We start from the raw sequence: 50,800 nt of genomic DNA, 5'->3' as shown, positions 1-50,800 counted from the left end.
GCAGGAAATCGATGAAGTGCACTCCTAGTTCCATTGCAGCTCTTGCCCTTTCATTGTTCGGTCAAGCGCTCGAGCAGAGTCAGGGCGTCGAGAATGACGCGACGCTCGCGTTCGGAGTATCGGTCGTGGATGGCGCGGGCCAGCCACTCCTCGCGGACCTGCCGGTTACTCTCGGCGCGTCGCCGCCCCGCCGCCGTCAGCGAAATCAGTTGCCGCCGGCCGTCCTCCGGGTCGGGCGTGCGCTCGATGAGCCCCTGCTGCTCGAGCGCGGCCACGATCGTGGCCATGGACTGTGGACGCACCCGTTCGGCCGAAGCCAGGACGCTCGCCGACGAGGCCCCGTCCTTCCAGAGCCGGTTGAGCACCGCGGTCTGCGAGGGAGTCAGGTCGTCGTCGGTGGCGAGTTCCCTCAACTGACGCCGCAGGCGGCTGAACACGACCCGCAGGTCGCGGGCCGCCGCGACGGCTGACTCGGTGACGGCGTCCACACAGACAGTCTAAACTGAGCAGTCCAAACTGTCTAATTGCGCCCGAGCAGCTGCAGGGCCGCGTCGACCGCAAGCGCCGGTACGTTCAGCGTCTTGGACCGCAGATCGTGTCGCGCGCCGGCGATCTCGACGACGGCGGTGGTGCCGGTGACCAGCGCGGCGGCCGCGCGCAACTCGTCGGGTGTGCCGAAGGGGTCCGACGTTCCGTGGGTGAACACGGTCGGCACCCGGATATCGGGCAGGTGCTCGGTGCGGGCGCGCTCCGGCTTCCCCGGCGGATGCACCGGGTAGGAGAACAGCGTCAGCACGTCCACCGCGGCCTCACGGGCGGCCACCACCATGGACGTCTGCCGGCCGCCGTAGGAATGCCCCCCGGCGACCAGTGGGCCGTCGACCAGGCCGCGGCACAGCGTGATCGCCTCGACGATCCCGGCGCGGTCGGCGGCCGCCGAACCCGACGGCGGGCCCGTGGGGCGGCGCCGCCGGTAGGGCAGGTTGTACCGCACCGCGAGCCAGCCGCGCCGCGCCCACTCGTCGCAAACCTGTTGTAGCAGCGGCGAATCCCGGTTGCCGCCGGCGCCGTGGGTGAGCACCACGACGCCGGCCGGTGAGCCGTCGGGTTCGTGCGCGACACCGGCGATCTGATCCAGGGCAGTCATGACAGCCGGAAGAGGGGGGAGACGGGGCCGTGGCCGTGGCCCAGCGGATAGGACGCCCGCAGGCACTCGGTCACCCAGCGCTTCCCGAACCCGACGGCGTCGGGGACGGTGTAACCGTGCGCCAGGGCGCACGCGATGGCCGTGGCCAGCGTGTCGCCACCGCCGTGGTCGTTGCCGCCGGGCAACCTCTCGGCGTCGAACTCGTAGAAGGATTCACCGTCGTAGAGCAGGTCGCAGCTGCGCTCGGACGACCGCAGGTGTCCGCCCTTGACCAGCGCCCAACGCGGGCCCAGCGCCTGCAAGGCCTTGGCCGCCGCCCGCTGCGACTCGGCATCCACGACGTCGACGCCCACCAGCAATCGCACCTCGTCGAGGTTCGGCGTGACCAGGGTGGCCAACGGAAACAGTTGGTGCCGAAGGCAATCCAGCGCCGACGTGGCCAGTAGGGCGTCGCCGTGCATTGACGCGCACACCGGATCGACTACGAGCGGGACCGACGAACGCGTCAGACCCAGCCGGAGCCAGGCGTCGGCCACCGCGGCGATGATGGCCGACGACGCGAGCATCCCGGTCTTGGCGGCCTGAACGCCGATGTCGGTCACCACGGCCTCGATCTGGGCGGCGACGACGTCGGCGGGCACCTCGTGAAAACCCTTGACCCCCACCGTGTTCTGTACGGTCACCGCGGACACCGCGACGCAGGCGTGCACGCCGAGCAGCGCCATGGTGCGCAGGTCGGCCTGAATGCCCGCGCCGCCGCCCGAGTCCGACCCGGCGATGGACAGCACGCGCAGCGGCGTGGTGCCCGACGGTGGCAGCGGCAGAAAACTCACTGAGTGGGCGTCAGGGGCAGGTACACCCGATTGCCGTGCTCGGCGAACTCGCGCGACTTCTCGGCCATGCCCTCGCTCATGACCGCCTCGATCGCCTCCTCGCTGTCCAGCCCGTGCGCGGCCGCGTAGTCGCGGACGTCCTGGGTAATGCGCATGGAGCAGAACTTGGGCCCGCACATCGAGCAGAAGTGCGCCGTCTTGGCGGGTTCGGCCGGCAGCGTCTCGTCGTGGAATTCCCGTGCGGTGTCGGGGTCCAACGACAACGCGAACTGGTCGTTCCAGCGGAACTCGAAGCGCGCGGTGCTCAAGGCGTCGTCGCGCTCCTGCGCGCGGGGGTGGCCCTTGGCGAGATCGCCGGCGTGCGCGGCGATCTTGTAGGCGATCACCCCGTCCTTGACGTCCTTGCGGTCCGGCAGCCCCAGGTGCTCCTTGGGCGTCACGTAGCACAGCATCGCGGTGCCGGCCTGGGCGATGATCGCCGCGCCGATCGCCGACGTGATGTGGTCGTAGGCCGGCGCGATGTCGGTCGCCAGCGGCCCCAGGGTGTAGAACGGGGCCTCCTCGCACAGTTCCTCTTCCAGCCGGACGTTCTCGACGATCTTGTGCATCGGGACATGCCCGGGCCCCTCGATCATCACCTGCGCGCCATGGGCTTTCGCGATCTTCGTCAGCTCGCCCAGCGTGCGGAGCTCGGCGAATTGCGCGGCGTCGTTGGCGTCCGCGATCGAGCCGGGCCGCAGCCCGTCACCGAGCGAGAAGGTGACGTCGTACCGGGCGAAGATGTCGCAGAGCTCCTCGAAGTTGGTGTACAGGAACGACTCCCGGTGATGGGCCAGGCACCAGGCCGCCATGATCGATCCGCCGCGGGACACGATGCCGGTCACCCGCTTGGCGGTCAGCGGCACATACCGCAGCAGCACGCCGGCGTGCACGGTCATGTAGTCCACGCCCTGCTCGCACTGCTCGATCACGGTGTCGCGGTAGATCTCCCACGTCAGTTCCGTCGGGTCGCCCTTGACCTTTTCCAGCGCCTGGTAGATGGGCACCGTGCCGACCGGCACGGGGGAGTTGCGCAGGATCCACTCGCGGGTCTCGTGGATGTTCTTGCCGGTGGACAAATCCATGATGGTGTCTGCGCCCCACCGGGTGGCCCACACCATCTTGTCCACCTCTTCGGCGATCGACGACGTCACCGCCGAGTTGCCGATGTTGGCGTTGACCTTCACCGCGAAGGCCTTGCCGATGATCATCGGCTCGCTCTCGGGGTGGTTGTGGTTGGCGGGGATCACCGCGCGGCCGCGGGCGACCTCGTCGCGCACGAGTTCGGCGGGCATGCCCTCCCGTGCCGCGATGTAGGCCATCTCGGCGGTGATTTCGCCGGCCCGGGCCCGCTGCAGCTGGGTGCCGCGGTCGCGGACCACGCCGGGCCGCGCCGGCAGCCCGGCCGTCAGGTCGATCACCGCATCGGAATCGGTGTAGGGGCCCGACGTGTCGTAGAGGTCGAAGTGGTCCCCGGTGGACAGGTGCACCCGCCGGAACGGGACGCGCATGCCCTCGACGTCGAGGTACACCTTGCTGCTGCCCGCGATGGGCCCGGTGGTGACGGCGGCCTCGACGGCTTGGGAAAGGACATCGGTCATTTTTCATCTCCCTACGCCGGCATTACCCGGTCAGGTTCGTACGGTCGACGGCCGCAAGCCGTCCTCTCAGCGCATTCAACGTGCGCTCCCGCGTCTTTGGATGTTCCGCCCGCGACGTTACCCCTTTTAGCGGGGTGGTAGCAGGAGGAGTCCCCCGGATGGAAAAATGCGAACCGTGCAACGGCAAGGGGGGACCGACGGGGCGACGTCAGCCGGTCCCGGCGGTCAACAGCTGAGCCCGGTGGAATCCGGCGCGCGGTATCCGATCGTCGGCTCCTTCCGCTTCTGGTTCATCGGCGAGCGCTGGGAGTGGTCGGACGAAGTGGCCAGGATGCACGGCTACGAGCCGGGGAGCGTCGAGCCGACGACCAAGCTGCTGTTGTCGCACAAGCATCCCGACGACCGGGCGCACGTGCAGGAGCAGCTGGACTACGCCCTGCAGTCGGCGGGGTCGTTTTCCAGCCGCCACCGCTTCATCGACACGGCCGGCAAGGTGCACGACGCGATCGTCGTCGCCGACCGGATGCTCGACGAGTCGGGCGCCGTGGTGGGCACCGCCGGCTACTACGTCGACGTCACCGACTCCTTCGAGGACGCCCGGCAAGAGGTCCTCGACGAGGCGCTGCCCGACCTGTTCGAAAGCCGCGCGGCGATCGAGCAGGCCAAGGGCGTGCTGATGGTCGTCTATCGGGTGAGCGCGGAGCAGGCCTTTCGGGTGCTGCAATGGCGGTCGCAGGAGACCAATGTCAAGTTGCGGGCGCTCGCCCGGCAACTGCTGGCCGAGGTTCCCGCCCTCGACGGCGCGACGCCCGTACTGCAAAGCCAGTTCGATCATCTGCTGCTGACGGTGCACGAACGGATAACCGCCGAGTCCGCTGGGTAACCAGGGGAATACGCGAACGCGGCAGTCCGCAAACCGTTAGTGTTCCTAGACACTCGGAGCGGCGCGCGCCGCGCATCCGGACGAAAGGCGCTGAACTTGTTGGCGGTGGAACATGAGGCACTCGAGGACGCCGTGGTCGTGCGCGTTAAGGGCGGCGTCGACTCCAGTACCGTCGACGAGGTAACCGCTCACCTGACCGCAGCGCTGAAGCTGGCCGAGACGCACCCGGCCCGGTTGGTAGTCGTGGACCTGCAGGCGGTCGACTTCTTCGGAAGCGCTGCGCTGAACGCCGTGCTCGAGTGTCACGATGCGGGCAAGGAAGCCGGCACGTCGGTCCGCCTGGTTGCGGCCCACGACCAAGTGCTCCGCCCGATCGAGGTGACCGAACTGGATCGCATTCTCGACGTCTACCCCTCCCTGTCCGAGGCGCTTCAATCCAAGCGACGGCAATGACCCGCGCGCTCCCGGCCGACCTGGCGGCTGCCGTCGGTCTGGGCGGGGAAATGGGTCGCCGGTTTGCCGAATTCGATTGGGACACACATCCGTTGGGCTCGCCGGTGGACTGGCCGAGCGAGGTGCGGGCGGCAGTGGTGACCGCTCTGACGTCGCGGTTTCCGATCGTTCTCTGGCTAGGGCCGGGGAACCTGTTCCTGATGTACAACGACGGCTACGCGCAGATCCTGGGGGACAAGCACCCGGACGCCCTGGGTTGCCCCGCGGAGCAGGTGTGGTTGGAGATCTGGGAACAGATCTTCCCGATGCTCACCAGCGTGATGGAGACCGGCGTCGCGACCTGGTCGGACGACCTGATGTTGCCGCTGATGACCGGCGGCCAGTCCGAGGAGCGGTACTTCACCTTTACCTACAGCCCGATCATCGGCGGCGACGGCGCGGTGAGCGCCGTTTTCTGCGCGGTGATCGAAACGACCGACCGGGTGTTGAGCGAGCGTCGCCTCCACCTGCTCAATTCGGTGGCGACCGCCGTGATGGACGCGCACACCATCGACGACGCGGTGAGCAGCACCGTCGCTGTTTGCGGGGCGCAGCCGCTGGACCTGCCGTTCATCGCCGTCTACGCCGACGACGAACAGTCCGGCGGGGTCTCGCTGCGGGGCGCGACGAAGTCGGTGTCGCCGTTGCTGCCGGCCGAACTGGCGCGGCTGACCGACTGGGACTCCGAATCCCGATCCCGCGCCGAGGTGCGGCTCATCGACGACGTGCCCACCGCCATCCCCGGCATCGCCGACGCACTGGCGGCCGATTGCCCGGACCAGGCACTGGTGCTGCCCCTCGGCGAGGCGTCGGCGGCCGGGGCGCTGGTGGTCGGCATCAGCCCCCGCCGCCCCCTGGACACCCAGTACCGCGGCTTCTGCCAGCTGCTCGCCGACCAGCTCACCTCGACCTTCGCGCAGATCGTCTCCTACGAGCAGCAACGGCAACGGGCCGACGCGCTGGCCGAACTGGACCGGGCCAAGACGGCGTTCCTCACCAACGTCAGCCACGAGTTCCGCACCCCGCTGACGCTGCTGCTCGGGCCGCTCGATGACGCGCTGTCCGAGGCGCCGCCGGAAAGCGTTCTGGCGGAACGGCTGAGCACGGCGGGCCGCAACGCGCGGCGCCTGCAGCGCCTGGTCGACTCGCTGCTCGACTTCTCCCGCATCGAGGCCGGCCGCGCTAACGCGAAGCTGGCGTGCACCGACGTCGGCGCGCTGACCGCCCACATCGCGTCGTCCTTCACCGAGCTCTGCCACCGCGCCGGTCTGGAGCTGGTCGTGGACTGTTCGCCGGTGCTGGCCGACGTCGACCCGGGCATGTGGGAGACGGTCATCCTGAACCTGCTGTCGAACGCAGTGAAATACACTCTGCGGGGCTCGATTTCGGTGCGGGTGCGCGCCGAACCCGCGCACTGCGTCGTCACCATGCGCGACACCGGGGTGGGCATCGCCGCCGCCGACCTGGACCGCCTCTTCGACCGCTTCTACCGCGCCGACAACCTGCGGGGCCGCAGCGTCGAGGGCACCGGGATCGGGCTTTCGCTGGTGCGGGGGCTTGTCGAGCTGCACAACGGCGCGGTGCAGATCGAGAGCGAATTGGACCGCGGGACAACGGTTTCCATCCGGCTGCCGCTTTCCGCCGCGGGCACCACCGCCGAGTTGTCACCGGCCGGGCTACTCGACGAGACCAACCCGTACGTGGCCGAGGCCCGGCAGTGGCTGACGCCCGTCGTGGAGCCCGAGGGGGCGACCGCGACCGCCCCGAGGTCGCGCCAGCTGGTGCTGATCGCCGACGACAACGCCGACATGCGACACCATCTCGACCGGGTGCTCTCGGCGCACTGGGAGACGGTCCTGGCCGCCGACGGCGAGTCGGCGTTGACGGCGACCCGCAACCTGCGGCCGGACGCGGTCGTCACCGACGTGATGATGCCGGGCATCGACGGCTTCGCGCTGGTGGCGGCCATCCGCGCGGACCCGGAACTGGCGGCCACTCCGGTCCTCATGCTGTCCGCCCGGGCCGGCACGGAGGCGGTCGACGAGGGCTACGCCGGGGGCGCCGACGACTACCTGCCGAAGCCGTTCCGCTCCCAGGAACTGATCGACCGGGTCAAGTCGAGGCTGTCCGCGGTCGCCCGCGAGCGCGACCGCCAGCGGCGCGCGGCGGCCTCGGATCTGGTGCAACTCGACGCCGCGCTGCAGGCCACCGACTCGGTCGCCGCGATCATGGACGCCTTGCTGCAATCGTCATTCGGCTCGGCCGACGCCGCCACCGTCGCGATCGGCATCCTGGACGGCGAACGCCACATCCGGTTCGAGTACGCCGGCCACCTGCCCGGTGAACTGCGCGATCGCTACCACGTGACGGGGCTCGACTCCCCGGTGGTGGGGGCCGACGTCGTGCGCACCGGCGAGTCGATGGTCATCCCCGACACCTTCGACCTGCCGCCGCGCTACGAGCACGCCGTGCAGGACACCGCCGGCAGCGTGCGGGCCTGCGTCGCCCATCCGCTGCGGGATCACTCGAGCCGCGTGGTGGGGGTGCTGGCGCTGCTGTGGCCCGCGCCGCGGCAGTTTGACCCCGCCGAGCTCGACGCGTTCAGCCGGATGGCCGAGCTGACGTCCTCGGCGCTGGACCGGGTCCGCGTGATGGCCCGCGAGCATCGCATCGCCGTAGACTTCCAGGAGCACCTGTTGGACCTCGACCGTGGCTCGACGGCCGCGGTCGTGGCGGCCGTGTACCAGCCCGCGGGTGAGGCGATGCGCGTGGGCGGCGACTGGTATTCGGTCACCCCGCTCGATCGCGCGGGCCGGCTCGGGATATCGGTGGGCGACGTCGTCGGGCACGGTCTGCCCGCCGCGATCGTGATGAGCCGGCTGCGCGCGGCGGTGGCCGCCTCGGCCCTGACGGCGGGTGAACCGGCCGCGGTGCTGGGGGCGCTGGACCGCTACGGGGCCAGCGTGGCGGGCGCCCGCTGCGCGACGGTGGCCTACGCCCTGGTGCAGGCCGAACCCGAAACCGGTTGCGCCACGGTCAGTTACAGCTGCGCCGGGCACCCCTACCCGCTGCTGGTCTTTCCCGACAATCGCGCGGTGTTCCTGACGTCCGGCCGGCGACTGCCGGTCGCCATCAAGGAGCACGACGCGCAGAACTATCCATCCGGCGCCACCGCGACGGCGAACCTGCCGCCCGGGAGCCTGATCCTGCTCTACACCGACGGGCTCATCGAGCGCGCCGGCGAAACGCTCGACGACGGCCTCGCTCGCCTCCAGCGCGCGGCCGCGGAATGCGCCGACCTCCCCGTCGAGTCCGTGTGCACCGAGGTGCTGGCCCGGATGGCCCCGCCCACTGGCTACCGCGACGACGTCGTCGTGCTCGCGCTGCGCCCGAGCCATGTATCCCCGCGCAGCTTCGCCACCGTGGTGACGGCCGCGCCGGGGCAGATCCCCGTCGCGCGCGACCGGATGCGCGAGTGGCTGGCAGGCATCGCCGTCGCCCCGAAGCGCGAGATGGACATCCTGCTGGCCACCGGCGAAGCCGTGACCAACGCGATCGAGCATGGCAGCGACGGGGAGCCGCGTCGAACGGTTTCGGTGGAGGCCTTCCTGCGGGAGCAGACCGTAGCCGTAACGGTCAGCGACACCGGGCGGTGGGAGGGCGATTCCTCGGCCAGCCTTCGCAGCCGGCGACGCGGCCGCGGCCTGACCCTGATCGGCGGGCTGGCCGACCACGTCGACACCCTGCGCACTGCCGGGGGCACCCGGGTCACGTTGCGGTTCGACCAGGCCGTCGGGACCCGTTAGGCCTCTTCCATCGCCTCGCCGAGCTCTTCCAGCAGCTTGTTGTGGTGGTTGCTCGCCAGGAAGTGGCCGGCGGCGATCACCACGGCCACCGGCCAGTCGATCAGCTCGAACGCCGCCAGCGCGGCCAGGCCCCCGAAATAGGCCAGCTGCTCCGGCCGGGGGATCTCCATCTGCCCGACCACCGGAAGGTTCACGACGAACGTTTCGCCCTCGCGGATCTTCTGCACCGCCTCGCGCTGCGAGGTCCCCTTACGCGTCTTCTTTTCCGCCATCATTTGCCTTTCAGTAACGAAGGGTTTGCCGACTCGCCGGGTGGTGCGGCCACCGTCGGACATATGTCGACGATGACCGACGCCGGGGGCGATCCGCTAGTTTCCTCTATTGCTCACGTCCTGAAGGTGCCGTTACAGGAACTCTATGCGCTGTTATGGCGCGCCGGGGTGGTGGAGATTCGCCCACCTCAGCGGGGGCATCGGCCGATTTGTCCGGATCCGTCAGCACACGATTCAGCACACCGATCGCGACGGTCGCCGCGGCAGCGGATCCCAGCCCCTGGGCCCAGCCGACTGGACCCAGCGGTGTGCAGCCGAGCAACTGGCTGACCACGGGGATGCTGATCAGCGTTCCCATCGCCGCCAGCGAGCCCACCGCGGTGAACACCACCAGCGGGGCGTGCGAGTCCAGCAGCGTTTGACCCAGCTCGGCGCCCACCAGGGCGACCAGCGCGACCGTGGACGCCCGCTGCGGGCGGCCGGTCACGCTGCCCATCGCCCACGCCGCCGTCGTCGCGGCGGCGGTGGTGACGCCGCGGATGGCGACCGCGCGCCACAACGCGGGCTGGTCCGGACCCCGGATGCCCGGGTCCACCGGCCCGCTGGGCTCGCTCACCGCCAGCGCCGCCGCCGGCAACGCGTCGGTCATCATGTTCACCAGGAGCAGCTGCCGCGTGTTCAGCGGTGAGGTCCCGGTGATCGCGCTGCCGATGATGGCGAACAACACCTCGCCGGCGTTGCCCCCGAGTAGCACCGACACGGCCGCCTGCACCCGCTGCCAGAGCTGGCGGCCCTCTCCGATGGCGTGCAGCAGGCCCTCGATGCGGGCGTCCACCAGCACCACGTCGGCGGCCATGTGCGCCGGGTCGCTGCCGCCGGCGACGACGCCGATGCCGACGGTGGCCGCCCGGATGGCGGCGGCGTCGTTCGCCCCGTCGCCGACCATCGCGGTGCGCACGCCCGCGGTTTCGAGCGTCTGAACCACCTGGACCTTGTTCTCCGGTGTCATCCGGGCGAAGATCACCCGCTCGGTCACGACGCGTTCTTGTTCCTTGCGCGACAACGCATCCCACTGCGCGCCGCTGATCACCTGTTCGGCGGTCACGCTCAGGCCGAGCTCCTCGGCGATGGCCTTGGCGGTGATCGGGTGGTCGCCGGTGATCAGCTTGACGCCCACCGAAAGCCGGCGCAGGTCGGCCAGCAGGGGCGCGGCTTCGGCGCGGGGGGTGTCGGACAGACCCAGGAAGCCGGTCAGGGTCAGCCCGTCCCGGGCGAAGTCGGCGATGTCGTCGGGGTCCCGCCGGATCGCCTTGGCCTGGGCGGCGCTCAGCTGCCGCCGCGCCACCGCGATCACCCGCAGACCGTTGCCGGCCATCCGCGCGACCGTCTCCTCCATCGCGTGGCCCACATCGCCGCAGGCGGCCAGCACCACCTCGGGGGCGCCCTTGACGGCCAGCTCGGTGTCCGTCACGGAGGCCGAGAAGGACCGGCCGGAGCGGAACGGCAGGTGCGCGACGGGTGCGCCCGAGCCATGGCCGTTGACCGACGCGGCGGCCTCGACGATCGCGACATCGGTGGCGTGCGCGTGCGGGCCGCCGTTGGACGGTGGCGCGGCGTGCGCGGCGCAGCGCAGCACCTCTTCGCGCGACGTTCCCGGCGCCGCGACGACCTCGGCCACCCGCAGCCGGTTCTGGCTGAGCGTGCCCGTCTTGTCGAAGCAGACCACGTCGATGCGGCCGAGCGCCTCCACCGAACGCGGGACGCGGACCAGCGCGCCGAACTTCGTCAGCCGCCGCGCCGACGCCGCCTGCGCCAGCGTCGCCACCAAGGGCATCCCCTCGGGAACCGCCGCGACGGCGATCGCGATCCCGCTGGCGACGGCCTGCCGCAGGACCGACCCGCGCACCAGCCCCAGCACGCTGACCAGCGCGCCGCCGGTCATGCTGACTGGGAAGGCCCGGTTGGTCAGCTGGCTGAGCTGGTGCTGCAGACCGATGTCCGAGGACAGGTCACCGGACACCAGCTCGGCCGCGCGGCGTTCCTGGGTGTCGGCCCCGACGGCCGTCACCACCGCCACCGCGGTGCCCGCCACCACGGTGGTCCCGGCGTAGAGCATGCAGCGGCGCTCGGCGAGGGCCGCGCCGGGCGTCGGCTCGACCTGCTTCTCCACCGACAGGGACTCACCGGTCAGCGTCGACTCGTCGACCTCGACGTCGACCTCCTCGATGATCCGGGCGTCGGCGGGCACCACCTCGTGGGTGCGCACCTCGATGACGTCGCCGGGCTGCAGCTGCGCCGCGATGACGTCGGTGTACATCCGATCGGGCCCGTCCGACACCACCTTGCGGGCCGGTGGGATCTGTTGCGCGAGAAGGTGATTCAGCCGGTTCTCAGCCCGCAGCCGCTGGCTGGCGGCGAGCATGGAGTTGCCGGCCAGCACCGAGAAGACCAGGACGGCGTCCACCGGCGAGCCCAGCACCGCGCTGGCCGCCGAGCCGAGCGCCAGCACGGGGGTCAACGGGTCGGTCAACTCGGCGCGCACGGCGGCCAGGAATTGCAGGAAGGCGTGCGCGCGCGTTTGGGGCGGTGCGGCGCCAAGGGTGGCCAGCGCGAGGCGCCGCGGGTCGCCGGCCGGCTCCGAGTCGGGCCGCGGCAACGCCCGGCGGACGTGCTCGACCGCCATCGCGTGCCATTCCTGGACGGGGGCCGCGCGCGGTGGGTCGGCCTTGATGATGCCGCGCGCCAACAGCATTCCCGACAGCAGACCGGCGGCCGCACCGCTGGTCACCGGCCCGCGCCCGATCCCGCGGACGCCGGGGATCATCAGCAGCGAGCCCATCGCCGTCGCGCCGGCCGAGATCCCCACGCCGCGTTGCGCGGCGGCCCGGGCCGCCGGGAGCGCGTGCAGCACCCGCCAGGCGGCGGCCAGGTCGGGCAGCAACAGGTCGGCGTACCAGGGCGGTGGGCCGGCGCCGGGCTCGGGCATCATGCCCAGCGCCACGTCGGCCGACCAGATCGCTTGCGCGCCAGGCGATGACAGCACGGCGACCGTGCGGCCCTCGTCCTGCAGCTCCGCCACGGCAAGGGCCATGGCGTCGTCGATGGATCCGCCCTTGAGCGGCCTGATCTCGTCGAAGGCCGGGCGCAGTTCGCCCAGCGAATCGTGCTCGACCGAAACCAATTCCGACCCGGTCCGGTGCGCCTCGGCGACGACGGCCGACGCCAGCGGGTCGTGTGTGAAGCAGAACAGCGCCTGCACTTTCGCGTTCGGCTTGCCGGCGGTGATGCCCGGCACCGGATGCCAGCCCGGGCGCAGCCGATTCTTCTCCAGCATCAGCTGTGCGCGCGACCACGCGGCGGGCAGCTCGGCCTCCTGGGCGCCCCGGATGAGCGACACCCGCAAGCTGGTGGTGCACAACACCCGCGGGTCGATGACGATCGCGTCCACCCGGTCCAGGCGCCGCAGCGCCTCGGGCCGCAACGCCAGCACCGCGTGGCGGTCGGCCAGTCCCTGGCCGAGCGCGGCCGCGAAGGCCTCCGGCGTGGTGCGGTTGGCCGCGGGGGTGGTCACCAGGACCGCCAGCGCCGCCTGGTTGAGGTTACGGGTGGTGGCGCCGACGACCGCCGCGCTGACCGCCTGGACGAGCGCGAACCGGTTGGCGTGGTGGTCGGCGGGCCGGCCGCGCGGCGGCTTGGACCCCGCCGACGCGTCGGTGAGCGGGTGGTCGGCGAGGCCGGCCAGCTGCGGCTCGTGCCGCACCCAGGCGCGCGCCTCGGCGCGGCATTCGGCGGCCTTCAGCGACTGCATCAGCAGGCCGACAGACAGGGACGCGGGGGACAGCGTGACGGTTTCGGCCGCCGTCACGGCCAGCGCCAGCACGGTGTCGGTCGCGGGCCGGCCGATGCGGTCCTCGAGCAGGCGGCGCAGCCACGGCTGGTAGTCGACGGCCACCACGCCCGCCAGAACCCCGATGGGCATGCGGGGCCAGTGCAGCGCTCGCCCGGTCAGCGCTATGCCCAGCCCGGCCGCGCTGGCGGCCGCGGTGGCTGCCCGGGTCGCCAGCACCACGCCGTCGCCGGGCAGGCTTGTCGGGGGCGCCACGAATTGCGCCGGGCCGCAATGCTTCTCGGCCGCGTCGACCACGCGGCACAGGTCGCGCAGCGACGTGCCCGCGTCGCCGAGGGTGACCACCACGCGCGACAGCGGGTAGTTGAGGGCGGCCGACGCGACGCCGGGGTGGGCCAGCACGGCGTCGAGCACCGAGCGCCCGAGCCGGTCGTCGGGGGCGCCGTCCAGGCCGCGCACCTCGATCCAGGCGCGCTCCTGACCGCGCCAACACCGCCGGCTCAGCGTTACCGGGATGTCTTGGGGCAGCTCGCCCGCGATCGCCCGGGCGCCCTCGCGCAGCGGAATCGCGGCGATGGCGACGCCGGTCTCGACGAGCGAGGTGGTCGCCTGGACGCCGGTCGCGACGGCGCGCAACGGCAGTGATCGTCGTATCGCGGCCGCGATGCTCAAAGCGGGTTCGGACAGTCCCGTTAGTTGGTGCTGCGCAACTGGCTGCCGCCGGCGCGCCGACCGCCGGTCTTCTTGGCCGTCGACTTGGCGGCCGCCTTTTGCGGCGCGGCCTTTTGCGGCGCCGGTTCGGCGGGCACGGCCTTCAGGCTGGCCTTTGCCGGTTCCCGCTTGCGGCCCAGCCGTTGCAGCAGCAGGGCGCCGCCGCCGACCGCCAGCAGCACCGGCCACTCGACCAGTCCGGCGACGCCGAGCGCGCCGAAGGCCACCGCGGCGGCCGGCGCCGAGTGGCTGCCGGTGCTCATTCCCTTTTTGACGCCCTCGGCGGCTCCGGTGACCCCGCCGATGACTCCGTTGACCGCCGCGCCACCCACAGCGCCGGCGGCCGCGGTCGTCGTGGTCGCCGCGCGACTCACCGCCTGACCTACGCCCCGGACCGCTCCGCCGATGACACTCATGCTGACTCCCTGGCTTGTATGCCCTTGCCGCGAAACCCGCGTCACCAGCGAGACGTACCCGCTGAACGCATCGTTAACAGCAAAACAACACTGTTTGTTGCTTCTAACAAATCAAAGCCTGCCACCTTGGAAAGGCGCAGACAACGAGCAGCCGCATTTTATTTGCCTGAGCTTAACCTGGTAATGGTTGCGACGCGACCGCGCTAAAAGCGATTTAGGCTCGCCTCACATCGATCTGCACGGGCGCGTGATCGCTGGCGGCCTTTCCCTTCCGCTCCTCGCGGACGATCTCCGCGGCTGTCACGCGGGCGGCCAACTCCGGTGAGGCGAGGATGAAATCGATGCGCATGCCCTGCCGTTTCGGGAACCGCAGCTGGGTGTAGTCCCAATAGGTGTAGACGCCGGGGCCGGGCGCGAAAGGCCTTACCACGTCGGTGAATTGCGCCTCGACGATGGCGTTGAACGCGCGGCGCTCCGGCTCGGAGACGTGGGTGGCGCCGGTGTAGAACTCGGTGCTCCACACGTCGTCGTCGGTGGGGGCGATGTTCCAGTCGCCGGCCAGCGCGATCTGCGCGGTGGGGTCGTCGCGCAACCATAAGGCCGCCGTATCACGCAGCGCGGCAAGCCATTCCAGCTTGTAGGTGTAGTGCGGGTCACCGAGCGCGCGGCCGTTGGGCACGTACAGGCTCCACACCCGGATGCCGCCGCAGGTGGCCGCCAGCGCGCGGGCTTCGGCCGTCGCGGCCACCTCCGGCTTGCTGCTCCAGGTGGGCTGGCCGTCGAAGCCGATCTGCACGTCGTCCAGGCCCACCCGCGAGGCGATCGCAACGCCGTTCCACTGATTGAAACCGACATGCGCCACCTCGTAGCCGAGTTCGAAGAACGGCAGGGCGGGGAATTGGCTGCCGGAACACTTGGTCTCCTGCATCGCCAGCACGTCGACGTCCGCGCGGCCCAGCCAGTCGAGGACGCGGGGCAGGCGGCTGCGAATCGAATTCACGTTCCAGGTGGCCAGCCGCAGCGGGTCGCCGCCATCCAGCCGCAAGCCGCCGTCACTCATCGCTAGACGGTATCCCAGGCGGGGGAGCGGGCCGGGAAGTAGCGGCGGCGGTGGTGCGCCCGGAAACGGAGCGCGTCGGCCAGCGCCGAGCCGCCGGCACCGGGGACGACGAGGTAGGCGCGAGTCGCGCCGCGCCCCGCGGCCCACGCCAGCAGCGCCGCGCCGGTGGCTGCCGTCGCCGGGTCGTCACCGGCCCCGATGGCCGACAACCCCACCCAGCGCGTGCCATCGGGCGCGTCGGTCACCGCCGCGCGCGCCAGCGCCGCCCCGGAGCGGATGCCGACCGCCAGCTCGCCGCCGGCCTCGCCCGGGTGGGCCGACACGGTGCTGGCCGGGTCGGGTGCGGCCGCGGCCGAGACGTCGCGCACCAGCACGCGCTCGGTGCGTTCGGCGCTCAGCCGCGGCGGGACCGGCAACAACCGATCCGGAATCGCCAGCCGCGGTGTCAGGCCGCGCCGTTCGTACCACTCGGCGATCGCCGCAACGGTGCCGGCGTGGGCCGAAACATCCAGGGGCACGGCGTAATTGACGCCATCCCCGGCGCGCAGCAGCCAGCCGTCGAGCCAGGCCCGTTCCGTGCCGGGCGCCGCCGCGGCGGCCGCCTGCTCGAGCCCCCGGATCTGCCAGGTGCGTACCGGCGCATCGGTGAGCACCCGCAGCGCGACCACGTCGTCGGCCGCCACGCTTACCACCGCGCCCGTCTTGGTCCGAACCCGCACCTCCGGCTCGACCGCCAACAGGTGCCCCACGGCGTCGGTGAGCGGCGGGACCGAGCCGGCGGGGCGCCGGTAACGAAGCGTCACCCGCGTGCCCGGGTCCGGCCACGAGATCATCAGTGACCGAAGGGGTCCGGCCCTTCACCCGGCAGCCACGACAGTCCGGGCACGCCCCAGCCGTGCGCCTTGACGGCACGTTTGGCGCTGCGGGCGTGGCGACCGATCAGACGGTCCAGGTACAAAAAGCCGTCCAGGTGCCCGGTTTCGTGTTGCAGCATCCGCGCGAACAGCCCGGAGCCCTCGATTTCGACCGGCTTGCCGTCGGCGTCGAGACCGGTGACCCGCGCCCAGGTGGCGCGGCCGGTGGGGAACGACTCGCCGGGCACCGAGAGGCAACCCTCGTCGTCGTTGTCCGGATCGGGCATGGTCTCCGGCACGTCGGAGGTTTCCAGCACCGGGTTGACCACGACCCCGCGGCGGCGCTCGGTACGGCCGCGGTCGTCGGCGCAGTCGTAGACGAAGACGCGCAACCCGACGCCGATCTGGTTGGCCGCCAGGCCGACTCCGTGCGCGGCGTCCATGGTGTCGTACATGTCGGCGATCAACTCCGGCAGATCCGCCGGCAGCGAACCGTCGGCGCCGACGGGCACCGGCTGCGTCGGGGTGTGCAAGACCGGATCGCCCACGATCCGGATCGGTACGACTGCCATGGTCGGCTAAGCTACCGCACGCGCCCGCGCGTCGAAGCCGGCGATCTTCCAGTCGGGCAATCTGAGCCAATCGGCCGACTCGCGGGTCTGGATGACGGCTTGAGGGTTTGGGCCGTGGTTCAATATTCGCCGAAACACGCCCTCAGGTAAGTCAAGTCATCTACAGCAGCCGAGCATTCGCCGGAAGGGTCCAGGGGAAGCTATATGGACAGCGCCATGGCGCGGGCAAATCGATCGGGGGACGATGCCGAGATCGCAGATGGGCTCACCCGCCGCGAACACGACATCCTCGCCTTTGAACGTCAGTGGTGGAAATTCGCGGGCGTGAAAGAAGAAGCGATCAAGGAATTGTTCTCGATGTCGGCGACGCGGTACTACCAGGTGCTCAATGCGCTCGTCGACCGGCCGGAGGCGCTGGCCGCCGACCCCATGCTGGTGAAGCGGTTGCGGCGGCTGCGCGCCAGCCGTCAGAAGGCCCGGGCGGCGCGGCGCCTCGGCTTCGAGGTGACCTGACTCGCTACAGTGGGCTCGATGAAAGAGCGAGTCCCCGACTCCACGGGGCTGCCCCTGCGGGCCATGGTGATGGTGCTGTTGTTCTTGGGCGTCATCTTCCTGCTGCTCGGATGGCAGGCGCTGGGGTCCTCCGGCAGCTCCGAGGACGATTCGGCGTCGGCGGTCTCCACGTCCACCTCCACCAGCTCGTCGGCCACGCCGACCAGCAATAAGCCCGCGGGAACTCACGCCGAGGTGCAGATCTACAACATCTCGACGAAAGAGGGCGTCGGCGCCCGCACCAAGGATCAGCTCACGGCGGCCGGCTTCAACGTCACCAAGGTCGACAACCTGACCGTGCCCGACGTCACGGCCACCACCGTCTACTTCACCGACGCGGACGACGAGCACGCGACGGCCGACGCGGTCGGCAAAAGCCTGGGCGCGCCCGTCGAGCCGCGCATCCCCGCGCTGTCCGGCCAGCCGCCCGGGGTCATCGTCCTCGTTACGGGTTGACGCGTCAGCGGTTAGGCTTCCGCTATGCCTTCCCTCGCCGGTCACCGCAAAGCCGCCGTCACCGTTTCCGCGCTCTGCGCAGCCACTTCCGTGGCGCTTTTGAACGCGTGCTCGTCGCCCCAACACGCCTCGTCGTCACCGGGCACCACGCCGGCGGTCTGGACCGGGGCGCCGGCGCCGTCGGGCGGCGGGACCCCGGAGGGCCGGCCCGCCGCGGCGCCGGGGCAGAACATCACCACCCACCTCAGGGCGGCCGACGGCACCGAGGTCGGCACCGCGACATTCCAGTTCAACAACGGCTACGCCACCATCACGATCGAGACGACGGCCAACGGGGAGCTGACGCCCGGCTTCCACGGGGTGCACATTCACAAGGTCGGCAAGTGCGAGCCCAGCTCCGTCGCCCCGACCGGCGGCGCGCCGGGCGACTTCCTGTCCGCGGGTGGACACTTCCAGAAGCCCGGGCACACGGGCGAGCCGGCCAGCGGTGACCTGACGTCGCTTCAGGTGCGCAGGGACGGCTCCGCGATGCTGATGACCACCACCGAGGCGTTCGCCATGGAAGACCTGCTCACCGGCGAGAAGACCGCGATCATCATCCACGCCGGCGCCGACAATTTCGCCAACATCCCGCCGGAGCGCTACAGCCAGAGCAACGGAACCCCGGGTCCCGACCAGATGACGATGAGCACCGGTGACGCCGGCAAGCGGGTCGCGTGCGGTGTGATCGGTGCCGGCTAACAGGGCAACCGCGCGCATCGATTTCGCCCGTTCACCGCGGCCCACACTCGGCGTGGAGTGGGAGTTCGCCCTCGTCGACGCGCAGACCCGCGACCTGAGCAACGAGGCCACGGCGGTGATCGCCGAGATCGGCGAAAACCCGCGCGTGCACAAGGAGTTGCTGCGCAACACGGTCGAAGTGGTCAGCGGCGTGTGCAATTCCACCGGGGAGGCGATGGAGGATCTGCGCCAAACCCTGGGGCCCGCGCACCGCATCGTCCGGGACCGTGGGATGGAGCTGTTCTGTGCCGGCGCGCACCCGTTCGGGCAGTGGACCACCCAGAAGCTCACCGACGCGCCCCGGTACGCCGAACTGATCAAGCGCACCCAATGGTGGGGACGGCAGATGCTGATCTGGGGCGTGCACGTGCACGTCGGGATCTCCTCGGCGCACAAGGTCATGCCGATCATGACGTCGCTGCTGAAGTACTACCCGCACCTGCTTGCGCTGTCGGCGTCCTCGCCGTGGTGGGCCGGGGTGGACACCGGATACGCCAGCAACCGCGCGATGATGTTCCAGCAATTGCCCACCGCCGGCTTGCCGTTCCAGTTTCAGACCTGGGCGGAGTTCGAGGGTTTCGTCTACGACCAGAAGAAGACCGGCATCATCGATCACGTCGACGAAGTCCGTTGGGACATCAGGCCTTCGCCGCACCTGGGCACCATCGAGGTGCGGGTGTGCGACGGGGTGTCGAACATGCGTGAGCTGGGCGCGCTGGTGGCGTTGACGCATTGCCTGGTGGTGGACCTGGACCGCAGGCTGGAGGCCGACGAGACGCTGCCGACCATGCCGCCCTGGCACAACCAGGAGAACAAGTGGCGCGCGGCCCGCTACGGGCTGGACGCGATCATCATCCAGGACGCCGACAGCAACGAGCGGCTGGTCACCGAGGACCTCGACGAGGTGCTCAACCGGCTCGAGCCCGTCGCGAAATCGCTGAATTGCGTTGACGAACTGGCCGCGGTGGCCGAGATCCCCAGGCAGGGCGCGTCTTATCAGCGGCAGCGCCGGGTGGCCGAGGAAAACGACGGCGACCTGCGGACGGTGGTCGACGCCCTGGTGGCCGAGCTGGAGATCTGATGGAACTGGCGATGTTCCCGCTGGAGTCGGCGCTGCTGCCCGATCAGGACCTGCCGTTGCGCATCTTCGAGCCGCGCTATGGTGCGCTGGTCCGGCATTGCCTGGCCACCGGCGATCCGTTCGGCGTGGTGCTGATCTCGCGGGGACGTGAGGTCGGCGGCGGCGAATCACGTTGCGATGTCGGCGTTTTGGCCAGGATCACCGACTGCGTCGAGCACGGCGCGGGCCGGTACTCGATGCACTGCCGCACCGGGGAACGGATCCGGGTGTCGCAGTGGCTGCCCGACGAGCCCTACCCGCGCGCGACCGTGGCGGTCTGGCCCGACGAGCCGGGTGATCCGGTCACCCCGGCCCACCTCCGCGAGGTCGAGGACGCGGTGATGGCCCTGTTCGAGAGGATCGCCGACGCGCGCGGCCTGGCGCTGCCGGGCCGCGAGGCGATCCTGGGCGACGACGCGGCCGGCGATCCCGGGGAACGCCTGTACGCGTTGGCGTCCCGCATCCCCATCGGCACCGCCGATCGATACACGGTGCTGGCGGCGCCGTCGGTCGCCGAGCGCCTGACCGCGCTGCGCGAGGCGGTGGCCGCGGTGGCCGAGGTGGTGGAGTTCCAGCTTTCCGAATAGCTCGACAGGGGAGTAGATGAAGGTACATCTGCAGGTCAACGGCTCACCGGTGGACGCGGCCTCGAGCGCGGCCGAGATCGCCGCGACGGGCGCCGACGGCCTGTTCACCTTCGAGGGCCAGCACGACGTGTTCTTCCCGCTGATCCTAGCCGCCGGCACGACCGGCCTGGAGCTGATGACCAACGTGGCGATCGCGCCGCCCCGCAGCCCGCTGCATCTGGCGCACGCCGCCTACGACCTGCAGCTCTACAGCGGGGGGCGGTTCCGGCTCGGCCTCGGCTCGCAGGTGAAGGCCCACATCGAAAAGCGTTACGGCAGTAAGTGGGAGCGGCCCGCGGCCCGAATGGCCGAGACCATTGCGGCGATCAAGGCGATCTTCGCGGCCTGGGAAGGCCACGCCCGCTTGGACTTTCGCGGCGAATTCTTCACCCACACCATCATGGCACCCAACTTCAATCCCGGGCCCAACCCGTTCGGGCCGCCGCCGGTGGTGCTGGGGGCGCTGGGCCCGGTGATGACGCGCACCGCCGCCGAGGTGGCCGACGGGTTGCTGGTGATGCCCTTCAACAGCGGCCGCCACTTCGCCGAGCGCACCCTGCCCGCCGTGGACGAGGGCCTGCGGCGCGCCGGGCGATCCGCCGAGGACTTCGAGATCATCGTCCAGGCCATGGTCGCCGTCGGCCGCGACGAGGCAGACCTGGTCGCCGCGAAAGCCGGTGTCGCGGGCCTCATTTCGTTCTACGGCTCGACGCCGGCCTACCTGCCCGTGCTCGAGGCCGAGGGCTGGGCCGACGTCCAGCCTGAGCTCAACGCCCTGTCCAAACAAGGCCGCTTCCCCGAGATGCGCCGGCTGATAAGCGACGAGATGGTGGCCCGGATCGGGATTGTCGGCACCCCCGAGGACTGCGCGCGGCAGATCGCCGCCCGGTTCGGCGAGCACGCCGCCGAGGTGTGCTGCTACTTCCCGGGTTACACGCCGGCCGCTGCGGACGTCGCGGACCTGATCGGCGCCCTGCACCGCACCCCGGCGCTGCGATGAGCCCGGAGGTGACGGTCGATGTCGACGCGGGCGTGGCGGTGCTCACGCTCAATCGGCCAGAGCAGCTCAACGCCTACACCGCCGAGATGGGCGCGCTGCTGAGTCGGGCGTACGCCGACTGCGACGGCGACGACGACGTCCGGGCCATCGTGGTGACCGGGGCCGGGCGAGCCTTCTGTGCGGGCGCGGATTTCTCCGGCGAGACAAGCCCTTTCGGCGCCCCAGGTGAGGAATTCTCGGCGTCGCCGATCACCCCGGCCGCCTTCGAGCTGCGCAAGCCGGTGATCGCCGCGGTCAACGGCCACGCGATCGGCATCGGCCTGACCATCGCCCTGCAAGCCGACCTGCGCTTCGTCGCCGACGACGCGAAATACGGTGTGGTGCAAGTCCGCCGGGGTGTGCTAGCCGACTGCATGGCGCATTGGACGCTGGCGCAGCTGACCACGCTGGGGGTGGCCGCGGACATCCTGCTCACCGGGCGCACCTTCGGCGGGGCAGAGGCGGCGGCGCTCGGCATCGCGAACCGCGCGCTGCCCGCGGGACAGGTGCTCGACCACGCGGTCGCGGTGGCCCGCGACATCGCGGTCAACGTGGCGCCCATGTCGGCGGCGCTGAGCAAACGGCTGCTGTGGGACACCGCGATCAACAACTACACCCCGCGACAGGTCGCCGCGCTGGAAACGCAGCTGCACCACCGCGTGATGGGCACGCCCGATGCGGGCGAAGGGGTCGCGGCCTTTCTCGAGCGCCGGCCGGCGTCGTTCACGTCGCGACTGTCCCGGGAGTGGACGGCGCTGCCCGATCCGTGAGCTGCTCGGAGAGCTCCCACCACCGCGCCGCGCGCTGCCCGTCGCGGGCGTAGGGGGCCGCCCGTTCGCTGATTCGGCAGTCTTCGAGGTAGAGGCCGCCCCGGTCGGACAGCTCCGGGCTGACCGCCGCCCAAACCTGGGTGGCCGCGCCGCGCTCGGGGGTAATGACGTCGAGGGACCCGCCGGCCAGCCCGCGCAGCTGGGAGAAGTCCGCCCGCGACATGTGCCGCGCGAGCGCGGTGGCCACGGTGCCGGGATGCACGGCGTAGGCGCGGATCCCGCGATCGCGCAGCCGCCGGTCGGCCTCTTTCGCGTGCAGGATGTTCGCCGTCTTCGACGCGCCGTACGCGACGAACTTGTCGTACGGGCGGCGCTCCCAGTTGGGGTCGTCGAAGTCGACGTCGCCCAGGACGTGACCGCCGGACGACAGGTTGACGATCCGGGCCCCGCCGGCGGCGGCCAGTTGCGGGACGAGCAGCCGGGTGAGTTCGAAGTGCCCGAAATGGTTGGTGCCCAACTGCATCTCGAAGCCGTCGCGCGTCCTGCCGAACGGGGTGAACATGACCCCGGCGTTGTTCATCAACACGTCGACGGCCGGGGCGATCTCGCGAATCGCGCCGGCCGCCGCGCGCACCGCGGCCAGCGCGGTGAGGTCGAGCCGCACCTGCGACGTGATCGCGCCGGGCACCTCGGCCGCGATCCAGCGGGCGGTCCGGTCCAACGCCTCGGCGTCGCGGGCGGCCAGGACGACATGCGCGCCGGCCGCCGCCAGCGCCCGCGCCGACTCGCGCCCCAGCCCTGAGGACGCGCCGGTGATCACACAGACCTTGCCGGACAGATCGATTCCGTCGACGATCTGCAGCGCGGTCGGGTGCTCGGTCATGCCGGTATAGGCTGCCACACCACGGCGCGGGCCATCAGCCGTGGCGCCACCACCCGATGCAGCGGACCGACGACCGCCCAGACGGCTCGAGCGGTGAGCCGGCGGCGGTAACGCACGCGGGTGGTTAGCGCGGCCCGCCGACCGTCCTCGCGGCGCAGCGTCAGCTCGCCATCCATCAGCGGCCCCCGCGCGCGCAGCACGAGTTCGTCGTGCTCCGACCGCACCATCGTCCAGCCGATGGGGTGATCGGGCGACGAGCCCGGGCCGAGGTCGAACCTCAGCACGTGGCGGTGGATCCACAGCACGACGCCCCCGCCCGGGGCGTGCCCCAGGGCGTCCCGGAACATCTGCTCGGCGCCGCGCGAATCCCCTTGCGGGAGCGGCACTTCGAACACGTCGGTGTAGTCGGCCCGCTCGGCGGTCGCCGCGATGCGTTTCAGCATCCGGCGGACCACCACGCGGTGCCCACCGCTGCCGATGACCAGCCCCCGGTAGGCCTTGCCGTGCGGGCCGGGGAAGGCCGCCCAGGTGGCCGCGCGCACCCGGGTGCCGCCCGCCGGATCGTCGTCCAGCTCGAACACCCAGCGGTACACCGCGAACGGGTGCCGGCCCTTCAGCGCGAATCGCGCCGGCGGCCGCGCCTCGTCCAGCGCGAAGCCGGGCGGCACGGTCGACGGGTCGCCCGGGTCCCGGCACAGCACCCGCAGCAGCGCGGACCACGTGTCCGCGCGCTCCGCGTCGACGGTTATGGCATGCTCATCGATATAGGGTAATCGTTCCATATAGAAGGAATGTACTAGATCATGGCCCCTCCGCGGAAGCATGAAACCGATGTGATCCTCGACGCAGCCCGGGCGCTGGTGCTCGACGGCGGCCCGCGCGCGGCCAGCGTCGCGGCGATCGCAAAGGCCAGCGGCGCCCCGGCGGGCACGCTGTATCACCGGTTCGGCAACCGGGACGGCATCCTGACCGCGGCGTGGCTGCGCGCGCTCGAACGCTTCCAGGCGCGGGCGCTGGCCGCGGACGCCGCGACGGCGGCGGACACCGCCATGGAAACGGCGATAGCGATGGCGGTGTCGGCCGTCAGATTCGCGCGCGAACTGCCCGAGGACGCCCGGCTGTTGTTGACGATCCGGCCCGGCGACCTGCTCGACGACGAACCCGACGCCTCATTCCGGGAGACGCTGGCCGCGATGAACGCCCCGTTGACCGAGCGCCTCGCGGTGCTGGCGCGGCAGCTGTACGGGAACAGCAGGCCGCGGTCGGTGGACGCCGTCGCGCGAGCGGTCGCGGACCTGCCCTACGCCGTGGTGCGGCGCCACGCCCACGACGACCCGATGCCGTCCTGGCTGGAAAAAGACGTCGCGGCCTCGGCGCTGGCCGTGCTACGGAGCTTTGGCGAAGGCCCGTAACGACTCCACCTGCATGGGATCCAATGAGGGGCGCACGATTTGGCGCGCCGCGGCGATGTCGGCGGCCGTCACATCGGTGGCGTCGATGGACCGCCGCATCGCGGTCAGGGCCGCCTCCCGCAGCAGCGCCACGCAGTCGGCGGCGCTGTAGCCGTCGAGCCCGGCGGCCACCTCGTCCAGGTCGACGTCGTCGCTCAGCGGCACGGATTTGCCTGCGGTGCGCAGTATTTCGCGGCGCGCGGCGGCGTCGGGCGGTTCGATGAACACCCGCCGCTCGAGGCGACCCGGGCGCAGCAGCGCCGGGTCGATCAGGTCCGGCCGGTTGGTGGCGCCCAGCACGACGACGTCGCGCAGCGGGTTGACGCCGTCGAGCTCCGTGAGCAGCGCGGCCACCACCCGGTCGGTGACGCCCGAGTCGAAGGTCTGCCCGCGCCGGGGCGCCAGCGCGTCGATCTCGTCGAGGAACACCAGCGACGGGGCGGAGTCGCGGGCGCGCCGAAACAGTTCGCGGACGGCCTTTTCCGAGCTGCCCACCCACTTGTCCATCAGCTCGGATCCCTTGACCGCATGCACGGACAGCTGACCGGTGCTGGCCAGCGCGCGCACCACGAAGGTCTTGCCGCAGCCGGGCGGCCCGTACAGCAGCACCCCGCGGGGCGGGTCGACACCCAACCGGGCGAAGGTGTCCGGGTGCTGCAGCGGCCACAACACGGCCTCGGTCAACGACTGCCGGGCCTCGGCCATGTCGCCGACGTCGTCGAGGGTGACGTTGCCGACGGCCACTTCCTCGCTGGCGGAACGGGACAGCGGCCGGATGACCGTCAGGGCACCGACGAGGTCCTCCTGGTTCAGCTCCGGCGGCCGGCCATCGGAGCTGGCCCGCGACGCCGCGCGCAGCGCCGCCTCGCGCACCAGCGCGGCCAGGTCGGCCACCACGAAACCCGGTGTGCGCGCGGCGATCTCATCGAGATCGAGCGCTCCGGCGGGCGCCGATTTCAGCAGCGACTCCAGCAGCGCCTTGCGGGTCCCGGCGTCGGGCAGCGGCAGGCTCAGCTCCCGGTCGCACAGGTCCGGCGCGCGCAGCCGGGCGTCGAGCTGGTCGGGCCGCGCGGAGGTGGCGATCAGGGCGACGCCCTCGGTGGCCACCGCGGTGCGCAGCTCGCCCAGGATCAGGGCGGCCACCGGCTCGGGGGTGGCCGGCAGGAGCGCGTCCACGTCGGTGATCAACAGGACGCCGCCGCCGTCGCGGACGGCCCGCACCGCCGAGGCGACGACCTTGAGCCGGTCTTCCGGCGCCAGCGCGCCCACCTCCGGGCCGTCCAGGTTCACCAGCCGGCGGCCCGCGCACACCGCGCGCACCAGCGTCACCTTGCCGACGCCGGCCGGGCCCGACACCAGCACGCCGAGGTTGGCGCCGGCGCCCAGGGTCTTGAGCAGGTGCGGCTCGTCGAGCGCGAGCTTGAGCCATTCGGTGAGCTTGGCGGCCTGCGGCTGCGAGCCTTTGAGTTCCTCGACGACCGTGTCCGGCGTGGTCACCTCGATCGATACGGGCGACGACGCCCCGGCGCCCGACGGAACGCCCACGCCCCAGGAGACCAGCGAATTCGGTTGCACGCTAACGGGTCCCTGCGGATCCACGCCGGTGACGGTCAACAGCTCCGAGGTCCAGCTGATGCCGACCGAGGCGGCCAGCGCGCGGGCAGCGGCCGACGTCGAGAACGGCGGCCCCAGGTCGCGGGGCAGCAGCGAGACGGCGTCGCCGACGGTCAGCACCTTGCCGAGCAGGGCCTGCCGCAGGGTCACCGGGGCGATCGACTGGCTGGCCAGCGACGAGCCGGACAGCGTCACCGACCGGGCGCCGTAGACGGTGACCGCGCCGACGATCACGGCGGTGCCCTCGCGCAGCCCGGCGTTGGACAGCGTCACGTCGTCGAGCAGCACGGTGCTCACCGGTGTGTCCGCTCCGGCCAGGCCGGCCACCGCCGCGGTCGTCCGCGAGCCGGTCAGCGCCACCGCGTCCCACTCCCGAATGCCAAGCGCCGCAATGGCGCTCGGATGCAAGCGGACCACCCCGCGGCGCGAGTCCACGGCGGAGGTGTTCAACCGCGCGGTGAGCGTGAGCTGACGGGGCGCATCCTCGCCCGGCCGGCTCATGGCAGGCGCCCACCCGGCTTGCGCAGGCCGAGCCGCGCCATGGACCGGCGGTTCGGCTGCGCCCGGCGGATCGCGCGTCGCGCGGCGCGGCGCTGCCTGGGTTCCTCGGACCACGCCTCGGGGTGCGCGGCCAGCCAGCGCTGGTTGCGGACCGCGAACGGCACGTGGCACAGGTAGGCGATGATGATCACCCAGATCAGGACGTAGGGCGCCAGCACCGCCGCGGCCGCGCAGATCGCCAGCAGCGCCAGCAGCGGCGCGGCCCAGCTCGGGGGCACCGCCGCGGCGTGCATCTTGCGCATCGGGATCTTGCTGATCATCAACATCGACGTCCCGGTGATCCAGATGCACAGGAACGTCGTCGACGTCCACCAGCCCTCACCGAACTGCAGCTTGAGCCCGATCAGCCCGATCATCGACACCGCGCCCGCCGGCGCCGGCATCCCGACGAAGAACTCGTGGGTGTAGGCGGGCTGGCTGCCGTCGTTCTGCAGTGCGTTGTAGCGCGCCAGCCGCAACACCACGCAGACGGCGTAGAGCAGGATCACCACCCAGCCGGCCGGCGACTTGGTCAGCATCGTCACATAGAGCACGATCGCCGGTGTGACCCCGAAGTTCACCGCGTCGGCCAGCGAGTCGATCTCCTCGCCCATCCGCGACTGGGCGTCCAGGATGCGGGCCACCCGCCCGTCCAGCCCGTCGAGGATGGCGGCCGCGGCGATCAACGCCATCGCCGCCTTCGGCTGGTACTCGAGGGCGAACCGGATCGAGGTCAGGCCCGCGCAGATGGACAGCACCGTCATCGCGCTGGGCAGGATCTGCAGGTTGACCGACGGCCTGCCGCGCGGCTTGCTGATCATGACAGCTCGGCCAGCACGGTCTCGCCCGCGATCGCCCGCTGTCCCTCAAGGACCAACGGTTCGGCGCCCGGCGGCAGGTAGGTGTCGAGCCGGGAGCCGAACCGGATCAGTCCGTAGGTGTCGCCGATGGTGAGCTTGTCCCCGACGCGGGCGTCGCAAATGATGCGCCGCGCCAGCAGCCCCGCGACCTGCACCGCCACCACCTCCGCGCCCGCGGGCGTCCGGATCCGCAGGCTGGTGCGCTCGTTCTCGGTGCTGGCCGACGCCAGATCGGCCGAGCCGAACCGGCCGGGCCGGTGCTGCATGGCGATCACCTCGCCGCTCACCGGCGCGCGCTGCACGTGGGCGTCCAGCAGCGACAGGAAGATACTCACCCGCGGCAACGGCGCGTCACCCATGCCGAGTTCGGCGGGCGGGGCGGCGGAATCGATCACGCAGACCACCCCGTCGGCGGGGGCCACGATCGCGCCCGGCCGGGCCGGCGGCACCCGGGGCGGGTGGCGGAAGAAGCCGGCACACGCGCCCGCCGCCAGCAGGCCGGCCCGCCGAATCCACCGGTGCTTGCGGCCGGCCAGCGCCACCGCCAGCCCGCCCGCGATGAACGGGCGGCCGGCCGGGTGGACCGGCGGAACGGTTGCCCGCACCAACTCCAACGCGTGCTGCGGGCTGAACGTTGGCTCCTCGGCCGTGGGGCCGATTGGGCGGGGGCGTCGTGCCACGCGGCCATCTTACGAAAGCTTGGCTAGCTCAGATCCCAGACCTGCAGCTCGGTGCCCTCCGGCACCTCGACGACGTCCTCGGGGATGTCCAGCAGGGCGTTCGCGGACGCCAGCCACCGCAGGTGGTGCGAGGCCGGCGGGCCGTAACTGGTGACCGTGCCCGCGTCGCGGTCCAGCACCGCGCGGCGGAACTGGCGCTTGCCCCGCGGCGAGGTCAACGACTCGGTGAGCACCGCGGCGCGGTGCGGGCGGTCCGCGTCCGGCAGGCCCATCGCGCGGCGCAGCGCGGGCCGGATGAACACCTCGAAGGACACCAGGGCGCTGACCGGGTTACCGGGCAGCGTGACGATCGTCGCGCCGGCCACCCGGCCGATGCCCTGCGGCATGCCGGGCTGCATCGCGACCTTGACGAACTCGACGCCCTGGTCACCTTCGCGGCCGAAGGCGTCCTTGACCACCTCGTAGGCGCCGGCGCTGACCCCACCGCTGGTGATGATCAGGTCCGCCTCGCCGGCGTACTCATCGATGAGCGAACTGAACTGTGCGACATCGTCTTCGGCGGTCGCCACCGCGATCACGTCGGCCCCGGCGTCGCGGACCGCGCCGGCCAGCATGATCGAATTCGACTCGTAGATCTGCCCCGGCCGCAGCGGATCGCCCGGCGTCACCAGCTCCGAGCCCGTCGATATCACCAGCACCCGCTGGCGCGGCAGCACCGGCAGCTCGGCCATTCCCAGCGCCGCCGCCAGGCCGAGCACGGCCGGCGTCACCACCTGGCCGCGCCGCAGCACCGTGGTGCCGGGGGCGACGTCCTCGCCCGCGCGCCGGATGTGCTTGCCGGGCTCGCGCGGCGCGCGAATCGACACCACGTCAACCCCGCCGTCGGTGTCCTCGACCGGCACCACGGCCGTCGCCCCGGCCGGCAGCGGCGCGCCGGTCATGATGCGGTGCGCGGTATTCGGTTGCAGCGTCAACTCGTCGGTGCGCCCGGCGGGAATGTCCTCGGCGACCTCGAGCACCACCGGGTGCTCGGGCGTGGCGCCGGAGGTGTCCTCGGCGCGCACCGCGTAGCCGTCCATCGCGGAGTTGTCGAAGACCGGCAGCGCCAGCCGGGCGACCACGTCGTCGGCCAGGACCAGGCCCTGCGCCGCCGCCAGCACCGCGGTGGCCGCCGGCCGGGAACGGATCAGTTCGGCGACGACGCGCTGATGTTCTTGGACCGACCGCACCCGGCCATTATCGGCCCGCCGAATTGCGCAGGCCGACGTAGAGTCGAGAACGTGATTACCGGGATGGCCCACACCGGGGTGTGTGTTCCGGACTGCGAGGCCGCCGTGGCGTTCTATCGCGACGTGTTGGGCCTGCGTGTGCTTTCGCCGCCGTATGTCATGAGCGGTAACGCCATTCGCGACGACATGGGTGAGCTGGTGGCCGATCCCAGCATGAAGGCGGCCATCGTGGGGTTCGGCGACGACGGCGATCGCGTGCTCGAGGTCATCGAATACCTGAACGTCGGCGGCGGCAGTGCTGGTCGGGCCCTGACCGATCACGGCCTGTCGCACGTCGGGCTGATCTGTTCCGACCTCGACGCCACCCGGGCGGAGTTGGAGAGCAAGGGCGTGCGGTTTCTGGTCAACGGCATCGCGGAGGTGGCCGGGGTCCGCACCACCTGGTTTGTCGACCCCTGGGGCGTGGTGTTCATCCTGGTGGAGAAGAGCCGCCCGCAGCGCCCGTACTACGCGCAATGGGGATGAAGCCGACCGTCGGGATCATCGGCGCGGGCGCCGGTGGCATCGCCATGGGCATCCAGCTGGCCGAGGCCGGCCACGAGTTCACCATCTTCGACCGGGCCGACGGGTTCGGCGGAACGTGGCGGCACAACACCTTTCCCGGCGCGGCGTGCGACGTCCCGTCGCACCTGTACTCGTATTCCTTCGCGCCCAACCCGCGGTGGAGCAAGACGTACGCCAACCAGCCCGAGATCTTGGCCTACCTCGAGAAGGTGGCCGCCGGCCACGGGCTGGCCGCGCGCCTGCGGGCCAACACCGCGGTGGCGACCGCCCGGTGGTCGGACACCCGGCGTCGTTGGACCCTGGTCGACGGCGACGGTGGTGAGCACGAGTTCGACGCCGTGGTCAGCGCCGTCGGGATGCTCGACGTGCCCTACATTCCGGACATCCCCGGGGCGAACCGATTCCGGGGCCGCCAATTCCATTCGGCGCGTTGGGATCACAGCAAGTCCACGGTCGGCGAGCGGGTGGCGTCCATCGGCACGGGGGCCAGCGCCATCCAGTACGTCCCCGCGATCGCGCGAGAAACCGCGCACCTCACCGTTTTTCAGCGCACCCCGATCTGGATCGCACCGCGGTTCGACTTCCCGTTCACGCCCGAGCAGCACGAGCTGTTCGAACGCCATCCCGAGATGGCGCAGAAGCTGCGCGACGAGGCGTTCGACGCCTACGAGTCGGCCAGCTTCGACGTCGACGCCGACCAGACGCGCGAGGCGACCGAGCTGGCCCGCAGTTACCTCATGCGCAAGGTGACCGACCCCGAGCTGCGGGCCAAGCTGATGCCCGACTATCCGGCCGGCTGCAAGCGGCCGCTGATGTCACGCGACTGGTACCCCACCTTCGCGCTGCCCAACGTCTCCCTGGAGACGACCGCCATCGCCGAGCTGACCGAACGCGGGGTGCGCACCGTCGACGGCGTCGAGCACCGCGTCGACACCGTCATCTATGGCACCGGGTTCACCGCGGCCGACTATCTGGCCAGCATCGACGTGTACGGGACGGGCGGCCGCCGCCTCGCGGAGGATTGGCGCGGCGGCGCCGAGGCGTACCTGGGCACGCTGGTGGCCGGCTACCCCAACTTCTTCACGCTGTACGGCCCCAACACCAACGGCGTCAACTCCATCATCTACATCCACGAGGCGCAGACCACCTTCGTCCGGCACATTCTCGACGCGATGCACGCCCGCGGCGCGCACACCGTGGAGGTGACACCAGACGCGCAGCGCCGCTACAACGACGAGGTACAGGCCGCGATGGCGGGCAAGGTGTGGCTGGCGTGCAGCAATTACTTTCGGCATCCCAGCGGGAAGGTGGTCACCCAATTGCCTTACAGCGGGCGGACTTTCTTCGAGCGCACCCGCGAGCTGGTCGAGGCCGACTACCGCTTCGGTCGGTGACTTGTCGGCGGCCTCAGCCGCCGCCCGCGCACCCTGGCCGACGCGGTCGGCACCGGCCGCAGGCCCGGCCGGCGGGGCCGCTTGACCCGCTCGGCGGTCCTGATCGGCGCGCTGAACGCCGTCTCGACCTTCATTCGCAACCATGCCGCGGCGCGCTTCGACCTGACCTGCACCGCCAAACCCTACTGGATCCAGTAGTTGTCGTGGCGGATGAACCACTCCCGGCGCTCGTCGTCGGTCATGTCGGCCAGCGCCCCGAACCCCTCGAAGTAGGCCTCGCGGGGCGCACCGGGCGCGAACAACATCAGGACCGACGCCGGCTGGTCGGCCTCGTTGCGGAAGCCGTGCACGCCGCCGGGCGGGACGTAGAGGAAATCGCCCGGATGCCCGTCGACCCACTCGTTGCCGTCGAAGAGCTTCATCGTCCCGGACAGCACGAAGAAGGCCTCGGACATGGCCCGGTGGAAGTGGGCCGGGGGACCGCCGCCGGCCGGGGCGATGTCGACCCGGTACAGGCCGTAGTCGCCGTCGGTGGCCTGCTGGTTGGCCAGGTAGTGGTACTTGGTCCCGAAGGTTTCGTAGTCGGGCGGCGCCCCTCCGTTTTCCGGGGCGCGCTTGAGCCAGGCGCTGATCTCCGGCTCGTCCTTGGTGTATCGGGGCGGGGGATAGGGCGGGACGACGAGCGACATGCCTCCAGTGTGGCGCGCCTGGCGCTACCCGGCCGCTCCGGCGAATCGCCGCTCCCACGCCGCCATGTCGTCGAGGTCGACCGTCGTCACCGACATCCGGTCGGGATCGACGAATTGCCCGACCGACGCGGTCAGCGCCTCGGCGCTGTGGCCGCCGGCGGCCAGCCGGGAGCTGACGTGAAATTCGCCGGCGAACCAATCGACCCGGCGCAGCGCGCGGTTCGCCGGGAGGATTTCGTGTTCCGCCCCCTCGCAATCGACCTTGAGCAGCCGGCATCGCCCCGGCACGTACTCGTCGAAGATCGCGTCCAGCGTCGTCGAACGGACCTCGGTGGTGGGGTAGCCATCCGCGCGGTCGTGGTAGCAGCCGGCGCCCCCGCTGTTCAGCGGGGGCCGCGCGATGCGCACCGTGCGCCGGTCGCGGGTCAACGCCAGCGGCACCACGACGACGTTGTCGACGCCGTGGGCGGCGACGTTGGTGCGCAGGTGGGCGACGTTGAGCGGTTCCGGCTCGATCGCGATCACGGTGACGCGCGGGTTGCGCACCGCGAGCCAGATCGCGACCATCCCGACGTGGGCGCCGACGTCGACGACGACGTCACCGGGTTCGAACGTGATGCGGCCGAGCCCGTAGCCGTCCATGGCGAGTTCGGTCGCGACCACACCCGCCGCGATCGACCCCGGCTCATCGACGATGCGCAGCCGCGTGCCCGCCACGTCGTAGCCCTGCAGCACGCCCGCCATGGGCCTTATTCTCCCCGTCAGTCGACGGGGTAGACGACGCCAGTTAGCTCCTCGGAGACGGCCCACAGCCGGCGCTGCACGTCGACGTCGTGCGACTTCGCGCTGGAGGACACCAGTTTCGGGTAGCCCCGGGTCTCGCCCAACCCGTCGGGGCCGTAGTACTGGCCGCCGAGCACGCCGGGATCGGTGGCCGCGCGCAGCGTCGGCAGGGCGCCCATGGCCGCGTCCTGCGCGATCACGCTGAAGAACACGTTGACCAGCGGCCGGAACGCCGCGGGCGTGTAGCGGCCCAGCTCGGTGTTCGACCCGCCGGGGTGGGCGGCGACGGCGATCGTCGTCCCGCGCGGGGCGAGCCGGCGCTGCAGCTCGTAGGTGAACAGCAGGTTCGCCAGCTTGGCCTGCCCGTAGGCCGCGACCCGGTTGTAGGAGCGTTCCCACTGCAGGTCGTCGAAATGGATGTCGGCCAGGATGCGGTGGCCCATGCTGCTGACGGTGACCACCCGCGAACCGGCGACCGGCAGGAGCCGGTCCAGCAGCAGGCCGGTGAGGGCGAAGTGGCCGAGGTGGTTGGTGCCGAACTGCATCTCGAAGCCGTCTTTGGTTGTCTCCTTCGGCGTGTACATGACGCCGGCGTTGTTGATCAGCAGGTCGATGTGGTCGTAATCGGCCTTGAGTTGCGCGGCCGCGGCGCGGATGGAATCCAGCGAGGTCAGGTCCAGCTCCTGCAGCGCGACCTCGGCGTGCGGGCTGCCGGCGGTGATCCGGGCGGCGGCGTCCTTGCCCTTGTCCAGGTTGCGCACCGCGAGCACGACGCGGGCGCCGCGGTCGGCCAGCGCGGCGGCCGTCTCGTAGCCCAGGCCGGTGTTGGCCCCGGTGATGACGGCGACGCGACCGGCCTGGTCGGGGATGTCGGCGGCGGTCCACTTGGCCTTGGAAGTGGCCATGGCAGGCTCCTCAAGCTAGTAAGGTAAACGGGGCGAGCGCTCCGGTTGATGCAACTATACGGAACGCACGCCCCGCTTTGTCAACCGATGAATGGTGAACACATGGCGCAGGCCGCCCGGCCGTTGCGCGCCGACGCGGCGCGCAACCGCGCGCGGGTGCTGGACGTCGCCTACGAAACCTTCGCCGCGGAGGGCCTGTCGGTGCCCATCGACGAGGTCGCCCGCCGCGCCGGCGTCGGCGCCGGCACGGTCTACCGGCACTTCCCGACCAAGGAGGCGCTCTTCGCGGCCGTGATCGAGGACCGCATGCAGCAGCTGGTGGACGACGGCCGCAAGCTGCTGGAAACGGCGGGCGGCGGCGAGGCGCTCTTCGCCTTCCTGCGCTCGATGGTGCTGCACTGGGGGCCCGCGGACCGCGGCCTGGTCGACGCCCTCGCGGGGTACGGGATCGACATCGCCTGCGCGGCGCCGGAGGCCGAGGACGCCTTCAAGGCCATGATGGGCGAGCTGTTGCGCGCGGCGCAGGAGGCCGGCACCGCGCGGCGGGATGTCGACATGCGGGATCTCAAGGCGATCCTGGTCGGATGCCAGGCGATGCAGGCGTACGACTCGGCCCTGGCCGAGCGGGCGACCGACGTCGTCATCGACGGTTTACGCGTGCAGCGATAAGGCCTGACCTGTTCTTGCACTCGGCATAGGCGAGTGCTAAGAATGACGTTGGCACTCGCGACTGGCGAGTGCTAGGTCGGGACGGTGAGACCAGCAGACACCTGGGGTCGTCCGTCGCGGGCACTGCACCCGGCCAGCGTAAGTAATGGGGTGGCCACGCTGTGGTCACCCGGTGTCATTCCCGATCCGGAGGAATCACTTCGCAATGGCCAAGACAATTGCGTACGACGAAGAGGCCCGTCGCGGCCTCGAGCGGGGGCTCAACGCCCTCGCCGACGCGGTAAAGGTGACGTTGGGTCCCAAGGGCCGCAACGTCGTCCTGGAGAAGAAGTGGGGCGCTCCCACGATCACCAACGATGGTGTGTCCATCGCCAAGGAGATCGAGCTGGAGGACCCGTACGAGAAGATCGGCGCCGAGCTGGTCAAGGAAGTCGCCAAGAAGACCGACGACGTCGCCGGTGACGGCACGACGACGGCCACGGTGCTGGCCCAGGCGCTCGTCAAGGAGGGCCTGCGCAACGTCGCCGCGGGTGCCAACCCGCTTGGCCTCAAGCGCGGCATCGAGAAGGCCGTCGAGAAGGTCACCGAGGTCCTGCTCAAGTCCGCCAAGGACGTTGAGACCAAGGAGCAGATCGCGGCCACCGCGGCCATCTCCGCGGGCGACCAGTCCATCGGTGACCTGATCGCCGAGGCCATGGACAAGGTCGGCAACGAGGGCGTCATCACCGTCGAGGAGTCCAACACCTTCGGCCTGCAGCTCGAGCTCACCGAGGGCATGCGGTTCGACAAGGGCTACATCTCGGGGTACTTCGTCACCGACGCCGAGCGTCAGGAAGCCGTCCTCGAGGACCCGTTCATCCTGCTGGTCAGCTCCAAGGTGTCCACCGTCAAGGACCTGCTGCCGCTGCTGGAGAAGGTCATCCAGGCCGGCAAGCCGCTGCTGATCATCGCCGAGGACGTCGAGGGCGAGGCCCTGAGCACCCTGGTGGTCAACAAGATCCGCGGCACCTTCAAGTCGGTGGCGGTCAAGGCCCCCGGCTTCGGTGACCGCCGCAAGGCGATGCTGCAGGACATGGCGATCCTCACCGGTGGTCAGGTGATCAGCGAAGAGGTCGGCCTGTCGCTGGAGAGCGCCGACGTCGCGCTGCTCGGTAAGGCCCGCAAGGTCGTCGTCACCAAGGACGAGACCACCATCGTCGAGGGTGCCGGTGACACCGACGCCATCGCCGGGCGCGTGGCCCAGATCCGCCAGGAGATCGAGAACAGCGACTCCGACTACGACCGCGAGAAGCTGCAGGAGCGCCTGGCCAAGCTGGCCGGCGGTGTTGCGGTGATCAAGGCCGGCGCCGCCACCGAGGTGGAGCTCAAGGAGCGCAAGCACCGCATCGAGGACGCGGTCCGCAACGCCAAGGCCGCCGTCGAGGAGGGCATCGTCGCCGGTGGTGGCGTCGCCCTGCTGCAGTCGGCGCCGTCCCTGGAGGAGCTCAAGCTCACCGGTGACGAGGCCACCGGCGCCAACATCGTGCGCGTCGCGCTCGAGGCCCCGCTGAAGCAGATCGCCTTCAACTCCGGGCTGGAGCCCGGCGTTGTCGCCGAGAAGGTTCGCAACGCGAAGGCCGGCACCGGCCTGAACGCGGCCACCGGCGAGTACGAGGACCTGCTCAAGGCCGGCGTTGCCGACCCGGTCAAGGTCACCCGCTCGGCGCTGCAGAACGCGGCGTCCATTGCCGGGCTGTTCCTGACGACCGAGGCCGTCGTCGCCGACAAGCCGGAGAAGGCGGCCGCTCCCGCGGGCGACCCGACCGGCGGCATGGGCGGCATGGACTTCTAAGTCCAAGAGCGGAAAAGTTCCAACCACTGAAAAGCCCGGTCCCTCTGGGGGCCGGGCTTTTCCGTGCGCGCCGCGGAGTACGCCGAGCGCGGTTTTGGGTAACTGATGTACTGAACGTTCGATCAGTTGGGCACGGGAGGACCAGGCAATGAGCACATCGTTATGGCGCACGGCTTTCGGAGCGATTCTTGGCTGCGCTCTGTGCGTCTTGGTGGCGCCGACCGCAGCTGCCGCGCCGGACCCCTGTTCGGCCAGCGGGTTCGCCGCGGTGGCCAGCGGGGTCCTGAACTCGGCCAGCGGATATCTCGACGGCCATCCCGACGCCAATAACGTTCTGACCGCCGCGGCCGGCCAAACGCCCGCCGACGCGAGGGCTTCGGTGCGTGGCTACTTCCTCGGTCATCCCGGTGAAGCGCTCGATCTCAAGGGCATCGCGCAGCCGCTGCTCGACCTCCGCGGACGGTGCAACACCTCGGTGTCGCCGGACCAACTGGCGGCGTTGTTCGACGCGCTGTCCGGCTAACCACTCGCGCGTCGGCCTAGGGTGAAGGGCGTGGCCCTACCGACACCCTCTCCCACCAGCACCGCCGTCGTGACCGGCGCATCGTCGGGCATCGGCGCCGACATCGCCCGCGAGCTCGCCGACCGCGGCCACGGCGTCACCCTCGTCGCCCGCCGCGAGGACCGGCTGCGCGAGCTGGCCGACGAACTGTCGGGCAGCGTCCGCGTCGAGGCGATCGCCTGCGACGTGGCGGACGCGGCGGCACGCGCGGGCCTCCTCGAGGAGGTCGACCGCCGCGGGCTGACCGCCGACATCCTGGTCAACAACGCCGGCGTCGGCACCATCGGCTCGGTGGCCAAGACGCGCGTCTCCGACGAGATCGCCCAGGTGCGGGTCAACGTCGAGGCCGTCATCGACCTGACCACCCGCGCGGTCCAGCAGATGGTCCCGCGCGGACGCGGCGCCATCCTCAACGTCGGCTCCACCGCGGGGTATCACCCGTTCCCGGGTCAGGCCGGCTACTCCGCCACCAAGGCCTTCGTGAAGACCTACACCGAGGGGGTGCGCGGCGAGCTCGCCGGCACCGGCGTCACGGTCGCCCTGCTCTGCCCCGGGCCGGTGCGCACCGAGTTCCTCAAGAACGCGGGCATGGACGAGCGCACCTTCGCCGACGCCTTCCCGAAGTTCATGTGGATGCCCTCGCGGGACGTCGCGCGGACCGGGGTCGACGCGCTCGAGCACGACCGCGGCACCGTGATCGCCGGGCTGCCGAGCCAGCTGTCCACCCGGCTGTTCCAGTTCATGCCGCGGCGCGTGCTGCTGCCGCTGCTGAAGAACCAGCACCCGGGGCTCAAACGGGACCTAGCCGGCTGAGGGCCAGCGCCGCATCCAGCCCTCCACCGGCAGCGCGAGCGCGTTGCACAGCGTGCAGATGGTGCGATACCAGCCAACGGCCGTGAGCAATTCGATCCGCTGCTCGTCCGAAAGGAAACGCCCCAGTCCTTTCCAGGTCGCCTCCGACCACGAGCCGGTGCGCTCCACCTCGTCCACCGCCTCGATCAGCGTGCGCTCGTCCGGGCCCCACCGTGGGTCGTCGGCGCCCCCGGTCACCAGCGCGTCGCATTCGTCGTCGCTGACCCCGGCGATCGGCCCCCAGAACGCCGCCTGCCCGCCCCACTCGTACTCGCAACCCAGCAGCGCGCAGATGCGCAGGATCGCGATCGTCCGCGTGCGGCCCGGCAAAAGCGCTGAGACATAGAGTGATTCGCCGAGCTTGCGCAGCCGGGTGGCCAGCGCCGGGTGGCGCTGCAGGCAGCGCACCAACAGCAGCGGCTCGTAGGTGCGGTCCGGATGACCCCAGCTGTTGATGCCAGCGGCATCTTCCTCGCTCCACGGCGGGGCGAGCGGAGCGACGCGGCTCACTTGGAGAACACCACGCAGTCGTGCAGGCAACCCTTGGCCGCCTCCGGCGAGTCGGGGTCGGCGTCGCGGTGCAGCAGCGCGCGGGTGGGCACGACGCCTAGGCGAACGGCGTCCCCGGCCTCGGTCACCTCGGCCGTGCCGTCGACGATCAGCGAGTAGCCGCCCGCTTCGGCCGGGGGCCACAGCAGCGTGACGTCGCGGCGCCGGGCCAGATTCTGTTGGGTGCGGCCGCCGATGAGCCCGATGTCGAGCGTGGCCTCGCGCAGCTGCGGCTCGACCGTCACGGTGTGCACGCGGTAGTCGTCGTCGACGGTGACCAGGTAGGCGTACGGGTAGTCGGGAAGAGCGGCGGCGAGCCGCTCGAAGTCCACGCTCTTCTTCGTGCGCATGATGCTCAGGATAGGCCCGGGCCGGGCCGCTACAGCGTGCGCGGAACCCGCGCCGCCGGCAGGCCGAACGTGAGCTGGCCGCTGCTGTTGAAGTGGAAACCGAGGTTTTGCAGCACCTGCTGCCAGGGCGCCAGCTTCTCCACGGCCGCCGACGCGTCGGCGTGGTAGCCGTACATCGCCTCGACGTCCGAGGCCCACATCTGGTCGTAGGCGGCCTCGATGTCGGCGATCGCCGGGGTGTTCTGGCCCAGCCAGTTGGTGGCCGACAACGCCTGCGCCAGCGCGCGGTTGGCCGCGACCACCGCGGGCTGCACGGTGGCCGCCAGCGCCCCCTCGAACGCGGCCGCGACGGCCGAGGCCTGGCTGGACACCGCCTCGGCCTGCGCGGCCGCCGCGCTGAGCCAGCTGACGTAATGCGTGGCGAGCGCCATCATCGCCGCCGACGACGGCCCCTGCCAGGATCCGTTGGCAAGATTTGACGTGACCGAAGAAAACGACGATGCTGACGATGCCAGGTCCTCGGCCAACCCGTCCCACGCTTCCGCGGCAGCAAGCAGCGGCCCGGCTCCGGGACCCTCATAGATTCGTGCCGAGTTGACTTCTGGCGGCAACCACGCAAAATGCGGGCTCGTCACCGGCTCAACTTACCCGGGATTCGGCCGCTTTGGTGGCGTTATTGCGCGGGTACCGGGCAAGTTTGCCGCCCCCGCACCAACTTGCCTGGACGGGCGTCGGTGGGGACGCCGTTCTCCGCGATCACTTGTCCGGCCACGATCGTCGCGACGTACCCGTCTGCGGTCTGGTCCAGGCGCCGCCCCCCGGCCGGCAGGTCGTAGCTGATAACGGGCTTGTGCAGGCGCAACGCCGCGTGGTCGATGACGTTGAGGTCGGCCTTGTACCCGACGGCGATGCGGCCCCGGTCGTCCAGCCCCGCGACCCGGGCGGGCACCGACGTCAGCTCCCGGACCGCCGCCGGCACGGTGAACCGCCCCGATTTGCGGTCGCGCGCCCAGTGCGCCAGGAAATACGTCGAGTAACTGGCGTCGCAGATCATCCCGTAGTGGGCGCCGCCGTCGCCGAGCCCGAGGATCACGTCGTCGCGGTGCAGCAGCTCGCCGACGGTGTCCAGCGAGTTGCCCTGCAGGTTGCTGGTGGCCACCAACAGCATGGCGCGGCCGTCGTCGTCGAGCAGCCGGTCGTAGGCCTCCTCCATCGGTGCCACCCCCTTGGCCCGCGCCCGGGCACCGATGCTGTCCGCCGGGTTCGGCTCGTAGTCCGGGTTGTCGCCCAGCGGGAAGATCCAGTCCCACATCTGCGCCACGTACAGGATCGGGTGGCCGGCGCCGGGCTTGTCGGCCAGGATGCGGGCGCGCACCTCCGGCTTGCGCATCTCGGCGACTCGCTCGGCCAGCGGCAGGTGCGCGATCTCGCGGTAGCTGGGGTAGAGCACGAACGGGTTGGCGGTCAGCTGCAGCCCGATGATCAGGCCGATGGGGCGCGGCAGCAGCTGCGCGGTGATCTGCGGGCCGTCGGAGCCCGCCCGTGAATTCGCCTTCTCGATCATCGTGATGGCGTCCGGCCACGTCGGGTCGCCGGCATTCGCGACAACCAGCGTGAACGTCAGCGGCAGGCCGACGTCCTCGGCCACGTCGAACACCGTCTGCAGCACGGGCTCGTAGCCACCGGCCGGGATGTCCGGCACGAACTGCAGCAGGCCCCCGCCGCCGTCGACGACCCCGCGGGCGATCTCCTCGATCTCCTCCCGGGCGGCGTCGTAACTCGGGATGGGCGAACCGCTTTCGGTCTTGTGGATGGTCAGCCGGGACGACGCGAAGCCCAGCGCTCCGACCTCGACCGCCTCCTTGGCCAGCGCCCGCATCTTGGCCAGGTCTTCGGCGGTGGCGGGTTCGCGGTTGGCGCCGCGCTGGCCCATCACGTAGACCCGCAGCGGCGAGTGCGGCAGGTACGCCGCCACGTCGATGTCACGCTTGCCCGAGTCCAGCGCGTCCAGGTATTCGGGGAACGTCTCCCACGTCCAGGGCAGGCCGTCGGTCATGACCACGCCGGGGATGTCCTCCACCCCGGCCATCACGTCGACGAGCACGTCGTGGTCCTCCTGGCGGCACGGGGCGAAGCCGACGCCGCAGTTGCCCATCACCACCGTGGTCACGCCGTGCGCCGACGACGGAGTCAGGCGTTCCGACCAGATCGACTGGCCGTCGTAGTGGGTGTGCAGGTCGATGAAGCCGGGGGTGACCAGCAGCCCGGTCGCGTCGATCTTGCGGGCGGCGGTCTCGCCGTTGACGTGGCCGACCGCCGCGATGAGGCCGTCTCGCACCGCGACGTCGCCGACGTACGGCTCACCGCCCAGACCGTCGACGATGGTGCCATTGCGGATGATCAGGTCGTACGTCATCCAAACAATCTACGACCGCGCCGGTGGGTCGTGCCAGGATCTAGTGTCGCTGTATGGCCAACACCTCCAGCTCCGATGCCGCCGTCCAAGAACTGCTCCGCGACGCCTTCACCCGGTTGATCGAACACGTCGACGACATCGCCGACGGGTTGACCGACGACGTCGCCGACTATCGGGCGACGCCCGACGCCAACAGCATCGCCTGGTTGCTCTGGCACAGCGCGCGGGTGCAGGACGTCCAGCTGGCCGACGTGGCCGGCGTCGAGCAGGTGTGGCTGCGCGACGGCTGGGTGGACCGGTTCGGGCTGGACCTGCCGCGCAACGACACCGGCTACGGGCACAAGCCCGAGCAGGTCGGGAAGGTCAAGGCGCCCGCGGACCTGCTGTCCGCGTACTACCACGCGGTGCACGAGCTCACTCTTGAATACGTCGGCGGCGTGACCGCCGGCGAGCTGGAGCGGGTGGTCGACACCAACTGGGATCCGCCGGTGACGGCCAGCGCGCGATTGGTCAGCATCATCGACGACTGCGCCCAACACCTCGGGCAGGCCGCCTACGTTCGCGGCATCGCGCCCTAGGGTTTTCCGGCGTGCGCTTCCTGGCCGCGATGCTCCGGGCGGTGCTGTGGCTGGCCACCACCGTCGCGCTGGCGGTCGCGATCCCGGCGGCGTGGCTGCAGCTCAACGTCGTCAGCGAGGGCGGCTACGCGGCGCTGGCCCAGCGGGCCGCGACGGACCGCGCGCTGCAGGCCGCCGCCGCGAATGAACTGACCGGCCGCGCGACGGCGCTCATCGCCGAGCACAGCGGCGGAGGCCGCCCGGTCGACGGCGCGGAGGTGCACCGGGCCGCCGCCGCGTTCACGGCCGGGCCGGCGTTTCCGGGGCTGTTCGCCCGGGCGAACCGGGCCGCGCACCGCTGGTTGTTCGCCGCCGACGGCGCCGGCGAGGCCTGGGAGATCGACGTGGCCCCGATGCTGCAGGACCCGTCGCTGCAGCGGATCCTGAGCAGCCACAACGTGAAAGTGCCTGCGACGCTTACCGTTCCGTTGACCGCATCGCCGCCGCGATCGCTGCGGCAGGGGCAGCTGCGCCCGCTCGCCACCTGGGGCCCCTGGGTGAGCATCGGGGCGGCCGCGCTCAGCGTCGTCTGCGCGGCGCTGACGCTGGCCGTCGCCCGCCGCCGCGGCAAGGCGCTCACCAGCCTGGGCATCTCCGCGCTGCTGGTCGGCGCCGGCGGCTGGGCGGGCATCGAGATCGCCCACCGGTACGTCAACGACGCGCTCAACCGCACCACCGGCGATATCCGCCGCATCGCCGAGGTGATGGTCGGCCGCGCCGAGGCGGGCCTGCACGAATGGCTCAACCTGACGCTGCTGACCGGGGCCGCGCTGGTGGTCGCCGGGGTGGTCGCCGCGATGCTCGGCAGCTTGCGAAAAGGCTTGCCGCCCAAGGCTTGACACCGACGCCGACGCCCGCCCGCGGCGCGCCGCGGTGACCTGGCACAAATCACACGGCGTGCGTTATACAAATCACACAATGTGCGTTACGCTCTGTCGGTGGCGCAGTTGACTTTCCAGCGTGCCCGCACCGAGGAGAAGAAGCGCCAACGTGCGGAGGCACTCGTGGAAGCCGCGCGTTCGCTGGCGCTCGAGACGGGCGTCGCCTCGGTCACGTTGACCGCCGTCGCCAGCCGCGCCGGCATTCACTACTCGGCCGTGCGCCGCTACTTCACCTCGCACAAGGAAGTCCTCCTGCACCTGTCCGCCGAGGGCTGGGTGCGCTGGTCGAACACCGTGTCCGAGAAACTGGCCCAGCCCGGCCGGAAGTCGCCGTCGCAGATCGCCGAGACGCTGGCCGACGCCCTGGCCCAGGACCCGCTCTTCTGCGACCTGCTGGCGAACCTGCACCTGCACCTCGAACACGAGGTGGACGTCGAGCGGGTCGTCGAGGTCAAGCGCATCAGCACCGCCGCCACGCTCTCGCTCGCCGATTCCATCGAGAGCGCGCTGCCCGAACTCGGCCGCTCGGGGTCGCTCGACATCTTGCTCGCGGCGTACTCGCTGGCGGCCACGCTGTGGCAGGTCGCCAACCCGCCGGAGCGCCTCAACGACGCCTATGCCGAGGAGCCGGAAGTGATTCCGCCGGAATGGAATCTGGACTTCGCGTCGGCCCTCACCCGGCTGCTGACCGCGACGTGCGTCGGTCTCATCGCGGAGAAGCCATGATTAGGGGGAAGGACTCGGAGTGCCCATGACGACGACTGAGCCTAGGACCGAGCCGCTGAGGGCGGGCTCGACTGGCGGGGAGGGCGAAAACCTCGCTCCGCAGCGCGCCAAGAAAAAGGGCCTAAAAGGCCTGTTCGCGCGTTTCTGGTTGGTGCTCACGATCGCGGCTGTCGTCGCGCTGTCGGGATTCGTCGTCTACCGATTGCACGGCGTATTCGGCGTTCACAAAGGTTCGTTCGGTGGTGGCACCTCGGGCGAGGTCCTCGACGAGTTCAACGCCAAGACGATCACGCTCCAGGTCTGGGGCCCACCGGGCAGCACGGCAACCATCAACTACCTCGACGAAAACTCCCATCCACAGCAGGCCCTCAACGTGCCCTTGCCCTGGAGCAAAGTATTGAGTTCAACGAAGCCCGGCATCCCGGCAAACCTGGTGGCGCAAGGCGACGGCAGTTGGATCGCCTGCCAATTCGTGGTGAACAAGCACGACGGGAGCGGTGACGTCATCAAGACTCCGAACCGCTCGGATCCCACCCAAACCGTGAACGCCTTCGTCTACTGCCTGGACAAGTCCGCATGAGCGAGCCAGCCGAGGCTGATTTCGCTGCGCCGCCAATCTCGCAGCCGCTGATCCCGCCGTTCCTGCCGCGGATGATCCACCGGCTGGCGCTGCCGATCGTCCTGGTGTGGTTGGGCATCGTGTTCGTCACCAACACCGTGGCCCCGCAGCTGGAGGTCGTCGCCAAAACCCACTCGGTGTCGATGAGCCCGACGGACGCGGCGTCCTTTCAGTCGATGATGAAGGTCGGATCGACTTTCAAAGAGTTCAACTCCGACAACTCGGCCATGATCTTGCTGGAGGGCGACAAGCCACTCGGGGCCGAAGCGCACCGCTACTACGACGAAATCGTCAGGCGCGTAGAGCAAGACAAGAAACACGTTCAGCACGTCCAGGATTTCTGGAGCGATCCGCTGACGGCGGCGGGTTCCCAGAGCCACGACCAGAAGGCCGCGTACGTCCAGGTCTACCTCGTCGGCAACATGGGCGGCGGGCTGGCGAACGAGTCTGCCCTGGCCGTCCGCAAGATCGTGGACTCGGTGCCCGCGCCGCCGGGAATCAAGGCGTATGTGACCGGCGCCGGTCCGCTGTTCGCCGACCAGTCCCACGCGGGTGAGAAGGGCGTCATGCTCGTCACCCTTGTCACCTTTTTGGTGATCATCGTGATGCTGCTGATCGTCTATCGGAAGATCAGCATCGTTCTGATCATGCTGGCCATGGTGTTCATCGAGCTGGCGGCGGCCCGCGGTGTCGTCGCGACGCTCGGTAACTACGGCATCATGGGGCTGTCGACCTTCGCCAACAACATGCTGGTGCTGATGGCGATAGCAGCCGGGACGGATTACGCGATCTTCGTGGTCGGCCGCTACCACGAGGCACGCGGTCTGGGCGAGACCCGCGAGCAAGCGTTCTACACGATGTTCCACAGCACCGCGCACGTCGTGCTGGGATCGGGCCTGACGATCGCCGGCGCGATGTACTGCCTGAGCTTCTGCCGGCTGCCGTACTTCCAGTCGCTCGGGGTGCCGTGCGCGGTCGGCATGCTGGTCGCGGTGCTGGCGGCTTTGACGCTGGCCCCGGCGATACTGACGGTGGCTTCGTTCTTCAAGCTCATGGATCCGAAGCGCAAGCTGCAGACCCGGGGCTGGCGTCGCATCGGCACCGCCGTCGTCCGTTGGCCCGCACCGGTTCTCGCGGTGACCATCGGCATCGCGTTGGTCGGTCTGCTCGCCCTGCCCGGATACAAGACGGACTACGACAACCGCCACTTCCTGCCGGCGGACACCCCGGCCAACGTCGGTTATGCCGCCGCGGACCGGCACTTCGACCAGGCTCGGCTCAATCCCGAGTTGTTGATGATCGAGACCGATCACGACCTGCGTAACCCGGCCGATTTCCTCGTCCTGGACAAGGTTGCCAAGGCGGTCTTCCACATCCCCGGTATCGGCCGGGTGCAGACCATCACCCGGCCGCTGGGCACGCCGCTGGACCACAGCACCCTCGGTTTTCAGATGAGTGCACAAGCCGCGGGTCGGATCCAGACCCAGCACTATCAGGAGGAGCAGGCGAACAACCTGCTCAAGCAGGCGGACGAGCTGAAGAAGACGATGGCCACCCTGCACGAACAGATGCGGGTGACCCAGGACCTCAGCAACACGACGCATGAAACCACCAGGCTCACAAAAGAAACCGTGAAGATCACCGAGGCGTTGCGCGACGACATCGCCAACTTCGACGACTTCTTGCGGCCGATCCGCAGCTTTTTCTACTGGGAGCGGCACTGCTACGACATCCCGGTCTGCTGGGCGCTACGGTCGGTCTTCAACGCGCTCGACGGCATCGACCAGGTGGCCCAGAACATCGTGGAGCTCAGCGCGAACCTGGACAAGCTGGATCGGATTCAGCCGCAGCTGGTGGCGCTCATCCCGCCGCAGATCGAGAGTCAGCAGCGCAACCTCGACACCATCATGTCGAACTACGCGACCACCATGGGCCTCAACGAACAGTCGAAAGCGCAGGCGGACAACGCCACCGCGCAAGGCGACGCCTTCGACAAAGCCAAGAACGACGACACGTTCTACCTTCCGCCGGAGGCGTTCAAGAGCCCGGACTTCGCACGGGGCCTGAAAAATTTCATCTCGCCGGATGGGCACGCCGTCCGGTTGATCATCTCCCATGAGGGTGACCCGGCGAGTCCCGAAGGCATCAGCCACATCGAACCGATCAAGCAGGCCGTGCACGAGGCCATCAAGGGCACGCCCTGGGAGGGCTCCAAGGTCTACCTCGGCGGCACCGCCGCGACCTACAAGGACATGCACGACGGCTCCGACATCGACCTGCTGATCGCCGGAATTGCCGCGGCCACACTGATTTTCATCATCATGTTGGTGATCACCCGAAGCGTCGTGGCGGCCCTGGTGATCGTCGGTACGGTGTTGCTGTCACTGGGCGCCTCGTTCGGACTCTCCGTGCTCCTATGGCAGTACATCCTGGGCATGAAGTTGCACTGGATGGTGCTGGCGATGGCGATCATCCTGCTGCTGGCGGTCGGCTCGGACTACAACCTGCTGTTGATATCGCGGTTCAAGGAGGAAATCCACGCCGGGCTCAGAACGGGGACGATCCGCGCGATGGCCGGTTCGGGCTCGGTGGTGACCTCCGCCGGGCTGGTGTTCGCCGCGACCATGGCCACGTTCATGTTCAGCCCGCTGCTGGTGATGGCCCAAGTGGGGACGACGATCGCGCTGGGTCTGTTGTTCGACACCTTGATCGTGCGGTCGTTCATGACGCCGTCGCTGGCCACCCTGCTCGGGCGCTGGTTCTGGTGGCCGCAGCACGTGCGGCCACGCCCGGCCAGCACCATGCTGCGACCGTACGGACCGCGTCCCGCCGTGCGCGAATTGCTCCTGAGGAACGTCGACGAGCGCCCGCCGGGCGGGGTGGTGCAGCCGCGCTGATCTTCTACGGCGCGCGAATTGTTAAGCCGTTAGGCCCAGTTCCACACCGACATGTCGCCGGGCGGGTATTGGGCGCACACGTCGGTCGACTTGGCGACGACGCCCTTGTTGTTGAAGAACAGCTTCATGTGGTTCGGCCACGCGTACCACAGCGGGTCGTTGTTGTAGAAGTTCTCGGAATACGTCCGGCGGTCCTCGGGCGACAGCGAGTAGAACCAGTGCACCTTGTCGATGGTCGCCTGCTGAACGTTCGGGTGGTTGTTGAAGTCGATCATGTAGCGCTGGTAGTACACCGGGCTGGTGTCGCGGGTGGCCGCCATGATCTGCTCGGCGTCACAGGTGGTGTTGATCATCCTGCGCGGGATCGGGAAGTCCTCGGTGGAATCGGCCAGGGCCGTTTTCGGGAACGCCGTGGCGGCGATACCCAGGGCGAGGACAGCGACGCCTGCACGCAGGCCAGAACTCAGCCGAGACATAGGAACTACGGTAACACTTTTTGGCCGCCGACACAGAATTCCTAGGTCAGCTCAGCATTGGTCCCGATCAGGCACGATGACGTGTGCGGGGTCGGGCCGCAGCTCCGGCGGGGCCTGGCTGTAGTCGCCGAACGGACCGTCGCGGCGCTCGACCGCCGTGCGCACACCCCGGGTCTGGGCGGTGGTGATGAAGTCGAGGGCGTCCGGGGTGTTGCGCATCAGGCCGTCGAGAATGCCGCCGAGCGTCTGCGTGGACGCCAGCCCCATGTTCTCGTAGGCCTGGTTGACGATCAGCTTCTGCGCCTGCAGCTGCGACAACGGTATCCGGGCCAACTCGGCGGCGACCTCCGCGACCCGCGCCTCGAGCCGTTCGAACGGCACCGCCTCGTTGATCAGCTCGATCTCGGCAGCCTGCACCCCGGTCAGCGGGCGCCCGGTCAGCGAATGCCACTTGACCTTGGCGAAACTGAGCCGGTAGAGCCACATCCCGCTCAGGTACGCACCCCACATCCGGCTGTACGGGGTGCCGATCACCGCGTCGTTGCTGGCGATGACCAGGTCGGCGCACAGCGCGTAGTCGCTGGCCCCACCGACGCACCAGCCGTGCACCTGGGCGATGACCGGCTTGGAGGCGCGCCAGATGGCCATGAACTTCTGCGTCGGCCCGGTCTCGCGGGAGCTGACCATCGCGAAGTCCTTGCCCGGGTCCCATCGACCGTCGGTCATCATGGCGTCGCCCCAGTGCTGGAAGCCGCCGCCGAAGTCGTAGCCGCCGGAGAACGCCCGGCCAGCGCCGCGCAACACGATGACCTTGACGGCCGGGTCGCGCTCGGCCAGCCCAATCGCATCCTCGATCTCGTCCGGCATGGGCGGCACGATGGTGTTGAGCTGCTCCGGACGGTTCAGCGTGATGGTGGCAACCGCGCCGGCCGTGGTGTACAGCAGCGTCTCGAAGTCGGGTGTCGGCATGGCTTCCCTAGGGGTCGGGCTGACGGTTTTCCGGTGACGACGCGTAGATGCGGTCGCCGATCTTCAGGTAGGGCGTCGTCAGGTAGGCCGACATGACGATCAGGCCGGAGAAGATCAGCGCCACGCAGACGGCGTTGGGCCAGAGCCGGCCCGTGCCGATCGCGAAGCACACGGTGCCGATCGCCGCGGTCGCCCAGTAGAACCGCCGGCCGGCGCGGCGGTCGCCGATGAATCGGTAGCGTGCCTGCGCCGCCGAAACGAGGACGAAGATCAGCCCGGTCGCCAGCAGGGTGAGTTCGATGCGTTGGGTCGCTGACACGCCACGATCCTATGGGCCCAGCATCCGCCAGAGGAACGAGTAGGTCAGGGCGGACTTGAACGCGACCTGTTCGTTGTCGGCCGCCCCGGCGTGACCGCCCTCGATGTTCTCGTAGTAGAAGACCCGGTGCCCGGCGGCCTGCAGCGCCGCCGTCATCTTGCGCGCGTGCCCCGGATGGACCCGATCGTCGCGGGTGGACGTGGTCATCAGCACCGGCGGGTAGTGGCGCGTCGCCGAAATGTTCTGGTAGGGCGAGTATTCGGAGATGAAGGCCCAGTCCTGCGGGTTGTCCGGGTCGCCGTACTCGGCCATCCACGACGCGCCGGCGAGCAACAGGTGGTAGCGCTTCATGTCCAGCAGCGGCACGCTGCAGACCAGCGCGCCGAATCTCTCCGGGTACTGGGTCAGCATGATGCCCATCAGCAGGCCGCCGTTGCTGCCGCCCTGCGCGCCGAGCTGGTCAACGGTCGTGATGCCGCGTTCCACCAAATCGGTTGCCACCGCAGCGAAATCCTCGGCCACCTTGTGCCGGCCCTCGCGCATCGCCTGGGTGTGCCAGCCGGGCCCGTATTCGCCGCCGCCGCGAATGTTGGCGAGCACGTAGGTGCCGCCGCGGGCCAGCCACAGCCGGCCGAGCACCCCGCTGTAGGCCGGCGTGTTGGACGATTCGAAGCCGCCGTAGCCGTACAGCATGGTCGGGCCGGGGCCGCGCGCGTCGGCGGGGCGCACCACGAAGTAGGGGATCGGCGTGCCGTCCTGCGAGGGCACGAAATGCTGTGCCACCGCCATGTTTTCGGCGTCGAAGAAGGCCGGCGCGGACTTGATCCGTTCGAGCGGGCCGGGGCCGGTGCCGCGCATGAGCCGCGACGGCGTGACGAATCCGCTGGAGTCCAAGAAGAACTCGTCGCCGGTGTCGTCGGCGGTGACCACGACGGTGTTGGTCGCATCCGGGATGCCCGGGATCGGCTCGCGGCGCCAGTTTCCTGGCGTGACGATTTCCACGCGGCTGGCCACGTCGGCGAGGGTGACCATCAGCAGGTGGTCGCGCGTCCAGGCGTAGTGATTCAGCGCGGTGTGTTCGTCGGGTGCGAACACAGGAGTCAATTGGGCTGTGCCTGCGAGGAATTCGTCGTAGTTGGCCGCGAGCAGGGCGCCGGCCGGATAGCTGTCGGCGCCGTAGAACCATTCGGTGCGCAGCTCGATCAACAGCCATTCGCGGTGTATCGACAGGCTCGCGTCGGTGGGGGCGTCGATCCGGATCAGCTCGGAGCCCCGCAACTCGTAGACCTCTTCGTTCCAGAAGTCGAGGGCGCGCCCGAGCAGGGTGCGCTCGAAGCCGGGGGTGCGATCCACCGACGCCGATACTCGGACGTCGGTGCGGTCGCCCTCGAACACGGTCTCGGCCTCGGTCAGCGGCGTGCCCCGGCGCCACCGCTTGATCACCCGCGGGTAGCCCGAGTCGGTCAGCGAGCCGTCGCCGAAGTCCGTGCCCACCAGCACGGTATCGAGGTCCATCCAGCTCAGCTGCGACTTGGCCTCCGGCAGCTGAAATCCGTCGTCGAGGAATTCCCTTGCCGTCATGTCGAATTCGCGCACGACGGAGGCGTCCGAGCCGCCCCGGGACAGCGCGACCAGGGCGCGGGTGTACTCGGGTTCGATGACGCCGGCGCCGGCCCACACCCACTTCTGATTGTCAGCGCGCCCCAGTTCATCTATGTCGATCAGCACGTCCCACTCCGGGGAATCGGTGCGGTAGCTGTCCAGCGTGGTGCGCCGCCACACGCCGCGCGGGTTGGCGGCGTCGCGCCAGAAGTTGTACAGGTGCTCGCCGCGGCGGACCACGTACGGGATGCGGGCGTCGGTGTCGAGCACCTCGAGCGCCTCGGTGCGCATCCGCTCGAAAGCCTCGTCGCGGAACTCGGCCAGCGTCGGTTCGTTGCGCGCGCGCACCCAGTCCAGGGCCTCGTCGCCGGTGACATCCTCGAGCCACAGGTAGGGGTCTTGCGGGTCCTCGGGGGTGGCGGCGGCGTGTGACGTCATGGCTGCCATTGTGGCCCGCGGCGGTACTGTGAGGTGTATTACACAGGCGAGACGAGGAGCGCAGCAGATGACTGTATTCGCACGTCCGGGTGCTGCCGGGGCGCTGATGTCGTACGAATCCCGGTACGAGAACTTCATCGGGGGCCAGTGGGTCGCCCCGGCGGCCGGCCGCTATTTCGAGAACCCCTCACCGGTGACCGGCCAACCGTTCTGCGAGATACCGCGCTCCGACGAGACCGACGTGGACAAGGCGCTCGACGCCGCCCACGCGGCGGCCCCGGCCTGGGGCAAGGCCGCCCCCGCCGAGCGGGCGGCCATTTTGACCAAGATCGCGGACCGCATCGACGAGCACACGGCGGCGCTGGCCGTCGCCGAGGTGTGGGACAACGGCAAACCGGTGCGCGAGGCGCTGGCCGCCGACATCCCGTTGGCGGCCGACCATTTCCGGTATTTCGCGGCGGCGCTGCGCGCGCAGGAGGGTTCGCTGTCCCAGATCGACGACGACACCGTCGCCTACCACTTCCACGAGCCGCTCGGCGTGGTCGGGCAGATCATTCCG

Annotated in this window: 50 protein-coding genes, 1 pseudogene and 1 riboswitch; of the genes and pseudogenes, 24 read left to right on the top strand and 27 right to left on the bottom strand. The window is 70.1% G+C overall.

Translation table 11 applies throughout. From position 1 onward, the window contains the following. Positions 1-50: 50 nt before the first annotated feature. The 4 genes from A5702_RS01240 to thiC all read right to left on the bottom strand — a co-directional run bounded on the left by A5702_RS01240 (position 51) and on the right by thiC (position 3,620). Positions 51-488: a MarR family winged helix-turn-helix transcriptional regulator gene (locus tag A5702_RS01240; RefSeq protein ID WP_055400594.1), complete on the bottom strand. Its 438-nt coding sequence runs from the start codon at positions 486-488 to the stop codon at positions 51-53. Between the two features lie 32 nt (positions 489-520). Then, a complete protein-coding gene (locus tag A5702_RS01235) occupies positions 521-1,147 on the bottom strand; it encodes an alpha/beta family hydrolase (protein WP_055400596.1) in 627 nt (208 codons plus the stop codon). Further along, entirely contained in the window at positions 1,144-1,980 is an 837-nt protein-coding gene (gene thiD / locus A5702_RS01230) for a bifunctional hydroxymethylpyrimidine kinase/phosphomethylpyrimidine kinase (RefSeq protein ID WP_068217535.1), read from the bottom strand. Before thiD ends, A5702_RS01235 begins: the two co-directional genes overlap by 4 nt. After that, positions 1,977-3,620 carry a phosphomethylpyrimidine synthase ThiC gene (gene thiC, locus A5702_RS01225; protein ID WP_055400600.1) on the bottom strand — a complete coding sequence of 548 codons (1,644 nt, stop codon included), beginning with the start codon at positions 3,618-3,620 and terminating at the stop codon, positions 1,977-1,979. The genes thiD and thiC overlap by 4 nt, the downstream gene beginning before the upstream one ends. Further along, positions 3,612-3,722, bottom strand: a riboswitch (TPP riboswitch). It overlaps the preceding gene by 9 nt. A 64-nt stretch (positions 3,723-3,786) precedes the next feature. On the opposite strand from thiC, the gene A5702_RS01220 reads away from it, so the two are divergent. The 3 genes from A5702_RS01220 (at position 3,787) to A5702_RS01210 (ending at position 8,801) form a co-directional block, all read left to right on the top strand. Beyond that, on the top strand, positions 3,787-4,503 hold the full coding sequence (locus tag A5702_RS01220) for a PAS and ANTAR domain-containing protein (protein WP_082955901.1): 717 nt from the start codon (positions 3,787-3,789) through the stop codon (positions 4,501-4,503). A gap of 90 nt (positions 4,504-4,593) precedes the next feature. Further along, complete coding sequence (locus tag A5702_RS01215; RefSeq protein ID WP_068217541.1) at positions 4,594-4,956, top strand: STAS domain-containing protein; 363 nt, start codon at positions 4,594-4,596, stop codon at positions 4,954-4,956. Beyond that, positions 4,953-8,801: a SpoIIE family protein phosphatase gene (locus A5702_RS01210; RefSeq protein ID WP_068217533.1), complete on the top strand. Its 3,849-nt coding sequence runs from the start codon at positions 4,953-4,955 to the stop codon at positions 8,799-8,801. The genes A5702_RS01215 and A5702_RS01210 overlap by 4 nt, the downstream gene beginning before the upstream one ends. Here A5702_RS01210 and A5702_RS01205 read toward each other — a convergent pair. Next, entirely contained in the window at positions 8,798-9,073 is a 276-nt protein-coding gene (locus tag A5702_RS01205; RefSeq protein WP_156349451.1) for a hypothetical protein, read from the bottom strand. The two genes, A5702_RS01210 and A5702_RS01205, sit on opposite strands and share 4 nt — an antisense overlap. Before the next feature lie 63 nt (positions 9,074-9,136). Between A5702_RS01205 and A5702_RS27205 the strand changes: the two are divergent. Further along, positions 9,137-9,214, top strand: a pseudogene (locus A5702_RS27205) (hypothetical protein); the annotation flags it as partial. Here the strand turns inward: A5702_RS27205 and A5702_RS01200 are convergent. The 5 genes from A5702_RS01200 to A5702_RS01180 all read right to left on the bottom strand — a co-directional run bounded on the left by A5702_RS01200 (position 9,180) and on the right by A5702_RS01180 (position 16,533). Continuing rightward, positions 9,180-13,562, bottom strand: coding sequence for a cation-translocating P-type ATPase (locus A5702_RS01200; RefSeq protein ID WP_156669438.1), 4,383 nt, complete (start codon positions 13,560-13,562; stop codon positions 9,180-9,182). The pseudogene A5702_RS27205 and the gene A5702_RS01200 sit on opposite strands and share 35 nt — an antisense overlap. Before the next feature lie 50 nt (positions 13,563-13,612). Further along, positions 13,613-14,047, bottom strand: coding sequence for a hypothetical protein (locus A5702_RS01195; RefSeq protein WP_055400608.1), 435 nt, complete (start codon positions 14,045-14,047; stop codon positions 13,613-13,615). Between the two features lie 214 nt (positions 14,048-14,261). Further along, positions 14,262-15,068 (bottom strand): exodeoxyribonuclease III, encoded by an 807-nt coding sequence (locus A5702_RS01190; protein WP_068217538.1) that lies wholly within the window; start codon positions 15,066-15,068, stop codon positions 14,262-14,264. Between the two features lie 41 nt (positions 15,069-15,109). Next, the gene (locus tag A5702_RS01185; protein ID WP_068217527.1) at positions 15,110-15,940 is read right to left on the bottom strand and encodes a GCN5 family acetyltransferase; all 831 of its coding nucleotides are present in this window, start codon (positions 15,938-15,940) and stop codon (positions 15,110-15,112) included. Further along, a complete protein-coding gene (locus A5702_RS01180; RefSeq protein WP_055400612.1) occupies positions 15,940-16,533 on the bottom strand; it encodes a peptide deformylase in 594 nt (197 codons plus the stop codon). Before A5702_RS01180 ends, A5702_RS01185 begins: the two co-directional genes overlap by 1 nt. 204 nt (positions 16,534-16,737) lie before the next feature. On the opposite strand from A5702_RS01180, the gene A5702_RS01175 reads away from it, so the two are divergent. Genes A5702_RS01175 through A5702_RS01145 form a run of 7 tightly spaced genes read left to right on the top strand, consistent with a single transcriptional unit; the run spans position 16,738 to position 21,876 of the window. Beyond that, positions 16,738-17,046 (top strand): DUF3263 domain-containing protein, encoded by a 309-nt coding sequence (locus A5702_RS01175; RefSeq protein WP_007167558.1) that lies wholly within the window; start codon positions 16,738-16,740, stop codon positions 17,044-17,046. A gap of 18 nt (positions 17,047-17,064) precedes the next feature. Next, positions 17,065-17,541: a LytR C-terminal domain-containing protein gene (locus tag A5702_RS01170; protein WP_055400614.1), complete on the top strand. Its 477-nt coding sequence runs from the start codon at positions 17,065-17,067 to the stop codon at positions 17,539-17,541. A 24-nt stretch (positions 17,542-17,565) separates the two neighbouring features. After that, complete coding sequence (locus tag A5702_RS01165) at positions 17,566-18,282, top strand: superoxide dismutase family protein (protein WP_055400617.1); 717 nt, start codon at positions 17,566-17,568, stop codon at positions 18,280-18,282. After that, a complete protein-coding gene (locus A5702_RS01160; RefSeq protein WP_055400619.1) occupies positions 18,272-19,402 on the top strand; it encodes a glutamate--cysteine ligase in 1,131 nt (376 codons plus the stop codon). The genes A5702_RS01165 and A5702_RS01160 overlap by 11 nt, the downstream gene beginning before the upstream one ends. Then, a complete protein-coding gene (locus tag A5702_RS01155) occupies positions 19,402-20,028 on the top strand; it encodes an LON peptidase substrate-binding domain-containing protein (RefSeq protein WP_068217524.1) in 627 nt (208 codons plus the stop codon). The genes A5702_RS01160 and A5702_RS01155 overlap by 1 nt, the downstream gene beginning before the upstream one ends. Before the next feature lie 16 nt (positions 20,029-20,044). Next, positions 20,045-21,067, top strand: a complete 1,023-nt coding sequence (locus tag A5702_RS01150) for a TIGR03617 family F420-dependent LLM class oxidoreductase (protein WP_068217521.1) — start codon at positions 20,045-20,047, stop codon at positions 21,065-21,067. Beyond that, on the top strand, positions 21,064-21,876 hold the full coding sequence (locus A5702_RS01145; protein WP_068217517.1) for an enoyl-CoA hydratase/isomerase family protein: 813 nt from the start codon (positions 21,064-21,066) through the stop codon (positions 21,874-21,876). The genes A5702_RS01150 and A5702_RS01145 overlap by 4 nt, the downstream gene beginning before the upstream one ends. On the opposite strand, the gene A5702_RS01140 is transcribed toward A5702_RS01145, so the two are convergent. Beyond that, on the bottom strand, positions 21,830-22,759 hold the full coding sequence (locus A5702_RS01140) for an SDR family NAD(P)-dependent oxidoreductase (RefSeq protein WP_055400627.1): 930 nt from the start codon (positions 22,757-22,759) through the stop codon (positions 21,830-21,832). The two genes, A5702_RS01145 and A5702_RS01140, sit on opposite strands and share 47 nt — an antisense overlap. Then, positions 22,756-23,541, bottom strand: coding sequence for a DUF2867 domain-containing protein (locus A5702_RS01135; protein ID WP_068217515.1), 786 nt, complete (start codon positions 23,539-23,541; stop codon positions 22,756-22,758). Before A5702_RS01135 ends, A5702_RS01140 begins: the two co-directional genes overlap by 4 nt. A 21-nt stretch (positions 23,542-23,562) precedes the next feature. Here A5702_RS01135 and A5702_RS01130 point away from each other — a divergent pair, with 21 nt between their 5' ends. Beyond that, positions 23,563-24,171, top strand: coding sequence for a TetR family transcriptional regulator (locus A5702_RS01130; protein ID WP_068217513.1), 609 nt, complete (start codon positions 23,563-23,565; stop codon positions 24,169-24,171). On the opposite strand, the gene A5702_RS01125 is transcribed toward A5702_RS01130, so the two are convergent. Genes A5702_RS01125 through glp form a run of 4 tightly spaced genes read right to left on the bottom strand, consistent with a single transcriptional unit; the run spans position 24,145 to position 29,133 of the window. Then, entirely contained in the window at positions 24,145-26,325 is a 2,181-nt protein-coding gene (locus A5702_RS01125; RefSeq protein ID WP_068217510.1) for an AAA family ATPase, read from the bottom strand. The two genes, A5702_RS01130 and A5702_RS01125, sit on opposite strands and share 27 nt — an antisense overlap. Further along, on the bottom strand, positions 26,322-27,185 hold the full coding sequence (pssA, locus tag A5702_RS01120) for a CDP-diacylglycerol--serine O-phosphatidyltransferase (protein ID WP_068217508.1): 864 nt from the start codon (positions 27,183-27,185) through the stop codon (positions 26,322-26,324). The genes A5702_RS01125 and pssA overlap by 4 nt, the downstream gene beginning before the upstream one ends. Then, positions 27,182-27,904, bottom strand: a complete 723-nt coding sequence (locus A5702_RS01115; RefSeq protein ID WP_055400637.1) for a phosphatidylserine decarboxylase — start codon at positions 27,902-27,904, stop codon at positions 27,182-27,184. The genes pssA and A5702_RS01115 overlap by 4 nt, the downstream gene beginning before the upstream one ends. A gap of 23 nt (positions 27,905-27,927) precedes the next feature. After that, a complete protein-coding gene (gene glp / locus A5702_RS01110) occupies positions 27,928-29,133 on the bottom strand; it encodes a gephyrin-like molybdotransferase Glp (RefSeq protein ID WP_068217505.1) in 1,206 nt (401 codons plus the stop codon). Positions 29,134-29,184: 51 nt separating this feature from the next. On the opposite strand from glp, the gene A5702_RS01105 reads away from it, so the two are divergent. Together A5702_RS01105 and A5702_RS01100 are read left to right on the top strand one after the other, a co-directional pair. Further along, positions 29,185-29,658, top strand: a complete 474-nt coding sequence (locus tag A5702_RS01105; RefSeq protein ID WP_055400644.1) for a VOC family protein — start codon at positions 29,185-29,187, stop codon at positions 29,656-29,658. Further along, entirely contained in the window at positions 29,655-31,091 is a 1,437-nt protein-coding gene (locus tag A5702_RS01100) for an NAD(P)/FAD-dependent oxidoreductase (protein WP_231964955.1), read from the top strand. The genes A5702_RS01105 and A5702_RS01100 overlap by 4 nt, the downstream gene beginning before the upstream one ends. A 182-nt stretch (positions 31,092-31,273) precedes the next feature. Here the strand turns inward: A5702_RS01100 and A5702_RS01095 are convergent, their stop codons facing one another. From A5702_RS01095 to A5702_RS01085, 3 genes are read right to left on the bottom strand one after another with little or no spacing between them, the layout of a single operon-like run. Beyond that, positions 31,274-31,780 (bottom strand): cupin domain-containing protein, encoded by a 507-nt coding sequence (locus A5702_RS01095; protein WP_068217500.1) that lies wholly within the window; start codon positions 31,778-31,780, stop codon positions 31,274-31,276. A gap of 24 nt (positions 31,781-31,804) precedes the next feature. Beyond that, a complete protein-coding gene (locus A5702_RS01090; protein WP_068217497.1) occupies positions 31,805-32,524 on the bottom strand; it encodes an FkbM family methyltransferase in 720 nt (239 codons plus the stop codon). 17 nt (positions 32,525-32,541) lie between these two features. After that, positions 32,542-33,468 carry an SDR family NAD(P)-dependent oxidoreductase gene (locus A5702_RS01085; protein WP_055400656.1) on the bottom strand — a complete coding sequence of 309 codons (927 nt, stop codon included), beginning with the start codon at positions 33,466-33,468 and terminating at the stop codon, positions 32,542-32,544. A gap of 102 nt (positions 33,469-33,570) precedes the next feature. On the opposite strand from A5702_RS01085, the gene A5702_RS01080 reads away from it, so the two are divergent. The 4 genes from A5702_RS01080 to A5702_RS01065 all read left to right on the top strand — a co-directional run bounded on the left by A5702_RS01080 (position 33,571) and on the right by A5702_RS01065 (position 37,343). Beyond that, positions 33,571-34,137: a TetR/AcrR family transcriptional regulator gene (locus A5702_RS01080; RefSeq protein ID WP_068217494.1), complete on the top strand. Its 567-nt coding sequence runs from the start codon at positions 33,571-33,573 to the stop codon at positions 34,135-34,137. A 205-nt stretch (positions 34,138-34,342) separates the two neighbouring features. Continuing rightward, a complete protein-coding gene (groL, locus tag A5702_RS01075; RefSeq protein ID WP_055400660.1) occupies positions 34,343-35,968 on the top strand; it encodes a chaperonin GroEL in 1,626 nt (541 codons plus the stop codon). A 211-nt stretch (positions 35,969-36,179) separates the two neighbouring features. Next, entirely contained in the window at positions 36,180-36,491 is a 312-nt protein-coding gene (locus A5702_RS01070) for a heme-binding protein (RefSeq protein ID WP_231964954.1), read from the top strand. A gap of 30 nt (positions 36,492-36,521) precedes the next feature. Continuing rightward, positions 36,522-37,343: an SDR family oxidoreductase gene (locus A5702_RS01065; RefSeq protein ID WP_055400719.1), complete on the top strand. Its 822-nt coding sequence runs from the start codon at positions 36,522-36,524 to the stop codon at positions 37,341-37,343. Here A5702_RS01065 and A5702_RS01060 read toward each other — a convergent pair. The 4 genes from A5702_RS01060 to A5702_RS01045 are packed head-to-tail and all read right to left on the bottom strand — an operon-like array spanning position 37,332 to position 40,697. Further along, the gene (locus tag A5702_RS01060) at positions 37,332-37,892 is read right to left on the bottom strand and encodes a carboxymuconolactone decarboxylase family protein (protein ID WP_055400664.1); all 561 of its coding nucleotides are present in this window, start codon (positions 37,890-37,892) and stop codon (positions 37,332-37,334) included. The genes A5702_RS01065 and A5702_RS01060 overlap by 12 nt on opposite strands. Next, positions 37,889-38,281, bottom strand: coding sequence for a hypothetical protein (locus tag A5702_RS01055; RefSeq protein ID WP_055400666.1), 393 nt, complete (start codon positions 38,279-38,281; stop codon positions 37,889-37,891). The genes A5702_RS01060 and A5702_RS01055 overlap by 4 nt, the downstream gene beginning before the upstream one ends. A gap of 29 nt (positions 38,282-38,310) precedes the next feature. Continuing rightward, complete coding sequence (locus tag A5702_RS01050) at positions 38,311-38,916, bottom strand: PPE family protein (RefSeq protein WP_082459749.1); 606 nt, start codon at positions 38,914-38,916, stop codon at positions 38,311-38,313. A 38-nt stretch (positions 38,917-38,954) separates the two neighbouring features. After that, positions 38,955-40,697 (bottom strand): amidohydrolase family protein, encoded by a 1,743-nt coding sequence (locus A5702_RS01045; RefSeq protein WP_068217492.1) that lies wholly within the window; start codon positions 40,695-40,697, stop codon positions 38,955-38,957. Between the two features lie 53 nt (positions 40,698-40,750). Between A5702_RS01045 and A5702_RS01040 the strand changes: the two genes are divergently transcribed. The 5 genes from A5702_RS01040 (at position 40,751) to A5702_RS01020 (ending at position 46,437) form a co-directional block, all read left to right on the top strand. Then, on the top strand, positions 40,751-41,275 hold the full coding sequence (locus A5702_RS01040; RefSeq protein ID WP_067816640.1) for a mycothiol transferase: 525 nt from the start codon (positions 40,751-40,753) through the stop codon (positions 41,273-41,275). An 11-nt stretch (positions 41,276-41,286) separates the two neighbouring features. Next, positions 41,287-42,153 carry a hypothetical protein gene (locus A5702_RS01035; RefSeq protein ID WP_068217490.1) on the top strand — a complete coding sequence of 289 codons (867 nt, stop codon included), beginning with the start codon at positions 41,287-41,289 and terminating at the stop codon, positions 42,151-42,153. An 81-nt stretch (positions 42,154-42,234) separates the two neighbouring features. Then, entirely contained in the window at positions 42,235-42,921 is a 687-nt protein-coding gene (locus A5702_RS01030; RefSeq protein WP_156349447.1) for a TetR family transcriptional regulator, read from the top strand. Between the two features lie 25 nt (positions 42,922-42,946). After that, a complete protein-coding gene (locus A5702_RS01025; protein WP_055400723.1) occupies positions 42,947-43,501 on the top strand; it encodes an MmpS family transport accessory protein in 555 nt (184 codons plus the stop codon). Continuing rightward, positions 43,498-46,437 carry an RND family transporter gene (locus tag A5702_RS01020; protein WP_068217487.1) on the top strand — a complete coding sequence of 980 codons (2,940 nt, stop codon included), beginning with the start codon at positions 43,498-43,500 and terminating at the stop codon, positions 46,435-46,437. Before A5702_RS01025 ends, A5702_RS01020 begins: the two co-directional genes overlap by 4 nt. A gap of 29 nt (positions 46,438-46,466) precedes the next feature. Here A5702_RS01020 and A5702_RS01015 read toward each other — a convergent pair whose 3' ends face one another. From A5702_RS01015 to A5702_RS01000, 4 genes are read right to left on the bottom strand one after another with little or no spacing between them, the layout of a single operon-like run. Next, on the bottom strand, positions 46,467-46,913 hold the full coding sequence (locus A5702_RS01015; protein WP_055400678.1) for a DUF5078 domain-containing protein: 447 nt from the start codon (positions 46,911-46,913) through the stop codon (positions 46,467-46,469). A 51-nt stretch (positions 46,914-46,964) separates the two neighbouring features. Beyond that, positions 46,965-47,882, bottom strand: a complete 918-nt coding sequence (locus tag A5702_RS01010; protein ID WP_068217484.1) for a crotonase/enoyl-CoA hydratase family protein — start codon at positions 47,880-47,882, stop codon at positions 46,965-46,967. Between the two features lie 7 nt (positions 47,883-47,889). Then, the gene (locus A5702_RS01005; RefSeq protein WP_055400682.1) at positions 47,890-48,201 is read right to left on the bottom strand and encodes a hypothetical protein; all 312 of its coding nucleotides are present in this window, start codon (positions 48,199-48,201) and stop codon (positions 47,890-47,892) included. 9 nt (positions 48,202-48,210) lie between these two features. Next, positions 48,211-50,241 (bottom strand): prolyl oligopeptidase family protein, encoded by a 2,031-nt coding sequence (locus A5702_RS01000; RefSeq protein ID WP_068217481.1) that lies wholly within the window; start codon positions 50,239-50,241, stop codon positions 48,211-48,213. A 67-nt stretch (positions 50,242-50,308) separates the two neighbouring features. On the opposite strand from A5702_RS01000, the gene A5702_RS00995 reads away from it, so the two are divergent. Continuing rightward, positions 50,309-50,800, top strand: a 492-nt coding sequence (locus A5702_RS00995) for an aldehyde dehydrogenase family protein (protein ID WP_156669435.1), incomplete at its 3' end; no start/stop codon positions are given.

Source organism: Mycobacterium sp. E3339 (genome assembly GCF_001666915.1).
Classification (GTDB): Bacteria; Actinomycetota; Actinomycetes; order Mycobacteriales; family Mycobacteriaceae; genus Mycobacterium.
This window is presented reverse-complemented; position numbering and strand designations above follow the sequence as displayed.

Excerpts from the sequence above, each read along its gene's own strand:
- A5702_RS01235 (WP_055400596.1), bottom strand. The coding sequence starts at position 1,147 with ATGACTGCCCTGGATCAGATCGCCGGTGTCGCGCACGAACCCGACGGC.
- thiC (WP_055400600.1), bottom strand. The coding sequence starts at position 3,620 with ATGACCGATGTCCTTTCCCAAGCCGTCGAGGCCGCCGTCACCACCGGG.
- A5702_RS01220 (WP_082955901.1), top strand. The coding sequence starts at position 3,787 with ATGCGAACCGTGCAACGGCAAGGGGGGACCGACGGGGCGACGTCAGCC.
- A5702_RS01210 (WP_068217533.1), top strand. The coding sequence starts at position 4,953 with ATGACCCGCGCGCTCCCGGCCGACCTGGCGGCTGCCGTCGGTCTGGGC.
- A5702_RS01205 (WP_156349451.1), bottom strand. The coding sequence starts at position 9,073 with ATGGCGGAAAAGAAGACGCGTAAGGGGACCTCGCAGCGCGAGGCGGTG.
- A5702_RS01195 (WP_055400608.1), bottom strand. The coding sequence starts at position 14,047 with ATGAGTGTCATCGGCGGAGCGGTCCGGGGCGTAGGTCAGGCGGTGAGT.
- A5702_RS01185 (WP_068217527.1), bottom strand. The coding sequence starts at position 15,940 with ATGATCTCGTGGCCGGACCCGGGCACGCGGGTGACGCTTCGTTACCGG.
- A5702_RS01180 (WP_055400612.1), bottom strand. The coding sequence starts at position 16,533 with ATGGCAGTCGTACCGATCCGGATCGTGGGCGATCCGGTCTTGCACACC.
- A5702_RS01175 (WP_007167558.1), top strand. The coding sequence starts at position 16,738 with ATGGACAGCGCCATGGCGCGGGCAAATCGATCGGGGGACGATGCCGAG.
- A5702_RS01170 (WP_055400614.1), top strand. The coding sequence starts at position 17,065 with ATGAAAGAGCGAGTCCCCGACTCCACGGGGCTGCCCCTGCGGGCCATG.
- A5702_RS01165 (WP_055400617.1), top strand. The coding sequence starts at position 17,566 with ATGCCTTCCCTCGCCGGTCACCGCAAAGCCGCCGTCACCGTTTCCGCG.
- A5702_RS01155 (WP_068217524.1), top strand. The coding sequence starts at position 19,402 with ATGGAACTGGCGATGTTCCCGCTGGAGTCGGCGCTGCTGCCCGATCAG.
- A5702_RS01150 (WP_068217521.1), top strand. The coding sequence starts at position 20,045 with ATGAAGGTACATCTGCAGGTCAACGGCTCACCGGTGGACGCGGCCTCG.
- A5702_RS01145 (WP_068217517.1), top strand. The coding sequence starts at position 21,064 with ATGAGCCCGGAGGTGACGGTCGATGTCGACGCGGGCGTGGCGGTGCTC.
- A5702_RS01140 (WP_055400627.1), bottom strand. The coding sequence starts at position 22,759 with ATGACCGAGCACCCGACCGCGCTGCAGATCGTCGACGGAATCGATCTG.
- A5702_RS01135 (WP_068217515.1), bottom strand. The coding sequence starts at position 23,541 with ATGGAACGATTACCCTATATCGATGAGCATGCCATAACCGTCGACGCG.
- A5702_RS01130 (WP_068217513.1), top strand. The coding sequence starts at position 23,563 with ATGGCCCCTCCGCGGAAGCATGAAACCGATGTGATCCTCGACGCAGCC.
- A5702_RS01125 (WP_068217510.1), bottom strand. The coding sequence starts at position 26,325 with ATGAGCCGGCCGGGCGAGGATGCGCCCCGTCAGCTCACGCTCACCGCG.
- pssA (WP_068217508.1), bottom strand. The coding sequence starts at position 27,185 with ATGATCAGCAAGCCGCGCGGCAGGCCGTCGGTCAACCTGCAGATCCTG.
- A5702_RS01100 (WP_231964955.1), top strand. The coding sequence starts at position 29,655 with ATGAAGCCGACCGTCGGGATCATCGGCGCGGGCGCCGGTGGCATCGCC.
- A5702_RS01095 (WP_068217500.1), bottom strand. The coding sequence starts at position 31,780 with ATGTCGCTCGTCGTCCCGCCCTATCCCCCGCCCCGATACACCAAGGAC.
- A5702_RS01090 (WP_068217497.1), bottom strand. The coding sequence starts at position 32,524 with ATGGCGGGCGTGCTGCAGGGCTACGACGTGGCGGGCACGCGGCTGCGC.
- A5702_RS01085 (WP_055400656.1), bottom strand. The coding sequence starts at position 33,468 with ATGGCCACTTCCAAGGCCAAGTGGACCGCCGCCGACATCCCCGACCAG.
- A5702_RS01080 (WP_068217494.1), top strand. The coding sequence starts at position 33,571 with ATGGCGCAGGCCGCCCGGCCGTTGCGCGCCGACGCGGCGCGCAACCGC.
- groL (WP_055400660.1), top strand. The coding sequence starts at position 34,343 with ATGGCCAAGACAATTGCGTACGACGAAGAGGCCCGTCGCGGCCTCGAG.
- A5702_RS01055 (WP_055400666.1), bottom strand. The coding sequence starts at position 38,281 with ATGCGCACGAAGAAGAGCGTGGACTTCGAGCGGCTCGCCGCCGCTCTT.
- A5702_RS01045 (WP_068217492.1), bottom strand. The coding sequence starts at position 40,697 with ATGACGTACGACCTGATCATCCGCAATGGCACCATCGTCGACGGTCTG.
- A5702_RS01040 (WP_067816640.1), top strand. The coding sequence starts at position 40,751 with ATGGCCAACACCTCCAGCTCCGATGCCGCCGTCCAAGAACTGCTCCGC.
- A5702_RS01025 (WP_055400723.1), top strand. The coding sequence starts at position 42,947 with ATGACGACGACTGAGCCTAGGACCGAGCCGCTGAGGGCGGGCTCGACT.
- A5702_RS01020 (WP_068217487.1), top strand. The coding sequence starts at position 43,498 with ATGAGCGAGCCAGCCGAGGCTGATTTCGCTGCGCCGCCAATCTCGCAG.
- A5702_RS01015 (WP_055400678.1), bottom strand. The coding sequence starts at position 46,913 with ATGTCTCGGCTGAGTTCTGGCCTGCGTGCAGGCGTCGCTGTCCTCGCC.
- A5702_RS01010 (WP_068217484.1), bottom strand. The coding sequence starts at position 47,882 with ATGCCGACACCCGACTTCGAGACGCTGCTGTACACCACGGCCGGCGCG.
- A5702_RS01000 (WP_068217481.1), bottom strand. The coding sequence starts at position 50,241 with ATGACGTCACACGCCGCCGCCACCCCCGAGGACCCGCAAGACCCCTAC.